Genomic DNA, 42,676 nt, shown 5'->3' on the forward strand with positions numbered 1-42,676 from the left:
CAAGATCAAGGCCCGTATCGACCGTGACCTCAAGGAATACAAGGGCCGCATCAAGGAATACGACGTGTGGAACGAGGCTTTCCATGAGCCGTTCATCTTCAACAAGTGCGGTTGGGATCTGCTGGACTCCGCTCACGTGTGGGCGCATCGCGCCGACCCCGATGCCCGCCTGTTCATCAACGAGTACAACGTGGTGTCCGCCGGCGAAACTGAACGCCTCTACGACATTGTGAAGGGAATGCTCGACCGCAAGGTGCCCGTACACGGCATCGGCGTGCAGTGCCACTTCGGCGACCGCCAGCTGAACCCGAACTTCATCAAGCAGCGCCTCGACAGGCTCGGCTCCCTCGGGCTCCCCATCAAGATTACCGAACTCGACTTCGGTGACTGGCAGAAGGGCATGTACTTCGGCGAAGACGAACAGGCCAAGCGCTACGAGATGGTTCTGCGCATCGCGTTTAGCCACCCGGCAGTAGAAGGCATCTTGCTGTGGGGCTTCTGGGATGGCCGCCACTGGGTCAAGAACGGCGGTATCGTTGCCATGGATGGCCGCGAGAAGCCTGCCGGCAAGCTCATCTACGACTTGTGGCATAAGGTGTGGACCACCAACGGAACGTTCAAGGCCGACGAAAAGGGCGAAGTGAAGTTCCGCGGTTACCCCGGCAAGTACAAGGTAACCATCGACGGCAAGAGCGAGACGGTCGAACTGAAATAAAATTATATTTCCCGGTATGAAAAAATCCATACCGGGTATTTTGTGTCTGCTCGCCATGCCCTGCTGCATCCTCATTTTCGTGAAGGTGCAGGCCTTGTCGGGCGACCTGCTGGCGCTCCTTGCCGCAGTGCTTTTCTATATCGCCGTCATTGTCGTATGTGCGCTCGTGTTCAACAAGCCAGACCCGCGCAACGTGAAGATGGAGCACCCGATGATAAAGGAAGATACGGAGAACAAATAATGTCTATCGAAGATCGTTCCACGCTAGTCTTTGCGACTGGGGTAGGCCGCGTTAAGGAAGAAAAACCGAAAGCCGAACGCCCGCAGGGCGACGGCGTTGTCCGCATCCAGTTGAAGCGCCTCGGAGGCGGAAAGATGGCCAGTGTCGTCACGGGAGTCCCGCTCGACGAGGACGAGCTCAAGGATCTGGCCCGCGTGCTCAAGCAGAAGTGCGGGGTAGGTGGGTCCGTAAAGGACTTCAATATCGAAATTCAGGGCGATAAACGTAACATTTTGAAAACAGAACTCGAGAAGAAAGGCTATACCGTCAAATTATCGGGCGGTTAACAGTCCAATTTCCGCCCTCTTTTTTGAAAACTTGTCTATATTTATTTCGGAATAGGAAAAATCAAATGAAAAGACCTCTGAACAAAGCCTTTTTTATGCTTGCCGCGGCTGTTGGTGTAGCCGGAGCGCAGGAACTTTCCCCGAAATATTTTGACTGCTGGATGGAGAATGTCGCCCACGTAGACGCCTCCGAAATACAACGCTTGGGTATCAAGACATACGGTGACGCCTGGATTTGCGGCTGTTTCAATGTGGAAGAGACGGAAGGCGTCGACTGGCAGGAAGGCGAAATCCTCACGAAGGTGAACAAGGTCTGGGACTTGCCCCAGTTCGAGATTCTCCCGTGCCGTGCGAAGGACTGTAGCGACACGAGCGAGACCTACGCCAAGAGCCTCGACCTCTGCGTCGACCACCTGAACAACACCGGATTTACGCTCGCCGACTTCAAGGAAGACGGGGGCAAGGTCCATGACGCCATCGCACAGAAGTTCGTCGACGCAAAGGATTCCAAGAAAAAACCGAAAAAGGACGACAGCGACCTGACCGACTTCGGAAAGTACTTCGAGGCACACAAGGCCAAGGCCGACAGTATTCTCTGCTTTTTCCAGTACCACGAACGTCCGGGGACGGACCGCTTCTTGGAATGGGACAAGAAGGGCGTGTTCAGCATCTCGGGCCTCCCCGAAAAGCTTTTGCCCGAATCCATAGGCAGTTTCCCCGACTTCAGTGACGTTCGCTGCAAGGACGGCAACACATGGACCGGGTTCCTCGTGAACGGCTATGTCGAAAATGTGATGAATGTCGATGAAGAAGGCAAGTTCCACGGCCACACGATTGGCTACGGTAACGACCTTACGCTCCCTGTCCGCCAGGGCAAGGACTTCGGCAAGGAACTCTACACGGTCGACTATGTCCACGGAGTCAGGAACGGCACTGCCAAGTTCTACCGCTACAGCGCTATGGACAACATCGGCGTGACCGACAAGAAGAAAAAGAAGAAACTCGAGAAATACTACTTCCTCCACCTCGAAGTCCCGTACCGCAAGGGCGCCGTGCACGGCATGGTGAACATGTTCTCGCACAAGGGATTCCTGATGGCCGAAATCCCGTACTGGGATAACGAAATCCACGGGCGTGTCGTAGTACACTATCCGTTTGTCGAAGACGTGAAGGCCATCGAGGCCGCCGACAAGAAGGAAATGAAGCGCATCTCCAAAATCAAGAAGAAGAAGGACAAGGAAGCAGCACTGGAAGCCTTCAAGCAGATGAAGGAAGAGCGCGAGAAGAACAAGCCCAAGGACAAGATTACGATTGATTTCAAGAAGGGCAAGCTCAACGGCCCGAACGATCTCGGCTACTCCTTTGGCAACTACCGCGACGGCAAACTCGACGGCAAGTACATGACGTTTACCGTGAAGGAAACCTGCTACGAGTGGATTCCCGTAAACGGCCAGGAAGGCCTCGATTCCACGACCACGAACAAGGTCTGCCTTACCGAGAAGCAGGACAAGAAGAGCTGGGGCACGTTCCGCAATGGCGAACTCCAGGGACTCATCGAATGCGCGAACGGCATCAAGGGCAAGGAGAACGTGGACTGCGACCACGCTTACTAGGCTGCATGCACCTCGATGACAAATCGGGCGCTTTTAGTTATATTTGTCGCGAACTTGAAGACCGCAAGGTCTAAAGGTTGCATGCCTGGATAGTTTAACAGGATAAAACGCGTCCCTCCTAAGGATGAGCTCCGCGTTCGAGTCGCGGTCCGGGTATTACGCTGGTGGATAACTCCGCCAGCGTTTCTTTTTTTGCTTTGTCACCCCCGCCCATTCGGCATGCTCAGGGCAGGCTCCGGCGGGGGTCTCCCTTATAATTTTGTAATTTTACATTGTGAATAAGAAGTACGTTGCAATTGTTGTTTTGTTCGGGATCCTGCTCCTGTTGCCGTTTACGGTGCAAGCGGTTGCGGACCTGCAAGGCGAGAAACGTTTTGTCTCGCTCGACATTTTCAAGGACGTTGTCTACACGCCGTTCGTGCGCGAATCGAAAATGGCGGCGGGAGCAGCCAAGCTGGACAGTGCCTGGCGCAGTGCACGTGAATCCATCGCTGCGGGTACAGAAGCGGGCGAGGCTCTTGAACCGGTCATCGGTGCACTTTCGGATCTGGAGGCGGTCGCGCTGACCGTGAATACGTATGCGCAACTCGATACGGCAGAAGCGGACTACAAACTGCTCAAGCAAGCTGACACATTGCTTGCCTCGCTCGAGGACGAACCTGAAAGTTTCAAAGTTGTCGATTCGACCCTCAAGGCGGTGATTGGCAAGTTCGGACAATTCTCGCTGATGCGCGCATTCCTTGCGGTCAAGCATTACGGCGTATGGACAAGTCGCTACCTGCGAGCATTCGAGAAGAAGGTAGAAGACGAGAATGCGCTCGTGCTCGCAGTGCGCCCGCGTTACCAGCTTGCGGTATGGAACATCTTCAACGATCCAGGCGAGAAAGTCGTGCTCGGGAACGGTGATGGGCGCTGGCTCTTCTACCGACAAGACGTGGAATTTCTGGTACAGCCATCCCCGCTGGATATACGCAGTGCTAAACTCGACAATCCGATAACTGCCATCACAAAGTTCCGTGACCAGCTCAAGGCTAAGGGCGTGGAACTCCTTGTGGTGATTACTCCGGGCAAGCCGAGCGTTTACCCGGAAAGGCTTACTGGCTCGATTCAGGCATTGGACGGCGCGGATGCATCTCGGAGCACGACTGCCGCCGGTCATGGCAAGGCGATTCTCGATTCTCTCTCTCGCCTCGGGCTCAATACGGTAGATTTGTACACGCCGCTCTTGGCCGCGAAGAAGGACGATGCAACTCTCGGGCCGCTCTACCTGAACGATGACACGCACTGGACTCCGCGCGGAGCAGAACTTGCTGCGGATATTGTTGCGCAGAAGGTCCGTGAAATGGCGGATGCGGGTATCGTGGATATCGGTGAAAAATCGATTGAATATGTAGCAAGCGATTCTATTGCCGACCGCATGGGCGATATCGGCGAGATGAGCGGGCTCAACAAGTTCAACGTGTTCAAGGTGCAGCAGGTGACGGGGCATGTTGTTTCACAGCAGGAGGTCTCTGAACATGCCGAGCCTCCCGCAGATTCCCTGTCGGACTCTACGGTTGTTTTCGACACGACGCGCACTCCTTTCAAAGATGACTTCCGCAAGGCAAAGATTTTGATTCTCGGTGATAGTTTCAGCCGCATTTACCAGACGGATTCGCCGGTGAACGCCGGCTGGATTGCGCATTTTGCTAAGGAGATGGGCCGGCCTGTCGCAAGCATCGTGAGCGACGGCGGCGCTTCGACATTGGTGCGCGAGAAACTCGCCCGCAAGGCAGGTGTGCTCAAAGGCAAGAAACTTTTGATCTGGGAATTTGTGGAACGAGACCTCCGCTTCGGTGCGGAAGGCTGGAAAGAGGTAAATTTCTAATGGCAAGGCATGGAACCCCCACTCCGGGGCAGGCAATTCTGGAAGGTATCGAATGGCTCAAGATGGACAAGGCCGAATTTGCGCGCCGTCTGGGGGTATCGATGGAAACACTCGAAGGCCTGATTGCAGGGACCGTCGAGATTACGCTCGAACTTGCTTCTGCCCTCGAATCCGTGACGGGCAGCCCCGCCGCCTACTGGCGCATGCTGGCAAGCAAGGCAAAGAAAAATAACAACTAATGACCAGTGACCAACTATGAATATTACTGAAGCAGTTTCTTGTATGTGCGACCTCGCGAAGGGCGAGGCGGAACAGTTCGATGTCATAGCATCCAACACGCATTCGGAAGGCCTTTCCGTTTTCCAGGGGCAAGTGCAGAATACCGAAATTTCTGATTCCGTCGGGGTCGGCATCCGCGTTATCAAGGATGGCCATCCGGGCTACGCGCATACCGAACGCCTCACGAAGGAATCCCTGCAGCAGACCCTCAAGGACGCGCTTTCGCACACGGCCTGGACCGAGATGGTGGACATCGAACTGCCAGCTCCGGCAAAGGTGCCGGCGGGCCAGCCGAACTACAATCCGGCTCTCGAAAGCCTGGACCTTGCAAAGATGAAGGATTTCTGCATTGAACTCGAGAAGGCGACCTTCGCGAAATCAAAAGAAATCGTGAACATCCCGTACCTCGGTGCCGATACGGACCACAACACTTTTGTGGTTGCTAACAGCAAGGGCGCATTTTATGAAGTTCGCTCGAATGCCGCTTCTGCGGGCGTCGGCGCGGTAGCGAGTCGCGACGGAATCACGAAACTCGGCAATTTCGTGAAGTCGGGACGCGACTGGGACAAGTTCAGCATCGACGAGATCGCAACACGCGCGGCCACGTATGCAACGGAACTCTTTGGCGCGAAAAAGATTGAAGGCGGCAACATTCCCGTAGTGCTTTCGGAGCGCATTTCTGCGCGGTTCCTGAGCATGTACGAGGCACCCTTCTTTGCAGAGACCATGCAGAAGGGGCTTTCTCGCCTTGCCGGCAAGGAAGGCGAGATGGTTGCCTCTCCGGCGTTCTCCCTCTGGAACGACCCGCAGGGCGAAGCCTTCCAGCATGTGACCTACGTCGATTCCGAAGGTGTGCCTGCGGACCGCGTGAAGGTTGTCGATGGCGGACGCTTTACTTCGGCGCTCTACAACCTGGAGACGGCTTCCAAGGCGGGTTGCAAGTCTACCGGGAACGGAGCCCGCGGTTTCGGCAGCAAGATGACGACATCGTTCCACAACGTGCTCGTGCCTGCTGGTGAGCGGGGAACGATGGACCTTCTCAAGTTGTTCCCCAAGTGCCTCTTCGTTGTGCGCCTAGAAGGCAATTCCGGCTGCAATGCGGTCTCGGGCGAACTCAGCATCGGAGCTCACGGCTTCTGGTGCGAGAACGGCGTTATCCAGCATCCGGTGGACGGCGTGACCCTCAGCGGGAACTTCTTCGACATCATCAAGAACATTGTCGCCGTCGGAAACGAATACTACAATCCGTTCTCCAGCTACCAGGTGCCCGCGCTCGCCATCAGCGAACTTGCGGTGAGCAACTAAGTAGTTTATCTGGAATAGAGAAAGCCCCGCCGTCGGCGGGCTTTTTTCATTTGCAATTTGGTGAAAAATGAGTTTCTTACAGACTAAATGTGTGGGGGTGCGAATTTAGTCCGTAAAATTTTACTTTATACGTAGTGCTTTGGGTCGTTTTAGGGCGCATTGAGGGTGAAAAATGCTTAAAATGGCGTGTTTGGGCGCCTATTGGTGCAATTTTACGTCATTTCATGTTTAGTTTGTATGTAAAATTACGGACTAAATGATGCCAGGTGGTGATTTAGTCTGTTCTTTTGCAAAAAAAAACCGGATTTGAATCCGGGGCCTTTTAAGTTCAAGAAGATCCCCGCCTTCGCGGGGATGACAAATTAGGGATTAACCCTGAACCTGCGGAAGCTGGGCGAGGCTCTTGGCGATGTCTTCATCGGTGGGGATGTAGTCGCTCATTTCGCCGTCGTTGAACTTCTGGTAGGCAACCATGTCGAAGTAACCCGTGCCGGTGAGGCCGAACACGATGTTCTTCGCCTGGCCAGATTCCTTGCACTTGAGGGCTTCGTCGATCGTCGCGCGGATGGCGTGGCTGGATTCTGGAGCCGGGAGGATGCCTTCGGTCTGAGCGAAGAGCTTGGCGGCTTCGAACACCTTCGTCTGCTCGACGGACGTTGCACGAATCACCTTCTGGTCGTAGAGTTCAGAAAGGATGGTGCTCATGCCGTGGTAGCGCAGGCCGCCAGCATGGTTGGCAGACGGGATGAAGCTGGAACCCAGCGTGTACATCTTGGCGAGCGGGCAGACCTTGCCGGTATCGCAGAAGTCGTAGGCGTACTTACCGCGAGTGAAGCTCGGGCAGCTTGCTGGTTCCACAGCGAGAATATCGTAGTCAGCTTCGCCACGGAGCTTTTCGCCGACGAACGGGCTCACGAGACCACCGAGGTTAGAACCACCGCCGGCGCAACCGATGATGAGGTCGGCTTTCACGCCGAGCTTGTCGAGGGCGGCCTTGGTTTCGAGACCGATGACGGACTGGTGGAGGAGCACCTGGTTCAGCACGGAACCGAGAACGTAGCGGTAACCCGGTTGCTTCACGGCGGCTTCCACGGCTTCAGAAATGGCGCAGCCAAGGCTACCCGTGGTGCCCGGGAATTCAGCGTTGATCTTCTTGCCGATGTCGGTGGTCATGGAAGGCGACGGAGTCACGGAGGCACCGTAGGTGCGCATCACTTCGCGGCGGAACGGCTTCTGCTCATAGGAGACCTTCACCATGTAGACCTGGCAGTCCAGTCCGAAGAAGGCGGTGGACATCGAAAGGGCCGTGCCCCACTGGCCGGCACCCGTTTCGGTGGTCACGCCCTTGAGACCCTGCTTCTTGGCGTAGTAGGCCTGAGCGATGGCGGAGTTCAGCTTGTGGGAGCCCGAGGTGTTGTTGCCTTCGAACTTGTAGTAGATGTGTGCCGGAGTGCCGAGCGCCTGTTCCAGGAAGTAGGCGCGGACGAGCGGGGAGGGGCGGTACATCTTGTAGAAAGTCAGGATGTCTTCGGGAATTTCGAAGTAGGCGGTATCGTTGTCGAGTTCCTGCTTGATGAGTTCGTCGCAGAACACGGGCTGCAGGTCTTCGAAGGTCACCGGCTTGCCGGTACCCGGGTTCAGGAGCGGCGCGGGCTTCTTCTTCATGTCGGCACGCACGTTGTACCATGCCTTCGGGAGTTCGTTTTCGTCGAGGTAAGTCTTGACCGGACCATCAAGCTTGAGCGAGTTTCTCATATGTGTTCCTTTTTTGGGATTTTAACGCACCAAATATACCTTAAAAAGGACTGATGATACGATATGTTTGCAAAAAAGTATCGCCTATTTGGGGTTTTGCGGCTTCTCGCGACTGGGGCTGTTGACATTTGAAAAAAATAAATTATCTTGAATAAATACAGCTTTATCCATTTTCGCATTCACAGGTACGATTTATGGCAATTGATCACAGACTCTTTTCGGGACAGTGCTCCTCCATCGGCGAGGACAAAATCGAACACTCCCTCTCGGCTACGGCTAAGGTAATGCCGCTCCATCCGGGCAACAGGCGCCCGAGCGTGCACCGCGCACCCAAGAAGGCCGCAAATAAAACGTAAAGCCCGCTTGCGCAGGCTTTTGAAATAGGGGCGTCGGAACCTGATTAGGGTCCGCGGTTAAGGCTTGTGCTTAGAACAAACTCGGTGGCGGGTTGTTGTCGTCCAGTCCGGCCAAATTGCGGTCGGCATCGGACATCGCATTCGGCGGAAGGTTGTCGAGCGGGTCTTCCGGTTCTACAATCAGGTTGTAGTAAACGTTGTTCTTGAGTTCGTCTTCGATGTAGAAGAGCGTACCACCCATGGCGGACCCACAACCGGCACATGCGCCCTGGTAGCGGATCTTGAGGCGGTTGTCTTCGGTGAGGTCGAGAATCTCTACGTCGCCGCCGTCGCCCTGCAGCATGCCGCGTACGGACTGGTGGAGCCAGGCCTCGATTTTCTCGATTTTCTGCGGTTTGGTCATCGCGTTCCATTCGGCATCCGCTTCCGCACGGCCTTCGGCGGTCTGCGTGCGGTACTTGATGCGGTCCATTTTTTCGCGCACAAGAATCGCCGTGCCCTTCTTTTCGGGGTAGGCCTGCGCAACGGCCTCGATAAGCTGCTGCATCTGCGAAATTTCGGGCGCATTTTCCGGAATGGCCCTTACGTCGGGCGTATCGCGGAGGCTTTCCTCGATGCTCACTGCAGTAATGGAGCACGCCTCGTCGATGGTCTTCTGCTGAATCATCTTGCAGAACGTGTCGGCAAGTGCGGTGAATATGGGGCCACCGTAGGTAAAGAACCTCGTCTCAAGAATCTTGTCGCATTCCGGGTCTATCATCAGGTAGACCTTCAGGCTCGAGACCTTCACGTCTACAAGCGCAAGTCCCTTCTCGTCGGCTTCAATCTGGAATATGGCCCCGCGGTATTTCGGGGCCTTAGCAATCTCCTGCACTTTCTGGGAGAGGTTGGCGCACAATTCTTCACTCATGGTAGGGCCAAATTTAGAAAATTCGGAGTTCCTATTGCACGTCAACCGTCACTTTGTACATGGCTTTCCCGCGATGGCTCGAAAGCTTGTTCGCCGGGGCCGTGTTGACCTTGATATTCTTCTTGGTCACACCCTTCTGCTGCTGCAGGACCTTGAGCAAATCCTGGTTACGCTGTTCGGCGAGGGCAGAAATCTCCTTGCGGAGTTCCTTCTGATCAACGGAGCCGCTCTCCTTGAGGAAAGCCTGGAACCCTTCGTCGCTATCCTTCATTTCGGCAATGGCTCGCTCGTCGAGCTCGGTGAGTTTTTCCTTGCCCTGAGACTTCTTGTAGTATTCCGTCTTGAGCTTGATGGTCTTGTAGGCTTCGACCGTCTTGCGCGGGCTGTAGTACTGCGTAAAGATGAGCTTTAGGTTCTTGTCCTTTGCCAGGGCCTCGGTCATCTTCGTGGCCTTCGCGTACTGCTCGCTCGTAAACTTCGCGCTTGTCGCATCGATAACGACTTCATCGTTCTTGCCAAGGTCGATACCGATGGCGCCCGCTCCGGTGGAGGCGAGGTTGCCAACAATCTTGAGCGGAGAGAGGGCAACCTTGATCAGCAAGTTCGAAACCGTCGTCCAGATGATTTTCCCAATAGAGAACTTCGGGTCCTTCATGTTACCGTGGACCGGGACATCGAACTCAATCTTGTCGTCCTTGTCCTTCAAAATATAGAGGCCAACCTTCATCGGGACCATGAATTCCGGATCGGAATCCGGGTCCTTGTCACCGACATCGATATTGTAGATATCGATGATGTTCTTGCTATCGAGCTCGAAGTTGTTTATCTTGTTCTCGCTCGCGAAGGCAAGCGTACCCGCACTGATCGGATAGCCGGTAAAGTGATGGCTGTAGTTGCTGAAATGCTTGAGGGCGAGGTTCTTCACGCTCACATAGGCATCCATCGTGCCGATATCGTTGAGCGCGCCCTTGTACTTCACGGCAACGCTTCCGCCTTCGGGGAACGATGCATTGACATTGATTGTGCAGGGAGTGTCGAAGTTGATGTTCGAGCCCTTCACGGTAATCGCCCTGACCGTGTAGTTGAACGGCTTGGTGATGGAATGGTCGGTCGCGCTCGCCGTGGTGTTCTGCACCAGGAGCCTGTCAATTTTTGCCTTGAGAGGCTTGGCAGCCTTCTTCTCAGCGGGTTCCTCGGCGTTCTTCGCCTCGGCTGCCGCAGCATCCGTCGAATCGCCAAGTACAAGCTGTTGGTCGGCAGCAAGCTGGGCGCTATCCGGTTCGTCGGCAGAACCCTTCCTGAGGAGCACATCGATATTCGTCTTGCCATTCTTGTAGAGGTCCAGATGCGCAAAGGCTCCATCTACGACTACGGAATCGATGCGGAATTCGTTCTTGTCGATATTGGCACTCGCGATGCCCACACCCACGTGCTTCACGCCAAGCTTTCTACCGCTATTCTCCGTCAGTTCGATATCGTCAACCGAGACCGTTCCCTTGACATTCGAGGCAAGGACTTCGTTCAGGTTGCCCTCGACATCCATCGCAACGGAAAGCGAACCCGAGAAATCCTTGTAGTTGATAAATTCGTTCAGGTAGGGCTTACCGCAGGCAAGCGCGAATTTGCGCAGGTCGATACCCACATGGAAATCATTTGTGGCGGCATTCGCCTGCACATTCACGTTCAGGTCACCGCCGTCAGCGAACTTGAAGCTCACGCCCACATCCGTCTGCTTGTTGCTCAGGTACACCGCCGGAATGCTGACCGAGAAATCCTGAAGCTGGATCTTGGAACCAATCTTCGTGTCCTGGTAAATGATGTTGCCCTTTTCAAATACGATGTTCTCGACAGAGATATTGAAGGGGAGGCCCTCGGCAATTTCTGCCGCGTTCACCATGCCCGTAGAATCAGCCGCAGCAGACTTGGCCACACTGTCGGCAACTGCTAGAGAATCAACCGATGTCGAATCGCCCTTCGCGAGGAACTCCAAGATATCGGTGAAGTTGAAACGGTCTTCGTGCTGCAGCACTCGGGCATACAGTCCCTTCAGGTAGATTTCGCTCACGGCAGCCGTACCCGTAAGCAGCCTCATCGGGTCTACGTTCACGCGGAACTTCTCGAAAGCGACAAACGGAGTCTCGCCGTCTTTCTCGTACACGGCAAGGCTGTCGATATCAAGCGTGAACGAGAACGGATTAAGCGAGATATTCGCTATGTCGGTCTTGCGCCCGATCAGTTCTTCGGAGTTGTTGACGATATAGTTCCTGGCAATTATCGGCGTCACCTTGAGGCCGACAAAAACGAGAACTACGATGGAGGCGATGACTATTCCGGTAATTATGAGGGCTTTTTTCATAATACCGAAAATAATAGAAAAAGTCTTTTTTTATGGCTTGTTAATTTCTCTGTACAGAATCCGATGCAGGTGCCACCGGCGCCGTTGCAGAAGCCTTTGCCGAGTCCACCTTGACGGTATCCTGCGGTTCGACCCTAGGTTCGGATTTCACTTCGGGCATCTTCTGCAATTCAACTAAGTCTATGACAGGATTGTCCTTCGCCTCATCGGCAAGGGAACGTATCTTCGAGAAATAGGTGGAATCCTCGTCCGAGAAGGGAGTGGCACCCGCCAGATCGATGAACGAATTTATATAGGCAAGCCACTCGCGGAGCCAGCTCTTGCGGAACTCACGGTTAAACAGCCATGCATCGGCAATATACTGACGATTGTAAGCGATATCTGCAGTGAGAATGACCGGCGATTCACCCGAAAGCGTCCGGAAAATCCGCTTCGCCCTGCGGGTGGCGGGAGCCGCCGTCACAATCAGGACCGTATCCGCCCTATGCTTCTTGAGCCAGGGGATAATCGTACAGGCTTCGCCGAGCGTGGAGGGGGAGTCATGACGAACGACAAATACGGTCGCGGGATCGAACTTGCCAAGCCGCATGAAGTCCTCGGCATAAAAATCGACATTACTCCTGTCGCGATAAACCCTGCGCCCGAGAATCAGCACGGAATCCACCTTGCCCTGACTCAGCAAGTCGGCAACGAAGTCGTTACGCTCCAGGTTCGCCGATTGTCCATCGAGAATCACGGCCCAGGTGGCATGTTCGAATTCGTCGTCTACAACAAGCCACTTGCCACTCTTGGTGACGGCTACGTAAAGGAGTGCCATGCAACATACGACAATGGCCGCGGCTGTGCCCCAGAATTTCTTGCGTCCCTTGCGCGGGTTCTTGTCATTCATCAGAATCTTGGACATCTCTTCACTCCTTGGTTATGCCTTCCGGTAAAGGACGGCGTTTTCTCCGTCGGAATAGTATTTTTCGCGTTTCGCGTACGCTTCGAATCCATGCTTCTCGTAGAAGCGGCGCGCCTTTTCGTTTCCTTCGCGCACCTCGAGGAACATTCGGTCTCCGCTTGCAAAATCAAGCCTCGAGAGCCCCTCGTTCAGGAGGGCAGAACCGATTCCTGTGCGCTGCTGCTCGGGGCTTGCGGCGATGCTCAGGAGTTCGGAATCCGGACCCATCAGGTGGAATACGGCGTAGCCATCGATTCTGTTATTTTGTTCAAAAACAACGCACAGCGCATAACTTGCGTGTATTTCGGCGAGGAACTGCCGTTCGTTCCATTCCTGGAATGCGAGCGCATTCTGTATCGCAAAAACTTGCGGGAGGTCGGATTCCTTCATTTTGCGAATAGACATATCCTTTCGACCTGTCCTAGTTCCGGGCCTTTTGTCAGGCCTTGAGTTTCTCAAAATACGAGGGCTGTATGTAATTCGCCTCTTGTATGAGCGACGGCTTGACGCTGTCGAACAGCGGAGCCCAGCGGTCAAGGGGGAGGCCCGTATCACGCATCATGCTTGCCCCGAGTTTTTCGAACACGGCCTTGAGGGCTTCGTCTGCAAGGGCTGCATCATCTGCGACTACAGTCTTGACGCAGGCCTTTTCGAGGAGTTCGATTACTTCGGGCGTTTCGATGAACTTTTCTTCGCCGTTGAGCCTCAGGTACCAGAACCCAGTGCGGGCACGGATAACGACTGCAGCCACGGCGCTTTCCGCTCCGGCGAAGCATTGCAGTGCCTGCAACGTGGTAACCCCGTAAAGGTCGCGCTTGCCGCTAAAGCAGAGCCCCTGGCAGAACGCCACTCCGGTGCGGAGGCCGCTGAACGAGCCCGGCCCAAGCGTTACCATCACACGCTTCACGTCATCGAGTGTCGCGCCCACGCGCTTCAGGAGCGTGTCGAGCGATTCCCCGAGAATTTCCCCGCGGGCTTCCGTGTTCACGATTTCTTCGTAAACGCGTGCACCGTCGGGCGCATTGCCTGCGACCGCCATCGAGATTCCCTTTCGGGAAGTATCTACGTATAAATCAATCGTCATCTCTTGATTGCGATGCTCTTGTCAATAATCATGTCGATGAGCTGGCTATACGTGATGCCGTTGCAGGCTGCCTGCTGCGGCAAGAGCGAAGTCGGAGTCATGCCCGGGAGCGTGTTCGTCTCGATGGCGAAGAGTTCACCATCCTTCGTGATACGCACGTCTGTACGGCTGTAGCCTGCGCCACCGAGGGCGTAGTGGGCGTTCTTCACGAGTTCCTGGATGCGCTTGGTCAGGTCTTCCGGGAATTCCGCCGGCGTCACTTCCTTGCATTCGCCGTTGTACTTGGCTTCGAAGTCGAAGTATTCACGCGTCGTCATGCGCATCTCGGTGGGCGGAAGCGGCTTTTCGCCTTCGATGTAGCCGCAGCTCGCTTCGCCGCCGGCAATGAATTTTTCGCAGAGAAGGCGGTTGGAATCCTTGAACAGGTCCTGCACAATCTTGCCGGCCTCGTCCATGTCCTTAGCGATACCGATACCGATGGAAGAACCGCCCAGCGGGTCCTTGATTACGAGCGGGAACCCGAGTTCGTCGGCGACGCTCACGAGCGTATCGCCCGTAAAGTCGTGCTTCCAGATCACGCGGTACGGCGGGGTCGGGATGCCGTTTGCGCGGTAGATTTCCTTGGACTTGACCTTGTCCATCGCAAGTGCCGAGGCAAGGAGCCCACAACCCGTATACGGGATACCCCAGTTTTCGAGCAGGGCCTGAATGTGGCCATCTTCGCCCCATTTGCCGTGGAGGGCCAAAAATGCGATGTCGGCGGCCGGGAGTTCGGAGAGGGCGGGAGACTTCTTGGTGCAGGCGGCCGAGCCTTCGAGGCTACGGAAGTAGTTGACCGAGAAGTTGTCCTTTTGGTACGGGGAAAGTTCGCGGGCGGACCAGTGCCAGGTGCCGTCCTTGTCGATAAGAACCGGGTGGATATTGTAGCGTTCCGGGTTCATGGCGCGGACAACACCGGTGCCACTCACTACGGAAACATCGTGTTCGGTGGACGGGCCACCCATCAGGACCAATACGCGTAAGCGGGACATAAAAACCTCTTTGTGAAACTTATGCTTGAATTATAGTAAAAACGCCGGTACGAGGCCGACGCCAAGGAACCATATTGAGGATTGTTTATTGTGAAAATTGTAGTTTATAAAGTAACGGGTGATACGATGAAGACTGGGTTCATAATGCTGTTGATGAAGCCGTCGAACGGAATATTTTCATGCGATGAATTGTCGCTTCCCCTTACCAGCGTCACACCGCAGCCTTGCGAAGCAAGGCAAGAGTGTCCACTACCTCTCCTTACCACCATTTTCCCTGGGGTGGTATTGCCGGTGTTCCTGCTTGATGAATTCTTTGTCGATGTGCGTATATATTTGCGTGGTGCTGATGTCTGCATGCCCGAGGAGTTCCTGCAGCACACGTAGGTCCATACCCGCCTCCAGGCAATGTGTGGCAAAACTATGCCGGAAGGTATGCGGCGAAACGTCCTTAGAAAGGTGAGCCGTGTGCTGTTGCACAATCTTCCATGCCCCCATGCGGCTCATGGGCTTGCCCTTGGAGTTTAAAATTACGTTGTCTGTAGTCGGATGGGTGAGGGGACGCCCCTCTTCAATCCATGCCCGCAAGTTTTCCTTAGCCTTGCTCCCGAGGGGCACTAGGCGCTGCTTGTTGCCCTTGCCGATAGGCGTGAGCCATTCGTTGTCGATGTCGACTTGGGAAAGCTTTATCGTGAGGACCTCGGACACGCGCAGCCCCGCGCTGTACATGAGTTCGAACAATGCGGTATCGCGCAGCGGGTTCTTTCCGTTGGCGGCGCTCTCGAAAACGCTGTCCACCTCCTCACGGGTCAGGTACTGCGGCAGGTAGTGCCCGAGCTTCGGGCCGGCAAGCATCGATTCCGTACTGAAGTCGTATTCGCCAATATTCTGCATGTACTTCAGGAATCCGCGCAGGCTCGAAAAATGCCTTGCGACAGACGTGGGGGAGTATTCCTCCTGCCCGGCGGTAATCGTCAGGAACTCGTCCAGTTTTTCTGGAGTCAGTTCCTTCAGGTCAATCCCGTTCTCGTCGAGCCAGCCGACAAAATGCCGCAGGTCTTCCTGGTAGCTCTGGATAGTCTTTGGGGAAAGGTTCCTTTCCACCCCCAAAAAAGCCAAGTAGGCATCCATGCGATCCAAATTGAGGCTCATATATTGGAAATATAGATATAATCGCTCCTCCCGCATACTTTTTTCACTTTTTCTTAAAAAAAAGAAAATAAATCCCCTTGACAGACGTCAAATACTATTCTATAATTGACCCCGTCCAAGCGACAATGGATGATTAGCTCAGTTGGTAGAGCAGCTGACTCTTAATCAGCGGGTCGCAGGTTCGACCCCTGCATCATCCACGAAAACCGTCTCACCCCGAGGCGGTTTTTTTTATAAATTTGCCTTTTCCGCGTAAAAAAAGCGTTTTGTGAAGTTCGTCATTTAGTAACGGCAAGCACATACGGAATGTAGACAAATTTGCTATTTTTTTCTAACGTTGTGACGTGCGATAGTGAATGGGGAAAGTATATTTTGTATAATATAAGGGTTTGATATGAAAGTTGTTTTGCCAGTAGCAGGAAATGGTTTACGCCTTCGTCCTTACACGGAGGATCGTCCCAAGTGCCTTTTGCCCTTGGCCGGCAAGACAATTCTTGACTGGATCGTCGAAGACGCCGCCGTCCTCAAGCCCACGGAAACTGTTTTCATTACCGGCTACAAGGCCGAAAAAGTCGATGAGTACCTGAAGACCAAGCCCGAATGGGGGGCAGTGCGCACGGTGCTGCAGTCCAACCCACAGGGCCTTGGCGAAGCCATCAGCCTCTCGCTCCCTTACGTGAACGACGACGAGCCGCTCCTGATTATCCTCGGCGACACCCTTTTCGAAGCCGACCTCTCCATTCTGAACAACGCCCAGGAAAACATCCTATACACGTACAAGGTCGAAGACCCTAAGCGTTTTGGCGTGGCCGTAATGGGTGAAAACGGCTACATCAGCCGCCTTGTCGAGAAGCCGCAGGAATTCGTCTCGGACGAGGCCATTGTCGGCATCTACTATATCAAGGACGTGAAGGCCCTGAAAGCGGCCCTCAAGCAGCTCATGGATAACGACATCCGCACGAAGGGTGAATTCCAGCTGACCGACGCCCTCGAGATGATGATTGAACAGGGCTGCAAGTTTAAGACCGCACCCGTTTCGCGCTGGCTCGACTGTGGCCTTGTGGAAACCCTCCTCGAAACGAACGCCCACGTGCTCAAGCGCAACGACAACTCCAAGGACTTTAATGTCCCGGGCGTTGAAATCATTCCGCCTTGCTTTATCGGCAAGAACGCCAAGATCCACGCAAGCAAGATTGGCCCGTTCGTTTCCATCGGTGACGACTGCGAAATATCCGGCGTAGAAATCCGCGATTCCATCGTGTGGAACGGCGTGAAAATTGCCAATGGCAAGGTGAGCAACACCGTCGTCCACAAGTAAGGCTTAAATTACGGGATAAAACGCCCCGTCAATAGCAGAAAGCCCCCTTTAGGGGGCGTTTTTTTTATGGGTTAAACCAGAATTTACCTTAAAAATCCCAAATGCAGAGTATTTTTCATGACGTATGGGAGGCAAACCCAATCAACAAAGGAGTAAGAATGAACTTCAAGAAACTTGCCATGGCCCTCTCCATTACGGCAGCCTTCTGCTACATGGGCTGCGAAGATTCCACGTCGGCGTCTAGTGCCGGCGGGGACGATGACCAGCCGACTCTCTCGAGCGATTCGAAAAGCGGTGATGACGGCCAGAACACCAAGTCCAGCGATTCCAAGGACAACACCGGTGGCGACGAAAAGACCACCTCTAGCGCGTCCAACGGTGAAGGCGACGGTGGCGGAGCGGCAAGTTCGGGCGATTCTGCTCCCGAGAGTTCTTCTAGCGTAGGCGGCATGGATCTCCCCATAGACACGACCGGCTATTCCGACCTGATGAAGTGCGATGAGGAAGGTGCAACGCAGGAACAGTACGGCTTTACAATGACCTGCACCGAAGGCCAGTGGACCGTGGATTCCTCGTCTATCGCCAGCATGATGAACTGCGATACAGACGGCGAAACCAAGGAAACTTTCGGCGTGGTGATGGTCTGCAAGGATGGCCAGTGGGCCTATGATTCTACGGCGTCTGCTGCTGCCAACGCATGCGACGAAGAAGGTGCCACAAAGACAGAGACCATGACTATGGGTACATACGAAATGGAAATGAAGTATACCTGCAAGGATGGCCAATGGCAGATGGACTTCGGCGGCATGGGCGGCATGGAAGGCTGGGGAGACAGTTCCTTCACGATGCCCGGCGGTGGTATGAACTTCGGCGATTCTAGCTTCACGATGCCCGGCGGAGGTACGGGGGGCTGGGGCGCGAGGGATTCCAGTGGTGCGTTTTCCGGAGGACGTAGTGATTGGGGTCAATGGCTGAATGATAGGGATTCCTCTAGTACGCAGCCTGCCGGCGAATAAGTTTCTTTCATAACCAACCCAAAAGGCCCGCACTCACGTGCGGGTCTTTTCTGTGTTTTTATTAAGCCTTGATTAAGCCTTAATGATCGTATCCTTGGCGAGGACGACGATGCCGGATTCTGTCACGTGGAAGAGCTTCTTGTCGCGTTCCAGGTCGTAGCCAATCTGGAAGCCGGCCGGGATGTGCAAGCCCTTCTCAATAATTGCCCTGCGGACCTTGGCGCCCGGGCCAATCGTCACGTTCGGGAACAGTATCGATTCTTCGACAAGAGCATCCTTCTGGATGGACACGCCGGGGGAGAGGATGCTCTTGACCACGGTGCCGCCACCGATAATGCAGCCCGACGACACGATGGAATCTATGGCGGCACCCTGGTGGGCGCTGCCGTCGCCCGCGAAGAATCGTGCAGGCGGTTGGTTCCAGTTGAATGTGCGGATAGGCCAGTAGTTGTTATACAAATCGAACGGCGGGTTTTCGGAACACAGGTCCATGTTCGCCTCGAAGAAGGCGTCGAGCGTTCCCACGTCGCGCCAGTAGCCCTTGGTGCTGGCCTGCTCGCCGCGCACGATGTTCGTGTTGAAGTCGTACACGTAAACGGGGTAGTCCTTGTACAGGCTCGGGATGATGTGCTTGCCGAAGTCAGTCGCGCCGCTTGCGGCTCCCTTCATGAGTTCGCGCACCAGGAACTTGCTCGTAAAGATGTAGTTGCCCATGCTCGCAAGGCAGTAGCCGGGGTTGCCGGGCATTTCCTTCGGGTTCTTGGGTTTTTCCTCGAAACCGATCATGCGGTTGTCGGCATCCACTTCGATAATGCCGAATTCGCGTGCTTCAGAGACGGGCACCGGGATGGCGGCAATCGTAAGCAGAGCTGCGCGGGAGAGGTGGAAATCAATCATCTGGTTGATGTCCATCTTGTAAATGTGGTCGCCGCCAAAAATCGCCACCAGGTCGGGGCGCTCGTCCGTAATCAGGTTGATGTTTTGGAAAATGGCGTCTGCCGTACCCTTGTACCAGTCATCGCCAGTGCGCATCTGGGCAGGTACGAGGTCCACGTACTGGTCGAGGCTTGCGTTCAGGTTCCATGCGGCCGAGATATGCTTGTTCAGCGAGTCGCTCTTGAACTGCGTCAAAACCTTGATCTTGAAGATGCCGGAATTGATGAAATTGTTCAAAACGAAGTCGATAATGCGGTAGGTTCCGCCAAAATGGACGGCAGGCTTGGCGCGGTCGCGGGTGAGGGGCTGCAGGCGGCTTCCCTGGCCGCCGGCCATGATCATGCAAAGGATGTTCTTCTGGTGTTCCCTAGAATAAGACCAACTCATATAACCTCTTGTGTAACTCGGAGTTACCTATTCAACATATACATGCGTAATCTACGTTTTTTTCCATGAAAATGTAAACTTTTTTCTTAAAAAGTCAAAAAAAATGCCAAATACCGATGGGGCATTTTCAGGTGCAAATTCGGGCAGACCGGTAGTGGCGGATGGTCGTGTGTTTTTGGGCGAAAAATTTCATGCCACCCCTGCAACTCAAATCTATTTTTTTGTAAATTTTACCGCGTTCGAAATTATCGAAACTTAACGTTAAACCAAACAGGAGCTCATAATGAGTCTTACCCTTAACGATATCAAGCACCCGAAGATCAGTACTTGGGTGAATGAAATGATTGCCATGTGCGAACCGGACAACGTCGTTGTCGTTGACGGCTCCAAGGAAGAATACGATGCCCTCATGCAGAAGTGCGTCAAGGCCGGCCTCGCCACGAAGCTCGCCAAGAAGGAAAACTGCTACCTGTTCCGTTCTCTCCCGTCTGACGTGGCCCGCGTCGAATCCCGAACCTTCATTTCCTCTGTGAAGGAAGAAGATGCAGGTCCGACCAACCACTGGATCGACCCGTCTGAACTCAAGCAGACGATGCGTAAGCTCTATAAGGGTTGTATGCACGGCCGTACCATGTACGTGATTCCGTTCTGCATGGGCCCGCTCGGCTCCCCGATTTCCAAGAACGGTATCGAAGTCACGGACTCCGAATACGTTGTTCTCAACATGGACATCATGACTCGCGCCGGTAAGAAGGTTCTCGACATCTTCAATGCAGACGTGAACGCTGAATTCGTTCCGTGCCTCCACTCCGTTGGTAAGCCGCTCCGCGAATGCGAAAGCGACAACGGCATCTGGCCCTGCGCTGACGTTGAATACAAGTACATCACTCAGTTCCCCGAAGAACGCCTCATTTGGTCCTACGGTTCGGGCTACGGTGGAAACGCTCTTCTCGGTAAGAAGTGCTTCGCTCTCCGTATCGCTACCGTTCTCGCTCGCGACGAAGGCTGGCTCGCTGAACACATGCTCATCCTCAAGCTCACGAACCCGAAGGGCGAAGTCAAGTACGTGACTGGCGCCTTCCCGTCTGCTTGCGGTAAGACGAACCTCGCCATGCTCATCCCGACTATCCCGGGCTGGAAGGTCGAAACCATCGGTGACGACATTGCATGGATGAAGTTTGGTAAGGATGGCCGTCTCTACGCTATCAACCCGGAAGCCGGTTTCTTCGGCGTTGCCCCGGGTACTTCTGCAGAATCCAACAAGAACGCTCTTATCTCTGCAGAAAAGAACACCATTTACACCAACTGCGCCCTCACTGAAGACGGCGACATCTGGTGGGAAGGCATCGGCTACCCGGCTAAGGGCAAGCTCGTCGACTGGAAGGGCAAGACCCGTGACGCTCTCCCGAAGGACAAGGCTCCCAAGGGCGAAGAAATGGCTCACCCGAACGCTCGCTTCACCGCTCCGGCTCATCAGTGCCCCTGCATTGCTAAGGAATGGGAAGATCCTGCTGGCGTGCCTATCTCTGCAATCCTCTTCGGTGGCCGTCGTCCGTCCACCATTCCTCTGGTTCACCAGTCCCTCAGCTGGAACCACGGCGTGTTCCTCGGCTCCATCGTGGGTTCCGAAATCACGGCTGCCTCTACGATTGACGCCTCTCAGGTCGGTAAGATCCGTCGCGACCCGTTCGCCATCCTCCCGTTCTGCGGCTACAACATGGGTGACTACTTCAAGCACTGGATCGAAATCGGCAAGAAGTCCACTGAAGACAAGCTTCCGAAGATCTTCTACGTGAACTGGTTCCGCAAGGATGCCAACAACGAGAAGCTCCCGGGTGGCTTCATGTGGCCGGGTTACGGCGACAACAGCCGCGTGCTCGCTTGGATCTTCGACCGCTGCAACGGTGTTGACAACGCTGTCGAAACTCCGATCGGTTACATGCCGAAGGAAGGCGCCATCAATACTGATGGTCTCGCTGACTACTATAAGGAAACTCTCCCGCAGATCACGAAGGTTGACGTGGAAGGCTGGAAGAAGGAACTCGCTGACGTTAAGGAAAATCACTATCCGAAGTTCGGCAAGCACCTCCCGAAGGAACTCTCCGAAATCATCGACATGATCCAGGATCGCCTTAACAAGGCATAATTAGTCTCCTTAAGGAACTTAAAAATCCCTGCTACCATCAATGGTGGCGGGGATTTTTATTTTGCATCAGGTAGGTAGATTGCGAGAATTTCTATCTTTGCATTGTTCAAAATTTCAAGTGACTATGTCACAGGATTAGATAAACATGGCAATGCAAGACATGAATGACCAGGTGCAGGCTCGTTTGGCGAAGCTTGCGAAGTTCAAGGAAATGGGCATCGAGGCCTATCCGCACAAGTTCAACCGCACGCACGATTCCAAGATGCTCAAGGAAAACAAGGAAGCCCTGATGGCATCGGGCGAAGAAGTCGCCTTCGCTGGTCGCGTGGTCCGTTTTAACCGCAAGGGAAAGATGTGCTTTATGCACCTGAAGGACCGCTATGGCCGCCTGCAGGTGGTTTGCGCCCGCGACGAGGTGGGCGAGGAAAACTACGAAGTCGTCAAGATGACCGACCTCGGTGACTTTATCGGCGTGAACGGCTTCATGTTCGAGACGCAGACGGGCGAGTACTCCGTGCACGTGAAGAAGGTGACTATGCTCAGTAAGGCCGTGCGCCCGCTTCCGGTCGCGAAGGAAAAGGTGGACGAGAACGGCAACAAGGTCGTGTTCAACGAGTTTGCCGACGTGGATACCCGCTACCGCCAGCGCTACATCGACATGGCCCTGAACGACGACGTGAAGGACGTGTTCATCAAGCGCTTCAAGATTCTGCAGGCTATCCGCGAATACCTCATCGAGAAGGGCTTTATCGAGGTCGAGACCCCGACGCTCCAGCCGATTTACGGTGGCGCGAACGCCCGCCCGTTCACCACGCACCACAACGCCTGCGACATGACGCTCTACCTGCGCGTGGCTCCGGAACTTTACCTGAAGCGCTGCATCGTGGGCGGCATGGAAAAGGTTTTCGAATTCTCCAAGAATTTCCGTAACGAAGGCATGGACCGTACCCACAGCCCGGAATTCACCGGCCTCGAATTCTACGAAGCCTACGCCGACTACAACGACATGATGGTCCACTTCGAGAACATCTACGAACGTGCCTGCATTGCCGCTAACGGCACCACCAAGATTGACTACCAGGGCAAGGAAATCGACTTCAAGGCCCCGTGGCCCCGCTACAGCATGATCGAGGCTATCGAGAAGTTCGGTGGCCTGAAGGTCAATGAAATGAGCGACGACGACATCAAGAACAAGATGGAAGAACTCGGCGGTCACCTCGACGGCGAATTCAGCCGCGGCCGCGGTATCCTCGAACTGTTCGAGCTCACCGTGGAAGACAAGCTCATCCAGCCGACGTTCATCAAGGACATGCCGACCGAAAGTACCCCGCTCTGCAAGAAGCACCGTACCATCGAAGGGCTCATCGAACAGTTCGAGCCGTACGCTAACGGATGGGAACTGGGCAACGCCTATACCGAACTTAACGACCCCATCCGTCAGCGTGAGCTCCTGGAAGACCAGGTGCGCCGCGGCCGCGGTGGTGAAGGCGAAACGCACCCGATGGACGAAAACTTCATGCACGCGATCGAATCCGGCCTGCCGCCTACGGGTGGCGTGGGCTTCGGCATCGACCGCATGGTCATGCTGCTTACGAACCAGCAGACCATCCGCGACGTGCAGCTGTTCCCGCTCATGAAACCGGAGACCTGCTAACTGATGAACAAGCTGGAATGGCTAATCGCCTGGCGTTACCTGGGGGCTCAGCGCAAGAGTCTCTTCGTCTCGCTTATCGGCATCTTCAGTATGCTCGGTGTATCCATCGGCGTGTTCGCGCTGGTGGTCGCGCTTGCTGCGGTCAACGGCTTCGAGGAAGAGGTCACCGCCCAGATGATAGGGAAGGACGCTCACCTCGAAATCATGTCGTACAACGGCGAGCCTATCGCGAGCTACGACAGCCTTACCCGCGAGGCCAAGTCCCGCGATTCGAACATCGTGGCCTCGTCGCCGTTCATCATCTACAAGGTGGGCATCAGCTCCAAGAAGGTGAACGACGGTATTGTAATCTACGGCATCGACGCCGAGAGCGCGAAGGGCGTGACCGACATCTACAAGTACATCAAGTGGGGCGAGTATTCCGTCGATAGCCTGGAAGACCTCACGGGCAAGGTCCGTCCGGGAATCATCCTCGGCTCGGGGCTTGCGAACCGCCTTCGCGTGGTGGTGGGCGACAAGCTCGTGCTGCAACTGTTCCAGAGCCCGGACGAGGCGCTCGGCTCGGGCCCCAAGATGATGATGTGCGTGGTGAGCGGCATCTTCGAGACGGGCACTTACGAGTACGATGGCAACCTGGCCTACATCGGGCTCAAGGAAATGCAGAAGTTGCTCGGTATTGGCGATGCGGTCATGGGCATCCAGTTCCGCATCAAGGACCACTGGAAGGCGGGCGATGCGGCCTACGACATGAGCCAGTGGCTTACGTACCCGTACTACTCGATGGACTGGAAGGCGAAGAACATTACGCTCCTCAAGTGGATGAACTACGAGAAGTTCATCGTGGCGGCGGTCATCTGCCTCATCATCCTCGTGGCTGCGTTCAACATCATCAGTTCCCTCATCATGGTCGTCATCGACAAGACGAAGGAAATCGGCATCCTCCGCAGCATGGGCTTCAGCAAGGCGGGCATCATGCGCGTGTTCATGCTCATGGGTAGCTTTATCGGCGTGGGCGGTACGATTGCCGGCGGTACTGTCGGGCTTGTGCTCTGCAAGCTGCAGGAGGCCTACCACTTCATCACGCTTCCGGGCGATGTCTACGTGATTCCGTACTTCCCGATTTCTGTGCACCTGATCGATGTCGTTCTTATTTTCGTTATTGGCATTGCGCTTTGCGTGCTGGCGACGCTGTTGCCGGCCTGGAAGGCGAGCAGGCTTGACCCTGTAGGAGCGATTAGGCATGAGTAGTTTATTGCAGACAGTCGACCTCCGTCGCGTGTTCTCCGAGACGGGCGAACAGCTCGAGATTTTGAAGGGTGTGAACTTCTCGATGGAAGAGGGCGAACTCGTTGCCCTCACCGGGTCTTCGGGCTCGGGCAAGTCGACGTTCCTGAACCTCGTGGGCATGCTCGACACGCCGACCTCGGGCGAGATTCTTTTCAAGGGCAAGGCGCTCTCGAAGTTCAATAGCGACGAGCGCGATGCGTACCACCGCTTCAAGGTGGGTTTCGTGTTCCAGTTCCACCACTTGCTCAGCGAGTTTACCGCCATCGAGAACGTGTGCGTTCCGGGCCGTATTGCGGGCAAGTCCGAGAAGGAATGCCGCGAACGTGCGGAGATGCTGTTGGAAACGGTGGGCCTCAAGGATCGCCTCAAGCACTTGCCGCGTGAACTCAGTGGCGGTGAACGCCAGCGCATTGCGATTGCGCGTGCGCTCATGAACCACCCGGACTTGGTGCTTGCCGACGAACCGAGCGGCAACCTTGACGAGGCGAATTCGGCGCGACTGAATGAACTCTTCGGCGAATTGAACGAAAAGTTTAACCAGGCTTTCCTGATTGTCACGCACGACGAAAAATTGGCTAGTTTTGCAAAACGCCGCGTGGTAATGCACAACGGCTTGATTCAGGATATCGGATAGGAGGTCTTATATGGCTGACAACAACGGTATTTTCTCTGCAAAGGCGAAGGCCGTACTTCAGGCGGCCCGCATGGCGGCCCGCAATCTCGGCAGCGACTGCGTCTCTACGGAGCACCTGCTCCTGGGGCTTGTCCGCGAGGATTCCGGTTTTGCCATCGAAACTCTCAAGGCTCTTAAGATAAACATTGTTGACCTGAGCGAAGATATCCAGCGCTCGCTGTCTTCGAACGGCGGGCTCATGACCATCGGCGGTAACCCGCGCGACGGTCTGTTGCAGTTTACGGTCCGCGCGAAGGCGGTGCTTTTCAATGCCGCAAAGATTGCGAAGGAAGAAGGCGACCAGTACATTGGCCCCGAACACTTGATGCTTGCAATTCTGCAGCAGGTCGATTCCCCGGCGGTCGGAATTCTCTCTACGTACAACATCACGTACGAGAACTTCGAGCAGATGCTTGACCAACTCAAGCATAACAGCGACGAGAACATGCCGCAGGACGTTCCGGAAGACCCGCAGCGCCCTGCTCAGGGCCAGCGCGAAATGCGCAGCGGCTCCAAGTCCAAGACCCCGATTCTCGACCATTTCGGTCGCGACCTCACCGCGATGGCGCGTGCGGGCAAGCTCGACCCGATTATCGGGCGCGAATCCGAAATCGAACGCCTTATCCAAATCCTCTGCCGCCGCAAGAAGAACAACCCAGCGCTTATCGGCGAACCCGGCGTGGGCAAGACGGCCATCATTGAGGGCCTCGCGCAGAAGATTGTGCAGAAGAAGATTCCCGACCTGCTCGTGAACAAGCGCGTCGTGACGCTCGACGTGGCGGCGATGGTCGCCGGTACCAAGTACCGCGGCCAGTTCGAGGAACGCATGAAGGGCCTCATTATGGAACTCCAGCGCGTGAGCAATTCCGTGATCCTCTTCATCGATGAACTCCATACCATCGTGGGAGCGGGCGGTGCCGAAGGCAGCCTCGATGCGAGCAACATTTTCAAGCCTGCCCTTGCGCGTGGCGAACTGCAGTGCATCGGTGCGACGACGATTGACGAATACCGCAAGTACATCGAGAAGGATGCTGCTCTCGAACGCCGCTTCCAGACGATTCTCGTGAACCCGCCCAACTCGGAAGATTCTATCCAGATTCTCGAGGGGCTGCGCCCGAAGTACGAGCAGCACCACAAGGTGCACTACACGCCCGATGCCATCCGTGCCGCGGTGACGCTTGCCGAACGCTATATCAGCGAGCGCTTCTTGCCGGACAAGGCTATCGACGTGCTCGACGAGACGGGCGCCCGCGTGAAGCTCAATTCCATCAAGGTCCCGCAGGACCTGCTCGACATGGAAGCGGAACTGCCCGACGTGCTCCAGAAGAAGCAGGACGCCGTCGCGAACCAGGATTACGAGAATGCGGCCAAGTACCGCGCCCGCGAGGAAGAACTCCAGACCGCCATTGCCGAACGCAAAAAACAGTTGCAGGGCGAAGGCGAAACGATTCCGGTTGTGGACGAAAGCGACATTCGCGACTGCATCAGCAAGATGACGGGCATCCCCGTGAGCCGCCTCGGCGGCGAGGAGACGCAGAAGCTCCTGCACCTCGGCGAGGAAATCAAGCAGCGCGTCATTGGTCAGGACCAGGCCGTTGATGCGATTGTCAAGTCCATCCGCCGTACGCGTGCGGGCATCCGCAGCAGCAAGCGCCCGATGGGCAGCTTCCTCTTCCTCGGGCCTACCGGCGTGGGTAAGACCGAACTTGCGAAGGTCCTGAGCCTTACGCTCTTCGGAAGTGAAGATTCCATGATCCGCATCGACATGAGCGAATACATGGAAAAGCACAGCGTTTCCCGCCTTATCGGCGCTCCTCCGGGATACGTCGGCTTCGAGGAAGGTGGTGGACAGCTTACCGAGAAGGTGCGTAAGCATCCGTATTCCGTGGTGCTCCTCGACGAAATCGAGAAGGCTCATCCGGACATCTACAACATCTTGCTCCAGATTCTCGACGACGGCATCCTTACCGACAGTTACGGCCGCAAGATCAACTTCAAGAACACCATCATCATCATGACGAGTAACGCCGGTGCCCGCGAAGTGCGCCACAGTGGCGGCATGGGATTCACCAAGGAAGGGGAGACCGACGACTACGAGCGCATGGAAAACGCCATCCGCGAAGAAGTCAAGCGCGTGTTCTCTCCGGAATTCCTGAACCGCATCGACGAGCAGATTGTGTTCCGTGCCTTGAGCAAGAAGGACCTCGTTTCCGTCGTGGATATCCAGATGGGGTTCCTCCAGAAGAACATCTCCGATCGCGGAATCCTGCTGGAAATCAGCCAGGAGGCGAAGGAATTTATCGTGAACAACAATTACGATTCCACCCTGGGGGCGCGACCCATCCGCCGTTCCATCCAGAACCTCGTGGAAGACGCGATTGCCGAAGGGCTCCTGCTTGGCACCCTTACGGATTTCTCCACGATAAGCATCGGCGTCGAAAACGGCAAACTCAGTTTCAAGTGCGAAAAGATACAAAGTTAGTAGTGTGTGATGTGTAATGTGTAATGAAATTAATTTCACATTCCACACTACACATTCCACATTTTTTATATTTACCCGCAATTTTTAAACAACACACAACCCAAGAGGTTAACAATGGCTAAAATTCCTGCAGTTCTTATCTTCGGCGCACCGGGTTCCGGCAAGGGTACCGTCGGCGCGAAGCTCGCTGCTACCACTTCTCTCAAGCACATTTCCACGGGCGACATCTTCCGTGGCATTGCTCCTTCCAGCGAATCTGGCAAGCTCCTCGCTTCTTACTCCAGCAAGGGCCTGCTCGTTCCGGACGAAGCCACTGTCGAAATTTTCGGCCGCTTCATCGAAGGCCTCGTGAACACGAACAAGGTCAACCCGGATAAGGATACCCTCCTCCTCGACGGTATTCCTCGCACGGTTGCCCAGGTGAGTCTCATCGAATCCGTTGTCGACGTGAAGCACATCTTCGTGCTCGACATCAAGGACGAGAAGACCATCGTTGCCCGCCTCCTGAACCGCGCCAAGATCGAAGGCCGCAAGGACGACGCCGACGAAGCCGTTATCAAGAACCGCCTCAAGGTGTACAAGGAATCCACCGCCAAGGTGCTCGGCAAGTACAGCAAGTCCATCATCAGCCGCATCAACGGCGACAACACCCCGGACGAAGTGTTCTGCGACACCCTCGCTGCCTACGTGAAGTTCTGCAAGTCCGCTTGCAAGTGCTCCAAGAAGGCTCCGGCCAAGAAGTGCTGCAAGAAGAAGTAATTCCTACTTAACTAAGTAAAGCCTATAAAAGTCCCCGACTCGATTGAGTTGGGGACTTTCTTATACCCAGCGTAGATTTAGTTTTCGGCCTGTTTTAGCACAGTCTGTTAGGTACGAATCAATCAGGACCTGGTAAGGAATCCCGACTTTCTTCGCCATATTTTTGAAATACTCAATAGTGCTGGAATTCAGCCTTATCGTAATCTGTTTCTTGAGAAATTTGGCGTAAGGATTCTTTACCGCCTTCATTTTGGGAAAGTCGTATTCCTTTTTCATGAGCAGATTCCTTTTCTTTCGTTCCAGTAGTACTGATTTTCCTTTTTTGTTGCTTTCCGGGCACTGATAATACGATTCACGATATGTTCGTCGTCTATTCCTTGCCTTTCCGTAAAAACAACAACAAGGACTCTTAAGATTCCCGATAACCCGATAAGAATTGACCGGTCCTCTTTTGAGGAATGTTCCACATCAAAAAATACCTTGGCATATTCATCCTTGAAGCACGTTTTGGCCTCTTCAAACGAAACACCATGTTTCTTTCGATTTGTTTCATTCTTTTTTTGGTCCCAAACGAATTCTATTTGCATAACGAATTCCTCGGGATAATTATAATATAATTATATTTTGCCGAAAACGCAACAATATTTTGTCTTTTTACCATGCGAAGCCCTATGTTTTGTTTACGGATGCAGCCGCTCGCAGCGAATAGAGTTGTCCCTATCTACCTATAAAACGGATTTCGTCACGATTTGGAATGTTGTCCACGGCCGGTCTTTATGGTTCCATCTTGGCACCTTAGAGACTCTTCTTTTGTCAACTCGAAATAGAACTCATCGGGGCAGCACCTGCTTGCCCCGAATGACCTGAATCATCTTTCCGACGCCTGACTCCACGAGCGGTTTTGCCGCCACAATCTGCTTTTTTTCTTCGTTTTTGCCCATTTTTACCTCTATTAAACAAAAAAGACCGCATCCATTTAAGCAATAAATGAAATGCGGTCGCTTGCAGGTTTAGCCCTGCTTACTATGTCTGTTTGGCTGGAATATACAAAAACGGGTTGAGAAAAACAAGTCTTTCAATGTGTGTGTGGGGGGGGAGGTGTCCCCCTAGCTGCAGCCCCGGTTGGGTCTTCCGCATACCCCCACTGCGGGGCTCAGACGCCGCCCCGCAACGCCTTGCTCGCTCTAAATAATGTTTGCTCCAAGGGCCATTTCGCACGCAAACAAAATCACTTTGTTCCATTGTTTGCTTAGCAAAACGCCCCTCTCCGCAAAGAAATACGAGAGGGACTCCGGTTTCAAGACGCTTATTGCAGGAACATGCAAGAATCAGGTCCTGCGAAAGCCTTGTGACTGTTAGTCCCTGCGGCCTTCGCGAACCGCGGGTGTCGTATTAAACAGCAGGGGGACACTTTTCTCGTATGTCATTGCGAGCGTAGCGTGGCAATCTAGACCCTATTGTCACCTCGGACTCAGTTCCGGAGTCACCTTTTACCCATTCAATAACTATATTATCTGTTGAAAATAGAGTTTTTGCTCTTGTTCTCTACCTGAAAACTTCGACAATTTTCATACACAGGGAATAAGACAAACGCTCACGTCTGTGGCAGGCTTTGGCTTGTCGCATCGTTTTGCTATATGGCTTATTGTTTTTTTGCAATTTGCCCGAATGCAAACGGCCTTTTGGGGCGTGAGTTGTTTGCGTTTATTTGTGTAGGGCAGTCGAAGGCCTCAGGTAGATAAATGCATTCAACTTCACGCCTTTTTTTGTTTTCAAAAAAAAGTGGTTTTTGTGCAGGAACAGCAGTGAATACTCGCTGAGATTTGCTCTTGTTCGCTGCCTGAAACTTCGACAACTTCATACATAAAGAATAAGACAAATGCTCGCATCAACCCATGAATGTCATGGGTGTGTTGTGCCCTGGGCGTAGTGTATCCGCTTGGGATTGCGGGTCTTTGTATTGTATGAAAATCGTCGTGCTTTTAGCTCCAACGGGAGTGAACTCGTTCACTTTCAGCAAGGAGCGAAACGATGGCGAACAATAGTCAATTGCATAGCGCAAAGAGTGCTAAGAAAGATGAGTTTTATACTCAACTTTCGGATATTGAAGACGAGTTGAAACATTACAAGAAACATTTTAAAGGCAAGACTGTCCTTTGTAACTGTGATGATCCTCGCGTATCGAATTTCTTCCATTATTTCGCCTATAATTTTGAACACTTGGGTTTGAAAAGGTTGGTAACTACCTGCTACAAGAACCAGGAGCGGGACCTGTTTAGCCAGAATAATTCTGAACGTGCAATTTGGCTGGAATATTTTGGCGATAAGAACGGCAATCGTGTTCCCGACCCTGAGGAAATTGGCATTCATTGTTTCAATGGCGATGGCGATTTTCGTAGTGCAGAATGCGTTGAACTCTTGAAGCAAGCCGATATAGTGGTGACGAATCCTCCGTTTAGTTTGTTTAGGGAATATGTGGCGCAGCTGATGGAATATGAGAAAAAATTTCTGATTGTTGGAAACCAAAATGCTATTACATATAAAGAAATATTCAAGTTGATAAAAGAAAATGAAATTTGGTTGGGAAATCATGCAGGTGATATGAAATTTAAGGTTCCCGACTACTATGAACCGCGAGAAACTCGTTTTTGGATTGACGAAACAGGTCAAAAATGGAGAAGCCTTGGTAATGCATGTTGGTTCACCAATCTTGATTTATCAAAGCGTCATGAAGAATTGGTTCTTTATAAAAAATATTCTGAAGATGAGTATCCCCATTATGATAATTTTGATGCTATTGAAGTAAATAAGACGGAATTAATCCCAGAAGATTTTAACGGAGTGATGGGTGTCCCCATAACATTTTTGAATAAATATAATCCGGACCAATTTGAAATAGTGAAATTCCGCAAGGGAGATGATGATAAGGATTTGTCCATAAATGGTAAATGCCCCTATTTTCGCATCCTCATCCGCCGTCGCAAGGAGGTCTAAATGAAAATTGAACTCAAACAAATCAAGATCCGTGACCTTGTTGATGGTTACGAGAATGACGATGAAACGGGCCGTGTCGTGGCCTATGGAGGCAAACTCGATATTCGCCCGCCTTACCAGCGCGAGTTTATCTACAAGGATAAACAGCGCGACGCCGTGATTGAGACTGTTCGTCAGGGATTCCCGCTGAATGTGATGTATTGGGCTCTGCGCGAAGACGGTACCTTTGAAGTGATTGACGGACAACAACGTACGATTTCAATCTGCCAATATGTCGCAGGCGATTTTAGTTACCTATTCAAGCATTTCCATAACTTGCAAAAAGACGAACAGGAACAAATCCTGGATTATGAACTGATGGTCTATGTGTGCGATGGCACGGATAGCGAGAAACTCAAGTGGTTCGAGACCATCAACATCGCGGGCGAGGAACTCACCAAGCAAGAACTGCGAAATGCCGTATATGCCGGGCCTTGGCTTGCTGATGCAAAACGTTACTTCAGTAAAAATGGGTGCTTGGCTCAAAAAATCGCTGCGGACTACCTGAATGGTTCCGCTATCCGACAAGATTATCTAGAAACGGCTTTGAAGTGGATATCCAAGAATTCCGTGGATGTCTATATGGCTAAACATCAGCATGATGTGAACGCCAATGCTTTGCAACAGTATTTCCGTTCTGTAATTGACTGGATCGAGACTACATTCAAACCGACCAAAGAACGCAAGAAGATAATGAAGGGCGTGGAGTGGGGAGTGCTTTATGACAAATACAAGGACAACATCTACGATTTCAAGATGATTGACAACGAAGTTGCCCGGCTCGTCAAAGATGACGATGTGACCAACAAGAGAGGAATTTATCCGTACGTGTTGACGGGCGATGAACGCTACTTGTCTATCCGTGCGTTTACGGAAAACCAGAAAATAAAGGCTTACGAAAGGCAGGCGGGAATTTGCCCCATTTGTAAAAAGCACTTTGAAATTCCTGAAATGGAAGCCGACCATATTATACCATGGAGCGATGGCGGCTTGACCATTGATGTAAACTGCCAAATGCTTTGCAGGAACTGCAATAGAAGAAAAAACGACAAGTAAAAAATTCGAGAACGGTGATTCCGGGACAAACCCGGAATGACAAGTGCAGGTCTGGATCCTTCGACTTCGCCCTATGGGCTCCGCTCAGGATGACAGAAGGGCAAGGCTGTAGCGAGGGGGAGGCTTCCCCCCTTGGGTAGAATTTTCTATCTTTACGCCCATGAAAGTTTTTTTATACGACACGACCCTCCGCGACGGTAACCAAGACCGCAAGATAAGCCTTTCTCTCGCCGACAAGTTGCAGATTGCGCGAATTCTTGACCATTTCGGTTTTGACTACATCGAAGGGGGCTGGCCCAATCCGAGCAACCCGACCGACGAGGAATTCTTCCAGAAGATCAAGGAAGTCAAGCTGAAGCACGCGAAGATTGCGGCTTTCGGTTCTACGCGCCGCCCGAAGGTGCTGCCCGAGAAGGACCCGCTGCTGCAGGCGCTCGTGAAGTCGGGCGCCCCGGTCAAGACGATTTTTGGAAAGAGCTGGGATTTGCATGTCACGGACGTCATCCGCACGACGCTCGAGGAGAACCTCGACATGATCGAGTCTTCCGTCGACTACCTCAAGGACCATTCCGAGGAGGTGATTTACGATGCGGAACATTTCTTTGACGGCTACAAGGCGAACCCGGAATATGCTCTCGAGACGCTGAAGGCTGCTGAACGCGGCCGCGCGGATTTTATCGTGCTTTGCGATACGAACGGCGGCACGATGCCGTGGGAACTCGAGAAGATTGTGAAGGACGTGAAGAAGGTGGTTTCGACGCCTATCGGCATCCACGTGCATAACGACGCGGGCCTAGGCGTGTGCAACAGCCTGTTTGCCGTGAAGAGCGGCGCTACGATGGTGCAGGGCGTGGTGAACGGTTACGGCGAGCGTTGCGGAAACGCGAACCTCACGACCATCGCTGCCGACCTGCATTTCAAGATGGGCGCGAAGTTCTTTGCCGCCAAAAAGATTGCTAGGCTCCGCCAGCTGAGCAGCAACGTGGACCAGATTGTGAACCTGCCGAGCGACGTGCATGCCCCGTACGTGGGCGATGCGGCGTTTGCGCACAAGGGCGGTGCCCATATCGACGGCGTGATGAAGGTCAGCCGTAGTTTCGAGCATATCGACCCGCACGAAGTCGGCAACGACCGCGTGTTCGTCACGAGCGACCAGGCGGGTGGTTCCCTCGTCGTGGAAAAACTCAAGGCCATCAAGCCGGGCATCGATAAGAAGGACCCGGTGGTGGGCAAGCTGCTCACGCTCATCAAGGAACGCGAGAACGCCGGCTGGCATTTCGACAGCGCCGAGGCGAGCTTCAAGCTGCTCGTGTACCGCCACTTGGGCATGGTGCAGGAGCCGTTCAAGGTGCTGGGCTACCGCGTCATCGAAGACAAGACCCCGCAGGGCGTGTCCGTTTCGCAGGCGACCGTCAAGCTCCAGATTGGCGACAAGATCAGCCATCAGGTGAGCGAAGGCGACGGCCCGGTGAACGCTCTCGACGCGGCGCTGCGCAAGGCGTTGCTCCCGTTCTTCCCGAACATGGCGAAGGTCAAGCTCGACGACTACAAGGTGCGCGTGCTCGGGAGCAAGGTGGCTTCTGACGCTACCGTGCGCGTGTGGACGACGTTTGGCGACGAGAAGGGCTACTGGAACGTGGTCGGCGTCTCGAGCAATATCATCGAGGCGAGCTGGATGGCGTTTGTCGACGGGCTCACGTACAAGATTCTCGTGGACAACAAGGTCATCGAGAGCGCGTACAAGCATATCGACGTGAAGTCGGTTGCGGCTGCGGGGCAGGCAAGCGCCGTGAAGGAAGAGGAACCCGCTCCGGCGAAGGCCAAGAAGTTGAGTGCCCGCAAGGTGAGGAACCTTGCTGATATAACGAGACGTAAAAGATGAATGTATCGTCATTCCGGGCTTGCCCCGGAATCTAGATAGCGGATCGAGTCCGCTATGACGTTATACCTTTAACAATGGAGTTATCAATCATGATTATTACGAAAGTCACTCCGAAATCTGCTGAAATTGAACGCATCTGCGGGCGCGAAGTCGCCCCGAGCAAGGAAATTCACGACAAGGTGATGCAGATCCTTGCCGACATCAAGAAGGGTGGCATCGCGAAGGCGACGGAATACGCCCAGAAGTTCGACGGTCTGAAGGGCAAGAACATCCGCGTGCCGGTTTCGGCCATCGCGAAGTCTGCCGCCAAGTGCCCGAAGGAACTCCAGAAGGCCCTGAAGCAGGCCATCAAGAACGTGCGCGACTTCCACAAGAACCAGATGGAAGAATCCTGGCTCATGCAGGGTGCCGACGGCGTCGTGCTCGGCCAGCGTATCCGCCCGATGAAGCGCGTGGGCCTCTACGTGCCGGGCGGTGCGGGCATCTACCCGAGCACCGTCATCATGAACGCGGTCCCGGCTCTCGTTGCCGGCGTGGAAGACATCGTGGTCGTGACCCCCATCAAGGGCGAAATCAACCGTGCTGTCGCATTCGTGCTGCAGGAACTCGGCATTACCGAAGTTTACCACATCGGCGGTGCTCAGGCGATTGGCCTGCTTGCCTACGGCGCGAAGGATGCGAAGGGCAAGACCGTCGTGGAACGCGTCGACAAGATTGTGGGCCCGGGCAACGTGTTTGCCGCTATCGCCAAGAAGGAAGTCTTCGGTGTCGTGGATATTGACATGGTGGCTGGCCCCAGCGAAGTGCTCGTGATGGCCGACAACACCTGCGATCCGGACTTTGTTGCGGCCGACCTTTTGAGCCAGGCGGAACACGGTTCCGGCTTCGAGGCGGCCATCTGCATTACTGACAACATGGAAACCGCCCAGATGATTAGCGCCTGCGTGGATATCCAGGTAGAAAATTCCCCGAAGCGTGAACTTCTCGAGAAGGTGCTTGGCAATTTCGGGCGCATCCTCGTGGTGAAGGACTGGTTCGACGGCGTGGAAATCGCGAACCGCATCGCTCCGGAACACTTGGAAGTGATGACCAGCGAAGCTGAATCCATGGCGGCGCAGATCGAGAACGCGGGTGCCGTGTTTATCGGCCCGTGGTCCAGTGAGCCGGTGGGTGACTACTTTGCGGGTCCGAACCACGTGCTGCCTACCAACGGCACGGGCCGCTTCTTCAGCCCGCTCGGCGTGTACGACTTCCTGAAGCGCATGAGCATCATCCGCTACAGCGAGAAAGCCATCAAGAAGAACGCGAAGGCCATTGCCGCCGTCGCTACTGAAGAAGGCTTTATTCACCACGCTGCCGCGGTTCTCAAGCGCCTCTAAGGCCGCGCGACATACAAATTAAAAAGGCTCCCTCGGGAGCCTTTTTTATATGCGATAAACACGAACTTAGCGCGAACGGTTATCGCTGTGAGCAACAAAGCCCCAGTTATTAAACTGGGGCGGTTGCGAGAGCGAGTGAGGAACCGGAGGTTTCAATACCCTAGACGACGAACGAGCGGCTATCTTAAAGGGTACTCTTTGTAATCCTGCACGCCGAATTCCTGCTTCAGGTAATCCCAGCGCACCAGGCGGTTCTTCCAGAAGTACTTACGGTACAGGCGGCGTGCCACACGGCTTGTTAATTCGTACGGAATCGTGTGGTGGTCGTCGGCAACGCTTTCCATCGAGATGCGGAAGTCCAGTTCGCCGTTCACTACGTCGACTGTCTCTCCGACCTGCACGTCGGGGATGTGGCTCACGTCGACCATCGTCGCGTCCATGCAGACGCGCCCGAGAATCGGGCAAATCTGGTTACGGATCATCACGAAGCCCTTGTTGTATTCGCCGCGCAGGTAGCCGTCGCCGTAACCGATGGCGATGGTTGCGATGCGCGTGGGCTGCTGTGCCATCCAGTAGCCGCCGTAGCTCACCGTCTCGCCGGGCTTCACGTCGTGAATGTGGCGGATGGTGCTCTTGATTTTCATGACGGGCTTTATAGGCCACGGGGAGGGTGCTGCCCCCATGCAGTTGTAGCCGTAGAGCGCGAGGCCCGGGCGCACCATGTCGAAGTGGCTCTCGGGGCGCGTGAGCGTGCCTGCGGAACTGCTGCAGTGGCAGATTTCGGGGCGGAGTCCTTCGGCTTCCAGCACGTCTACGAGTCGCGTGAATCGCTGGATCTGGATATCCGTCTTCGGGTTCCCCGGCATGTCGGCCGTGGCGAGGTGCGTGAACATCCCCTCGAATTTCAGGTTCTTGAGGCTCAGAGCCGCACGGATGTTGTTGAAGTCTTCGGCATCGAAACCATAGCGGTTCATACCCGTATCAATGGCGAGGTGCGCCTTGCAGGTCGTGCCCGTTTCGCGCAGGAACTGGTCGAACGCCATTGCGGTACGGATGTCCGTGATGGCTGCCGTAAGCTGGAACTCCACGAAGTAGGCGAAGTCTGCGGGAGTGCAGGGGCCGAGCACCAAGATAGGCAAGTCCATACCATACTGGCGGAGCAGCATGCCCTCGCTGATGTGAGCGACACCCAGGTAGTCCGCACCGCCGAACTTTGCGGCAAACGAGCAGGCGAGGCTCCCGTGTCCGTAGGAGTCGGCCTTCACCGGCAACAGAATCTTCGTGTTCGCCGGAATCTGGCTGCGGATGAATTGAATGTTGTTGCAGAGTGCGTCAAGATTGATTTCAATCCAGTTCGGGCGCGCGATACGGTTCAAGTCGGGAGGGGTCGGTAAAAGCTTCATAGTACGTAAAATATAACAAACGGCCGTGCCTGCGGCCCGCAACAGGCCTGGTTGTGCGCTCTAGAGCCGTTTAAAACTCTAGAACGTAAACAAAATATGCCTACAAGGTGGAATAAATCTGTTTGCAATAACTTTTTGTAAAGTTGCAGGACTTCGCCGTATCAGCAAAAACGCGCGCAGCCCTTGTACTTATTGGTACTGCCACTTTTTGTCGGAATTTACAATTCAAATGTTGAAAATTTGTTTACCCGTTCGGGAGCATCCGTTCCGATTTTTCTTTATAGTTTAAAATCAGAGAGAACAATTTGTCTTGAATCTGAGTGAAGGAACGGAGTTGAGACTGGTGTTGTGGATAAAGTAATTCCTTCGATGATTGTCGTCTAAATCCCCCGGACATTGTTAGTTTGTGCGAAAGGCCTGGTTATCAAGCCCTTTCCCCGGTATTGCTTTTTTGCAAAATAAATGCCTTGGCTACAAGGCGATAGGCCCCCTTTTACCTTGAAAAATTACCCCCAGAAAATCACCCCCAAAATAAACCATAAACCATCAATTCCCTCGCAAGAGGGGGAGGATAAAATCATGAAACCGATCAAAAAACCACCAAAAGAAAAAGAAACTGATGAACTCGTGGTAGCGCTCATGCCCGATTCCGACGAGAAACTGAGGAATATTACAGGAGTTTCTCTGCTTGTCGCTCTTGCGCTGAGTTTCTGGGCCACGACATATGAGGTTGTTATCAACGATATGATGTTCGAGAAAACCTCCAGTTTGGAAATCGAAACAAAAATCGAAATCGCAAATAAGAAAGAAGAGAAAAAGCAGGAAAAGAAACAGGATAAGAAACCGAAAGACATCGCAAAGAAGAACAATAGGCCCGGCGGTGGCAAGCCCAAGAATCAGGGGAAACCGAACGCGCCCAAGACAAGGGGCGTCCTCAAGGAACTCGCGTCAATGACCAAGAACGCGTCAGCTTCGGCATACAACCTCATGAACGACCAGAAGTTCGCGAGAGACATAGATAAAATCCTCAAGAACACGAACGGCTTGCAGACTACGGGAAAGACGCATATTGGCGTGAGGGCCGGAAAGGTCGATGGAGCCTTTAACGAGGAAGTCGCCTCTGGGGGTGGCGGCGGAATCGGAGGAGCCTTCGGAAACCTGTTCGGCGGCTCGGGTGGTGGAATCAACACGAAGTCCATGAAGGGAAATATGAAGCCCCCTTCCGTGCGCGATATCGACATGGGTGCAGGGAACTCCTCGCGTTCTGCATCCGATATCATGAAGGTCGTGCGCACACGTACACCCGGGCTACGCCATATCTACAATAAGTACCTGAAGAAAAAACCGGGCCTGGAAGGCAAGGTGACGCTCAAGTTCACGATTGCCCCGGGCGGCGAGGTCATCAGCATCGCGGTTGTCTCGTCCACTACGGGCATCGGCGAATTCGATGGCGAAATCAAGAATGCCGTCGGTCGCTGGACATTCAGCAAGGTTAAGTCAGGAAACACCACGGTGACCATACCGTTCACGTTCACCGAATAGATAACACCAAGTAAATAAAAAAGGCCCCGTTCTTTCGAACGGAGGCCTTTTTCGTAAAGGGAGTTTCCCGGTCAAGCCGGGAATGACATCCTTACAGGCTGATCAACCCTTCCGTATCCTTGGACATGGCGTCATAGAATGCGTAGCGGGCGTCCACTTCCTTCTGGAGGTCGTCGGCGAGCTTCTTGGCCACTTCCGGATTGTTACGGGTGAGCTGCTTGTAGCGGTTTTCGGTGTAGATGTATTCTGCAACCGGGATCGTCGGCTTCTTGGAGTCGAGGATAAGCGGGGCTTTTCCTTCGGCGGCGAGAGCCGGGTTGTAACGGAGCAGAGTCCAGTAACCGGAATCCACGGCCATCTTCTGGTGCTGAAGCTGGCTGTTGAGATCGAAACCGTGGTTGATGCAGGGGCAGTAGCAGATGATCAGCGACGGACCGTTGTGTGCTTCTGCTTCCTGAAGAACCTTCAGGGCCTGAGCGTCGTTTGCACCGAGGGCGATACGGCCCACGTAAACGTTCTTGTAGCTCATGGCGATGAGGCCGAGGTCCTTCTTGCCGGCGCGCTTACCAGCGGCAGCGAAGAGGGCGACGGCGCCACGGTTCGTGGCCTTGGAAGCCTGTCCACCGGTGTTGGAGTACACTTCGGTATCGAGGACGCAGATGTTCACGTTTTCACCGGTTGCCATGACGTGGTCGAGACCACCGTAACCGATGTCGTATGCCCAACCGTCACAGTATGAAGACCGTTCGCGCTAGATTCTTGCGTGGCACTCCGGTCGGCGCTCACTCTCGCCTCCGACGACTCGTTATGACGAGTCGCCTACGGCTCACAGAAGATCCACACGGACTTCTTCACGAGGTAGTCGGCGAATTCGTCGCGGAGGCTGACGGATGCTTCGTCGGTAGCACCGGCGAGGGCTGCCTTAAGGGCGGCGACGTTTTCACGCTGGGCCTTGATGCCGGCTTCGTCGGACTGGTCCTGGGTCGTGAGCTTTTCCTTGAGTTCGGCAGGAACGTTCACGGCTTCGAGGAGGCTCAAAGCCTGCTTGGCATGCTTCGTGATAGCGAGGCGCATACCGAGACCGAATTCGGCGTTGTCTTCGAAGAGGGAGTTCGCCCAAGCGGGACCGCGGCCTTCCTTGTTCTTTGCCCACGGAGTGGTCGGCAGGTTACCGCCGTAAATGGAGGAGCAACCCGTAGCGTTGGCGACGACTTTCTATTTGGGCGTTCCCCACTGACGTGGGTCGGGCTATATTTTAACGCACTTCGGGCGGCCCTATCGAACCGCCCGCAGCGCTGTTAAAATGGAGCCTCGCTTCGCGAGTCTCCACCCCAAGGGGTCACTATCCCTAACGCAAAACGACGGGACGGTGAAGCAGACCTTAAAATATATTGAAATCAATGAACTTGTAAAAGCCGGAGCTTTTCGCCGCTTCAAATTCACCTTCGTCAAAGGACTTGTTTACTAGACCTTCATGAATGATTTTCACAAAGGTATCCTTTAGCGGGTCAAGGTCATTCTTTATAGTGTTGTAAACGATAAACGAGTCAAGCCCAGCATAATCGTGGACAATCCTATTTCGCATTCCGCGGATTGCCTGAATATTTTCACTTGCAATTCCTGCTTTGGCTGTGTCCGAGAGTTTATTGATGGATTCGCCTATGTTTGCAAGCAAAGTCAAACATGCGTTGAATACCATCTGGTCTTCTTTCTCAAGAAGTTCCTCGGTAGAATGAATGTCCTGTGTATATTTCTGAATTTTCAGTAGGGACTCGAGCATCCCCAACAAATGGAAAAGGTCGTTCCTGGGGTCATTCGACACGGATGGACTCCTTGCTTGCTCGATACAGGATAATGGGGTTTGCAAACTTCTCTATGACGACATCCACGGACTTGCCGGTCTTTTCGGAAAGTTCCTTCCGCAAGGACAACAGATCATTGTAGTCCTGGTAATCACGAACTAACAGGTCAATGTCGTTGGGTGTTGCAGTCCGGACAGACGAGCCGAATACAAAGACATCCTTCAGGCGATACTTCGCAAGAAGTTTGTTTTCACGGAATATCCGTAGTATGTTTTCGGCAAATACCATATTTATCCCTTATTACATTACCAATATATATTTTTCTATCCGTTTGTGCAAGCTTTGGTGAGATAATCCTTTTTCATAAATTCGAAAATAGCCCGCAAGTCACCGATGCTTACCTTCGTGACATCGCTCGGTCTAAAACCCAATTCCTGCGCCAGGCAGATTCCAAAATCAATCACTTTGGATGTCTTGTATAATTCGCCAAATCTACCATAATGACGGAAAACCTTGAAAAAAGTTGTTTTTCTGCGTTATTCTGGACTTTTGTCTTGTTTCCTAAATTTTACAATGGGGGGGGGGTATGGACTTTGGCAGGGGCATTACCTATATTTAAAAAGATAAACTATAGACGGGGATGTTTTATGAAGAAGTCTTTCCAGCGTGTCTTTGCGACCCTGAACTTGTTTCAGGGGAAGCAATCTCTAACCATCTTTATGTTGGCGGCATTCTTCGCCCTTTGGGGCTGTGACGACTCTTCGTCGGCCTCTAGCAACGAACCGGATGAAAATGCCGCGGTTGATTCTTCATCCTCTATTTGTAAAGATTGTGATGACGAATCGAGTAGTTCTGCTAAAAAGATTGAATCTTCTGATAATCAGAGTAAAGATTCTTCAAGCGATGCCAAATCAAATAGTTCATCATCAAAAAAAGAAAACGTGAAAAATAGCAGTTCGTCTCAAAAAGCCGAAAGTAGCAGCTCTGAATTTGTGTTCAAACTTTGTGAAGACGGTGATACCTCATCGATTGTTCTTGCCGGTAAAATCTATTACAATAGTTGCAAAAATGGCCAATGGAATCAAGATTCCATTGGTGAATATGTGAAACCCAAGGTTTACCCGAATATGGATAGCGTATTTGGGTCGGAGTTTAAAGCATACGGCACGTACGAAGATTTGCGTGATAACAATGTTTACAAGACTACCAAATATTATGAAAAGTTCCAGCAGAATGGTGGAACTGTAATAGACAGTTTTACCGTAATGGCTCAGAACCTGAATTACGCAGAAATAATGATTGACAGCACCACGACAGTATTTGATGACAGCAAGGTCGAAAAACGCTGCTACAAGGATGACCCCTGGTATTGCGACAACTACTTTGGTGCCCGTTACACCTGGAGCGAGGCGATGGGACTCCCCAAGGTGTGTGACAGCGTTGGTGTTGCAGATAACCCCAAGTGCAACATTGACCTTAGCAAAAAAGTTCAGGGGGTATGCCCGACGGGTTGGCACGTGATGACGGAAACCGAATGGAAGCACTTTGCCTACACAAACGGATTAAATATGGGTTATTCTCTACTATCTCATGCAGTATGGGAAAAGAAGGTAGGAAATAATCCTTATGGAATGTCTGTTCTGCCAGATGGCGATGAAGACCCTTATAATAAAGGGGCCAGTTTTTGGATTCCCTACGAAAAGTCTGAGACCAGTGGTGGCTTGGTTTATTTTGGTCTCGTGGAAAGTTTTTCGGATTTCTCAATAGACAAGTCAATGAAGTTTGGTTTTCATTATGTTCGTTGCGTACTAGATGATGGTGACACTTTTTTAAAGTAAGAATCGAAAAAAAATAATGGAGTAAAAGCATGACATCCAAGAACAGAAACAACGGTAATCAAAATAATTACAAAATTGAGTCCTTAGAACCTCGTCTGATGATGGATTTTGCGGTATAAATTCCACATTCCATATTTCACATTGCTTGGTTTG

The 42,676-nt window shown here is 53.4% G+C and carries 37 protein-coding genes, 2 tRNA genes and 1 pseudogene (1 of these 40 running past the window's edge); 24 read left to right on the top strand and 16 right to left on the bottom strand.

What is annotated here, in order from left to right; translation table 11 throughout:
* The 8 genes from B7994_RS12585 to B7994_RS12620 all read left to right on the top strand — a co-directional run.
* Nucleotides 1-715: the final stretch of an endo-1,4-beta-xylanase gene (locus B7994_RS12585; RefSeq protein ID WP_088638819.1), read on the top strand. Its footprint begins 935 nt before the window's first position; the window shows 715 of its 1,650 coding nt (coding positions 936-1,650); its start codon lies beyond the left edge, outside the window; it ends in the stop codon at nt 713-715.
* 16 nt (nt 716-731) lie between these two features.
* The gene (locus tag B7994_RS12590) at nt 732-956 is read left to right on the top strand and encodes a hypothetical protein (RefSeq protein ID WP_088638820.1); all 225 of its coding nucleotides are present in this window, start codon (nt 732-734) and stop codon (nt 954-956) included.
* Nucleotides 956-1,282: a stress response translation initiation inhibitor YciH gene (locus tag B7994_RS12595; RefSeq protein ID WP_088638821.1), complete on the top strand. Its 327-nt coding sequence runs from the start codon at nt 956-958 to the stop codon at nt 1,280-1,282. The genes B7994_RS12590 and B7994_RS12595 overlap by 1 nt, the downstream gene beginning before the upstream one ends.
* Before the next feature lie 65 nt (nt 1,283-1,347).
* Complete coding sequence (locus B7994_RS12600; protein WP_144063892.1) at nt 1,348-2,895, top strand: hypothetical protein; 1,548 nt, start codon at nt 1,348-1,350, stop codon at nt 2,893-2,895.
* An 83-nt stretch (nt 2,896-2,978) separates the two neighbouring features.
* Nucleotides 2,979-3,051, top strand: a tRNA-Arg gene (locus tag B7994_RS12605).
* A 118-nt stretch (nt 3,052-3,169) separates the two neighbouring features.
* Entirely contained in the window at nt 3,170-4,762 is a 1,593-nt protein-coding gene (locus B7994_RS12610; RefSeq protein ID WP_088638823.1) for a hypothetical protein, read from the top strand.
* Nucleotides 4,762-5,001 (top strand): helix-turn-helix domain-containing protein, encoded by a 240-nt coding sequence (locus B7994_RS12615; RefSeq protein WP_088638824.1) that lies wholly within the window; start codon nt 4,762-4,764, stop codon nt 4,999-5,001. The genes B7994_RS12610 and B7994_RS12615 overlap by 1 nt, the downstream gene beginning before the upstream one ends.
* A 16-nt stretch (nt 5,002-5,017) precedes the next feature.
* On the top strand, nt 5,018-6,346 hold the full coding sequence (locus tag B7994_RS12620; RefSeq protein ID WP_088638825.1) for a TldD/PmbA family protein: 1,329 nt from the start codon (nt 5,018-5,020) through the stop codon (nt 6,344-6,346).
* Nucleotides 6,347-6,715: 369 nt separating this feature from the next.
* Here the strand turns inward: B7994_RS12620 and B7994_RS12625 are convergent, their stop codons facing one another.
* Nucleotides 6,716-8,101 (bottom strand): TrpB-like pyridoxal phosphate-dependent enzyme, encoded by a 1,386-nt coding sequence (locus B7994_RS12625; RefSeq protein WP_088638826.1) that lies wholly within the window; start codon nt 8,099-8,101, stop codon nt 6,716-6,718.
* A gap of 194 nt (nt 8,102-8,295) precedes the next feature.
* On the opposite strand from B7994_RS12625, the gene B7994_RS14195 reads away from it, so the two are divergent.
* Nucleotides 8,296-8,457 carry a hypothetical protein gene (locus B7994_RS14195; protein WP_173843241.1) on the top strand — a complete coding sequence of 54 codons (162 nt, stop codon included), beginning with the start codon at nt 8,296-8,298 and terminating at the stop codon, nt 8,455-8,457.
* A 70-nt stretch (nt 8,458-8,527) separates the two neighbouring features.
* On the opposite strand, the gene B7994_RS12630 is transcribed toward B7994_RS14195, so the two are convergent.
* The 7 genes from B7994_RS12630 to B7994_RS12660 form a co-directional block, all read right to left on the bottom strand.
* Entirely contained in the window at nt 8,528-9,367 is an 840-nt protein-coding gene (locus B7994_RS12630; protein ID WP_088638827.1) for a NifU family protein, read from the bottom strand.
* Nucleotides 9,368-9,398: 31 nt separating this feature from the next.
* Nucleotides 9,399-11,723, bottom strand: coding sequence for a DUF748 domain-containing protein (locus B7994_RS12635; RefSeq protein ID WP_088638828.1), 2,325 nt, complete (start codon nt 11,721-11,723; stop codon nt 9,399-9,401).
* A 40-nt stretch (nt 11,724-11,763) separates the two neighbouring features.
* Nucleotides 11,764-12,627 carry a YdcF family protein gene (locus B7994_RS12640; protein ID WP_088638829.1) on the bottom strand — a complete coding sequence of 288 codons (864 nt, stop codon included), beginning with the start codon at nt 12,625-12,627 and terminating at the stop codon, nt 11,764-11,766.
* Between the two features lie 15 nt (nt 12,628-12,642).
* On the bottom strand, nt 12,643-13,071 hold the full coding sequence (gene rimI, locus B7994_RS12645; protein ID WP_088638830.1) for a ribosomal protein S18-alanine N-acetyltransferase: 429 nt from the start codon (nt 13,069-13,071) through the stop codon (nt 12,643-12,645).
* A 34-nt stretch (nt 13,072-13,105) separates the two neighbouring features.
* Nucleotides 13,106-13,750, bottom strand: a complete 645-nt coding sequence (gene tsaB / locus B7994_RS12650; RefSeq protein ID WP_088638831.1) for a tRNA (adenosine(37)-N6)-threonylcarbamoyltransferase complex dimerization subunit type 1 TsaB — start codon at nt 13,748-13,750, stop codon at nt 13,106-13,108.
* Nucleotides 13,747-14,781, bottom strand: a complete 1,035-nt coding sequence (locus tag B7994_RS12655) for a D-alanine--D-alanine ligase (protein ID WP_088638832.1) — start codon at nt 14,779-14,781, stop codon at nt 13,747-13,749. Before B7994_RS12655 ends, tsaB begins: the two co-directional genes overlap by 4 nt.
* 249 nt (nt 14,782-15,030) lie before the next feature.
* Nucleotides 15,031-15,930 (bottom strand): tyrosine recombinase, encoded by a 900-nt coding sequence (locus B7994_RS12660; protein WP_088638833.1) that lies wholly within the window; start codon nt 15,928-15,930, stop codon nt 15,031-15,033.
* Between the two features lie 127 nt (nt 15,931-16,057).
* On the opposite strand from B7994_RS12660, the gene B7994_RS12665 reads away from it, so the two are divergent.
* The 3 genes from B7994_RS12665 to B7994_RS12675 all read left to right on the top strand — a co-directional run bounded on the left by B7994_RS12665 (nt 16,058) and on the right by B7994_RS12675 (nt 18,264).
* Nucleotides 16,058-16,130, top strand: a tRNA-Lys gene (locus tag B7994_RS12665).
* A gap of 194 nt (nt 16,131-16,324) precedes the next feature.
* The gene (locus tag B7994_RS12670; RefSeq protein ID WP_088638834.1) at nt 16,325-17,248 is read left to right on the top strand and encodes a sugar phosphate nucleotidyltransferase; all 924 of its coding nucleotides are present in this window, start codon (nt 16,325-16,327) and stop codon (nt 17,246-17,248) included.
* Nucleotides 17,249-17,406: 158 nt separating this feature from the next.
* Nucleotides 17,407-18,264: a hypothetical protein gene (locus tag B7994_RS12675; RefSeq protein ID WP_088638835.1), complete on the top strand. Its 858-nt coding sequence runs from the start codon at nt 17,407-17,409 to the stop codon at nt 18,262-18,264.
* A gap of 72 nt (nt 18,265-18,336) precedes the next feature.
* On the opposite strand, the gene glgC is transcribed toward B7994_RS12675, so the two are convergent.
* The gene (glgC, locus tag B7994_RS12680; protein ID WP_088638836.1) at nt 18,337-19,587 is read right to left on the bottom strand and encodes a glucose-1-phosphate adenylyltransferase; all 1,251 of its coding nucleotides are present in this window, start codon (nt 19,585-19,587) and stop codon (nt 18,337-18,339) included.
* 283 nt (nt 19,588-19,870) lie between these two features.
* Here glgC and B7994_RS12685 point away from each other — a divergent pair, with 283 nt between their 5' ends.
* From B7994_RS12685 to B7994_RS12710, 6 genes are all read left to right on the top strand, one after another.
* Nucleotides 19,871-21,733, top strand: a complete 1,863-nt coding sequence (locus B7994_RS12685; protein ID WP_088638837.1) for a phosphoenolpyruvate carboxykinase (GTP) — start codon at nt 19,871-19,873, stop codon at nt 21,731-21,733.
* A gap of 145 nt (nt 21,734-21,878) precedes the next feature.
* Nucleotides 21,879-23,387: a lysine--tRNA ligase gene (lysS, locus tag B7994_RS12690; RefSeq protein WP_088638838.1), complete on the top strand. Its 1,509-nt coding sequence runs from the start codon at nt 21,879-21,881 to the stop codon at nt 23,385-23,387.
* A 3-nt stretch (nt 23,388-23,390) separates the two neighbouring features.
* On the top strand, nt 23,391-24,635 hold the full coding sequence (locus B7994_RS12695) for an FtsX-like permease family protein (protein WP_233143212.1): 1,245 nt from the start codon (nt 23,391-23,393) through the stop codon (nt 24,633-24,635).
* On the top strand, nt 24,628-25,308 hold the full coding sequence (locus tag B7994_RS12700) for an ABC transporter ATP-binding protein (protein ID WP_088638840.1): 681 nt from the start codon (nt 24,628-24,630) through the stop codon (nt 25,306-25,308). The genes B7994_RS12695 and B7994_RS12700 overlap by 8 nt, the downstream gene beginning before the upstream one ends.
* Nucleotides 25,309-25,318: 10 nt before the next feature.
* Nucleotides 25,319-27,829, top strand: a complete 2,511-nt coding sequence (locus B7994_RS12705; RefSeq protein WP_088638841.1) for an ATP-dependent Clp protease ATP-binding subunit — start codon at nt 25,319-25,321, stop codon at nt 27,827-27,829.
* A 114-nt stretch (nt 27,830-27,943) separates the two neighbouring features.
* Nucleotides 27,944-28,588 carry a nucleoside monophosphate kinase gene (locus B7994_RS12710; protein WP_088638842.1) on the top strand — a complete coding sequence of 215 codons (645 nt, stop codon included), beginning with the start codon at nt 27,944-27,946 and terminating at the stop codon, nt 28,586-28,588.
* A 60-nt stretch (nt 28,589-28,648) separates the two neighbouring features.
* On the opposite strand, the gene B7994_RS14485 is transcribed toward B7994_RS12710, so the two are convergent.
* From B7994_RS14485 to B7994_RS13980, 3 genes are all read right to left on the bottom strand, one after another.
* A complete protein-coding gene (locus B7994_RS14485; RefSeq protein WP_088638843.1) occupies nt 28,649-28,864 on the bottom strand; it encodes a BrnA antitoxin family protein in 216 nt (71 codons plus the stop codon).
* On the bottom strand, nt 28,861-29,175 hold the full coding sequence (locus B7994_RS12720) for a BrnT family toxin (RefSeq protein WP_088638844.1): 315 nt from the start codon (nt 29,173-29,175) through the stop codon (nt 28,861-28,863). The genes B7994_RS14485 and B7994_RS12720 overlap by 4 nt, the downstream gene beginning before the upstream one ends.
* Before the next feature lie 1,055 nt (nt 29,176-30,230).
* Nucleotides 30,231-30,449 carry a hypothetical protein gene (locus B7994_RS13980; RefSeq protein ID WP_144063893.1) on the bottom strand — a complete coding sequence of 73 codons (219 nt, stop codon included), beginning with the start codon at nt 30,447-30,449 and terminating at the stop codon, nt 30,231-30,233.
* 170 nt (nt 30,450-30,619) lie between these two features.
* Here B7994_RS13980 and B7994_RS12725 point away from each other — a divergent pair, with 170 nt between their 5' ends.
* From B7994_RS12725 to hisD, 4 genes are all read left to right on the top strand, one after another.
* Nucleotides 30,620-31,582, top strand: a complete 963-nt coding sequence (locus tag B7994_RS12725) for an adenine-specific methyltransferase EcoRI family protein (protein ID WP_088638845.1) — start codon at nt 30,620-30,622, stop codon at nt 31,580-31,582.
* Nucleotides 31,583-32,677, top strand: a complete 1,095-nt coding sequence (locus B7994_RS12730; RefSeq protein ID WP_088638846.1) for a DUF262 domain-containing protein — start codon at nt 31,583-31,585, stop codon at nt 32,675-32,677.
* 160 nt (nt 32,678-32,837) lie between these two features.
* Nucleotides 32,838-34,559, top strand: coding sequence for a citramalate synthase (gene cimA / locus B7994_RS12735; protein WP_088638847.1), 1,722 nt, complete (start codon nt 32,838-32,840; stop codon nt 34,557-34,559).
* 89 nt (nt 34,560-34,648) lie between these two features.
* The gene (gene hisD / locus B7994_RS12740; protein WP_088638848.1) at nt 34,649-35,938 is read left to right on the top strand and encodes a histidinol dehydrogenase; all 1,290 of its coding nucleotides are present in this window, start codon (nt 34,649-34,651) and stop codon (nt 35,936-35,938) included.
* Nucleotides 35,939-36,117: 179 nt separating this feature from the next.
* Here hisD and alr read toward each other — a convergent pair whose 3' ends face one another.
* Nucleotides 36,118-37,341 (bottom strand): alanine racemase, encoded by a 1,224-nt coding sequence (alr, locus tag B7994_RS12745; RefSeq protein WP_088638849.1) that lies wholly within the window; start codon nt 37,339-37,341, stop codon nt 36,118-36,120.
* 579 nt (nt 37,342-37,920) lie between these two features.
* Between alr and B7994_RS12750 the strand changes: the two genes are divergently transcribed.
* On the top strand, nt 37,921-38,883 hold the full coding sequence (locus B7994_RS12750; RefSeq protein ID WP_088638850.1) for an AgmX/PglI C-terminal domain-containing protein: 963 nt from the start codon (nt 37,921-37,923) through the stop codon (nt 38,881-38,883).
* A gap of 91 nt (nt 38,884-38,974) precedes the next feature.
* Here the strand turns inward: B7994_RS12750 and B7994_RS14490 are convergent.
* From B7994_RS14490 to B7994_RS12770, 3 genes and pseudogenes are all read right to left on the bottom strand, one after another.
* Nucleotides 38,975-40,095, bottom strand: a pseudogene (locus B7994_RS14490) (thiamine pyrophosphate-dependent enzyme); the annotation flags it as partial.
* 169 nt (nt 40,096-40,264) lie between these two features.
* A complete protein-coding gene (locus B7994_RS12765; protein ID WP_088638851.1) occupies nt 40,265-40,705 on the bottom strand; it encodes a DUF86 domain-containing protein in 441 nt (146 codons plus the stop codon).
* Nucleotides 40,695-40,973 (bottom strand): nucleotidyltransferase family protein, encoded by a 279-nt coding sequence (locus tag B7994_RS12770; protein WP_088638852.1) that lies wholly within the window; start codon nt 40,971-40,973, stop codon nt 40,695-40,697. Before B7994_RS12770 ends, B7994_RS12765 begins: the two co-directional genes overlap by 11 nt.
* 359 nt (nt 40,974-41,332) lie before the next feature.
* On the opposite strand from B7994_RS12770, the gene B7994_RS12775 reads away from it, so the two are divergent.
* Nucleotides 41,333-42,523 (top strand): FISUMP domain-containing protein, encoded by a 1,191-nt coding sequence (locus tag B7994_RS12775; RefSeq protein ID WP_158213151.1) that lies wholly within the window; start codon nt 41,333-41,335, stop codon nt 42,521-42,523.
* Nucleotides 42,524-42,676 lie beyond the last annotated feature (153 nt).

The organism is Fibrobacter sp. UWR2 (genome assembly GCF_002210285.1).
In the GTDB taxonomy this organism is placed as follows: Bacteria; Fibrobacterota; Fibrobacteria; order Fibrobacterales; family Fibrobacteraceae; genus Fibrobacter.

Coding starts and splice junctions, on each gene's coding strand:
- B7994_RS12590 (WP_088638820.1), top strand. CDS start 732: ATGAAAAAATCCATACCGGGTATTTTGTGTCTGCTCGCCATGCCCTGC.
- B7994_RS12595 (WP_088638821.1), top strand. CDS start 956: ATGTCTATCGAAGATCGTTCCACGCTAGTCTTTGCGACTGGGGTAGGC.
- B7994_RS12600 (WP_144063892.1), top strand. CDS start 1,348: ATGAAAAGACCTCTGAACAAAGCCTTTTTTATGCTTGCCGCGGCTGTT.
- B7994_RS12615 (WP_088638824.1), top strand. CDS start 4,762: ATGGCAAGGCATGGAACCCCCACTCCGGGGCAGGCAATTCTGGAAGGT.
- B7994_RS12620 (WP_088638825.1), top strand. CDS start 5,018: ATGAATATTACTGAAGCAGTTTCTTGTATGTGCGACCTCGCGAAGGGC.
- B7994_RS12625 (WP_088638826.1), bottom strand. CDS start 8,101: ATGAGAAACTCGCTCAAGCTTGATGGTCCGGTCAAGACTTACCTCGAC.
- B7994_RS14195 (WP_173843241.1), top strand. CDS start 8,296: ATGGCAATTGATCACAGACTCTTTTCGGGACAGTGCTCCTCCATCGGC.
- B7994_RS12630 (WP_088638827.1), bottom strand. CDS start 9,367: ATGAGTGAAGAATTGTGCGCCAACCTCTCCCAGAAAGTGCAGGAGATT.
- B7994_RS12635 (WP_088638828.1), bottom strand. CDS start 11,723: ATGAAAAAAGCCCTCATAATTACCGGAATAGTCATCGCCTCCATCGTA.
- B7994_RS12640 (WP_088638829.1), bottom strand. CDS start 12,627: ATGTCCAAGATTCTGATGAATGACAAGAACCCGCGCAAGGGACGCAAG.
- rimI (WP_088638830.1), bottom strand. CDS start 13,071: ATGTCTATTCGCAAAATGAAGGAATCCGACCTCCCGCAAGTTTTTGCG.
- tsaB (WP_088638831.1), bottom strand. CDS start 13,750: ATGACGATTGATTTATACGTAGATACTTCCCGAAAGGGAATCTCGATG.
- B7994_RS12655 (WP_088638832.1), bottom strand. CDS start 14,781: ATGTCCCGCTTACGCGTATTGGTCCTGATGGGTGGCCCGTCCACCGAA.
- B7994_RS12660 (WP_088638833.1), bottom strand. CDS start 15,930: ATGAGCCTCAATTTGGATCGCATGGATGCCTACTTGGCTTTTTTGGGG.
- B7994_RS12670 (WP_088638834.1), top strand. CDS start 16,325: ATGAAAGTTGTTTTGCCAGTAGCAGGAAATGGTTTACGCCTTCGTCCT.
- B7994_RS12675 (WP_088638835.1), top strand. CDS start 17,407: ATGAACTTCAAGAAACTTGCCATGGCCCTCTCCATTACGGCAGCCTTC.
- glgC (WP_088638836.1), bottom strand. CDS start 19,587: ATGAGTTGGTCTTATTCTAGGGAACACCAGAAGAACATCCTTTGCATG.
- B7994_RS12685 (WP_088638837.1), top strand. CDS start 19,871: ATGAGTCTTACCCTTAACGATATCAAGCACCCGAAGATCAGTACTTGG.
- lysS (WP_088638838.1), top strand. CDS start 21,879: ATGGCAATGCAAGACATGAATGACCAGGTGCAGGCTCGTTTGGCGAAG.
- B7994_RS12695 (WP_233143212.1), top strand. CDS start 23,391: ATGAACAAGCTGGAATGGCTAATCGCCTGGCGTTACCTGGGGGCTCAG.
- B7994_RS12700 (WP_088638840.1), top strand. CDS start 24,628: ATGAGTAGTTTATTGCAGACAGTCGACCTCCGTCGCGTGTTCTCCGAG.
- B7994_RS12705 (WP_088638841.1), top strand. CDS start 25,319: ATGGCTGACAACAACGGTATTTTCTCTGCAAAGGCGAAGGCCGTACTT.
- B7994_RS12710 (WP_088638842.1), top strand. CDS start 27,944: ATGGCTAAAATTCCTGCAGTTCTTATCTTCGGCGCACCGGGTTCCGGC.
- B7994_RS14485 (WP_088638843.1), bottom strand. CDS start 28,864: ATGAAAAAGGAATACGACTTTCCCAAAATGAAGGCGGTAAAGAATCCT.
- B7994_RS12720 (WP_088638844.1), bottom strand. CDS start 29,175: ATGCAAATAGAATTCGTTTGGGACCAAAAAAAGAATGAAACAAATCGA.
- B7994_RS13980 (WP_144063893.1), bottom strand. CDS start 30,449: ATGAAGTTGTCGAAGTTTCAGGCAGCGAACAAGAGCAAATCTCAGCGA.
- B7994_RS12725 (WP_088638845.1), top strand. CDS start 30,620: ATGGCGAACAATAGTCAATTGCATAGCGCAAAGAGTGCTAAGAAAGAT.
- B7994_RS12730 (WP_088638846.1), top strand. CDS start 31,583: ATGAAAATTGAACTCAAACAAATCAAGATCCGTGACCTTGTTGATGGT.
- cimA (WP_088638847.1), top strand. CDS start 32,838: ATGAAAGTTTTTTTATACGACACGACCCTCCGCGACGGTAACCAAGAC.
- hisD (WP_088638848.1), top strand. CDS start 34,649: ATGATTATTACGAAAGTCACTCCGAAATCTGCTGAAATTGAACGCATC.
- alr (WP_088638849.1), bottom strand. CDS start 37,341: ATGAAGCTTTTACCGACCCCTCCCGACTTGAACCGTATCGCGCGCCCG.
- B7994_RS12750 (WP_088638850.1), top strand. CDS start 37,921: ATGAAACCGATCAAAAAACCACCAAAAGAAAAAGAAACTGATGAACTC.
- B7994_RS12770 (WP_088638852.1), bottom strand. CDS start 40,973: ATGGTATTTGCCGAAAACATACTACGGATATTCCGTGAAAACAAACTT.
- B7994_RS12775 (WP_158213151.1), top strand. CDS start 41,333: ATGAAGAAGTCTTTCCAGCGTGTCTTTGCGACCCTGAACTTGTTTCAG.